This window comes from Bacteroides sp. MSK.18.37 (genome assembly GCF_019129155.2).
In the GTDB taxonomy this organism is placed as follows: Bacteria; Bacteroidota; Bacteroidia; order Bacteroidales; family Bacteroidaceae; genus Bacteroides; species Bacteroides ovatus.
This window is the reverse complement of the sequence record NZ_JAHOIB020000001.1, coordinates 2,537,547-2,595,217: the sequence shown is the minus strand read 5'-3', so window position 1 is coordinate 2,595,217 and position 57,671 is coordinate 2,537,547. Positions and strand designations below refer to the sequence as shown.

General features: G+C 42.0%; 38 protein-coding genes and 1 pseudogene (2 of these 39 cut by a window edge). 23 read left to right on the top strand and 16 right to left on the bottom strand.

Going from position 1 to position 57,671, the window contains the following annotated elements; genetic code table 11:
* The 4 genes in view from KSX81_RS10795 to KSX81_RS10780 are tightly spaced (at most 27 nt apart) and all read left to right on the top strand, a layout consistent with a single transcriptional unit that may run on beyond the window.
* Positions 1 to 2,659, top strand: partial view of a SusC/RagA family TonB-linked outer membrane protein gene (locus tag KSX81_RS10795; RefSeq protein ID WP_004298342.1) — the 3' portion only. The gene continues 467 nt to the left of window position 1, outside the view; 2,659 of the gene's 3,126 nt are visible here — the last part of the coding sequence; the start codon falls outside the window, past its left edge; it ends in the stop codon at positions 2,657 to 2,659.
* 11 nt (positions 2,660 to 2,670) lie between these two features.
* A complete protein-coding gene (locus KSX81_RS10790) occupies positions 2,671 to 4,467 on the top strand; it encodes a RagB/SusD family nutrient uptake outer membrane protein (RefSeq protein ID WP_004298340.1) in 1,797 nt (598 codons plus the stop codon).
* Positions 4,468 to 4,494: 27 nt separating this feature from the next.
* On the top strand, positions 4,495 to 7,266 hold the full coding sequence (locus KSX81_RS10785) for a SusC/RagA family TonB-linked outer membrane protein (RefSeq protein ID WP_004298338.1): 2,772 nt from the start codon (positions 4,495 to 4,497) through the stop codon (positions 7,264 to 7,266).
* A gap of 8 nt (positions 7,267 to 7,274) precedes the next feature.
* A complete protein-coding gene (locus KSX81_RS10780; protein ID WP_004298337.1) occupies positions 7,275 to 8,930 on the top strand; it encodes a RagB/SusD family nutrient uptake outer membrane protein in 1,656 nt (551 codons plus the stop codon).
* Positions 8,931 to 9,026: 96 nt separating this feature from the next.
* On the opposite strand, the gene KSX81_RS10775 is transcribed toward KSX81_RS10780, so the two are convergent.
* From KSX81_RS10775 to KSX81_RS10765, 3 genes are all read right to left on the bottom strand, one after another.
* Positions 9,027 to 9,503, bottom strand: coding sequence for an HU family DNA-binding protein (locus tag KSX81_RS10775; RefSeq protein WP_004298336.1), 477 nt, complete (start codon positions 9,501 to 9,503; stop codon positions 9,027 to 9,029).
* A gap of 333 nt (positions 9,504 to 9,836) precedes the next feature.
* Positions 9,837 to 10,181 carry a hypothetical protein gene (locus KSX81_RS10770; RefSeq protein WP_004298335.1) on the bottom strand — a complete coding sequence of 115 codons (345 nt, stop codon included), beginning with the start codon at positions 10,179 to 10,181 and terminating at the stop codon, positions 9,837 to 9,839.
* A 476-nt stretch (positions 10,182 to 10,657) separates the two neighbouring features.
* A complete protein-coding gene (locus KSX81_RS10765) occupies positions 10,658 to 11,269 on the bottom strand; it encodes a DNA-binding protein (protein WP_217725835.1) in 612 nt (203 codons plus the stop codon).
* A 337-nt stretch (positions 11,270 to 11,606) separates the two neighbouring features.
* Between KSX81_RS10765 and KSX81_RS10760 the strand changes: the two genes are divergently transcribed.
* Together KSX81_RS10760 and KSX81_RS10755 are read left to right on the top strand one after the other, a co-directional pair.
* Entirely contained in the window at positions 11,607 to 13,523 is a 1,917-nt protein-coding gene (locus KSX81_RS10760) for an Ig-like domain-containing protein (RefSeq protein ID WP_004298332.1), read from the top strand.
* On the top strand, positions 13,468 to 14,343 hold the full coding sequence (locus KSX81_RS10755) for a DUF3108 domain-containing protein (protein WP_008641759.1): 876 nt from the start codon (positions 13,468 to 13,470) through the stop codon (positions 14,341 to 14,343). The genes KSX81_RS10760 and KSX81_RS10755 overlap by 56 nt, the downstream gene beginning before the upstream one ends.
* Positions 14,344 to 14,512: 169 nt before the next feature.
* Here KSX81_RS10755 and KSX81_RS10750 read toward each other — a convergent pair whose 3' ends face one another.
* The 3 genes from KSX81_RS10750 to KSX81_RS10740 all read right to left on the bottom strand — a co-directional run bounded on the left by KSX81_RS10750 (position 14,513) and on the right by KSX81_RS10740 (position 16,646).
* Positions 14,513 to 14,923 carry a PaaI family thioesterase gene (locus KSX81_RS10750; RefSeq protein WP_004298330.1) on the bottom strand — a complete coding sequence of 137 codons (411 nt, stop codon included), beginning with the start codon at positions 14,921 to 14,923 and terminating at the stop codon, positions 14,513 to 14,515.
* 32 nt (positions 14,924 to 14,955) lie between these two features.
* Positions 14,956 to 15,948: a FecR family protein gene (locus tag KSX81_RS10745; RefSeq protein WP_195402062.1), complete on the bottom strand. Its 993-nt coding sequence runs from the start codon at positions 15,946 to 15,948 to the stop codon at positions 14,956 to 14,958.
* A gap of 101 nt (positions 15,949 to 16,049) precedes the next feature.
* Complete coding sequence (locus KSX81_RS10740; RefSeq protein WP_004310927.1) at positions 16,050 to 16,646, bottom strand: RNA polymerase sigma-70 factor; 597 nt, start codon at positions 16,644 to 16,646, stop codon at positions 16,050 to 16,052.
* A 405-nt stretch (positions 16,647 to 17,051) separates the two neighbouring features.
* Between KSX81_RS10740 and KSX81_RS10735 the strand changes: the two genes are divergently transcribed.
* The 10 genes from KSX81_RS10735 (at position 17,052) to KSX81_RS10690 (ending at position 35,883) form a co-directional block, all read left to right on the top strand.
* Entirely contained in the window at positions 17,052 to 18,776 is a 1,725-nt protein-coding gene (locus KSX81_RS10735; RefSeq protein WP_217725836.1) for a hypothetical protein, read from the top strand.
* Positions 18,777 to 18,833: 57 nt separating this feature from the next.
* On the top strand, positions 18,834 to 22,334 hold the full coding sequence (locus tag KSX81_RS10730; RefSeq protein ID WP_217725837.1) for a TonB-dependent receptor: 3,501 nt from the start codon (positions 18,834 to 18,836) through the stop codon (positions 22,332 to 22,334).
* Between the two features lie 23 nt (positions 22,335 to 22,357).
* Complete coding sequence (locus KSX81_RS10725) at positions 22,358 to 24,187, top strand: RagB/SusD family nutrient uptake outer membrane protein (protein WP_217725838.1); 1,830 nt, start codon at positions 22,358 to 22,360, stop codon at positions 24,185 to 24,187.
* A 26-nt stretch (positions 24,188 to 24,213) separates the two neighbouring features.
* Positions 24,214 to 25,299 carry a family 43 glycosylhydrolase gene (locus KSX81_RS10720; RefSeq protein ID WP_004307466.1) on the top strand — a complete coding sequence of 362 codons (1,086 nt, stop codon included), beginning with the start codon at positions 24,214 to 24,216 and terminating at the stop codon, positions 25,297 to 25,299.
* A 3-nt stretch (positions 25,300 to 25,302) separates the two neighbouring features.
* Positions 25,303 to 26,379: a metallophosphoesterase gene (locus KSX81_RS10715; protein WP_004298323.1), complete on the top strand. Its 1,077-nt coding sequence runs from the start codon at positions 25,303 to 25,305 to the stop codon at positions 26,377 to 26,379.
* Between the two features lie 39 nt (positions 26,380 to 26,418).
* Positions 26,419 to 28,227 (top strand): glycoside hydrolase family 2 protein, encoded by a 1,809-nt coding sequence (locus KSX81_RS10710; protein ID WP_004298322.1) that lies wholly within the window; start codon positions 26,419 to 26,421, stop codon positions 28,225 to 28,227.
* Positions 28,228 to 28,509: 282 nt separating this feature from the next.
* Complete coding sequence (locus KSX81_RS10705; RefSeq protein WP_004298320.1) at positions 28,510 to 29,712, top strand: glycoside hydrolase family 88 protein; 1,203 nt, start codon at positions 28,510 to 28,512, stop codon at positions 29,710 to 29,712.
* 151 nt (positions 29,713 to 29,863) lie between these two features.
* On the top strand, positions 29,864 to 31,414 hold the full coding sequence (locus KSX81_RS10700) for a sulfatase (RefSeq protein WP_004298319.1): 1,551 nt from the start codon (positions 29,864 to 29,866) through the stop codon (positions 31,412 to 31,414).
* A 113-nt stretch (positions 31,415 to 31,527) separates the two neighbouring features.
* Entirely contained in the window at positions 31,528 to 34,389 is a 2,862-nt protein-coding gene (locus KSX81_RS10695; RefSeq protein ID WP_004298318.1) for a chondroitinase family polysaccharide lyase, read from the top strand.
* 135 nt (positions 34,390 to 34,524) lie between these two features.
* Complete coding sequence (locus KSX81_RS10690; protein ID WP_217726205.1) at positions 34,525 to 35,883, top strand: transposase; 1,359 nt, start codon at positions 34,525 to 34,527, stop codon at positions 35,881 to 35,883.
* A gap of 366 nt (positions 35,884 to 36,249) precedes the next feature.
* Here KSX81_RS10690 and cysS read toward each other — a convergent pair whose 3' ends face one another.
* Positions 36,250 to 37,731 (bottom strand): cysteine--tRNA ligase, encoded by a 1,482-nt coding sequence (gene cysS / locus KSX81_RS10685; protein WP_004298317.1) that lies wholly within the window; start codon positions 37,729 to 37,731, stop codon positions 36,250 to 36,252.
* A 231-nt stretch (positions 37,732 to 37,962) separates the two neighbouring features.
* Positions 37,963 to 38,775, bottom strand: a complete 813-nt coding sequence (locus KSX81_RS10680; protein ID WP_004298316.1) for a Cof-type HAD-IIB family hydrolase — start codon at positions 38,773 to 38,775, stop codon at positions 37,963 to 37,965.
* Positions 38,776 to 38,922: 147 nt separating this feature from the next.
* Between KSX81_RS10680 and KSX81_RS10675 the strand changes: the two are divergent.
* Positions 38,923 to 39,139 (top strand): annotated as a pseudogene (locus tag KSX81_RS10675) (AAA family ATPase); the annotation flags it as partial.
* A 137-nt stretch (positions 39,140 to 39,276) separates the two neighbouring features.
* On the opposite strand, the gene KSX81_RS10670 reads toward KSX81_RS10675, so the two are convergent.
* The 3 genes from KSX81_RS10670 to KSX81_RS10660 form a co-directional block, all read right to left on the bottom strand.
* Positions 39,277 to 41,274, bottom strand: a complete 1,998-nt coding sequence (locus KSX81_RS10670) for a PL29 family lyase N-terminal domain-containing protein (RefSeq protein WP_004298314.1) — start codon at positions 41,272 to 41,274, stop codon at positions 39,277 to 39,279.
* Positions 41,275 to 41,295: 21 nt separating this feature from the next.
* Positions 41,296 to 43,884: a DUF4955 domain-containing protein gene (locus tag KSX81_RS10665; RefSeq protein WP_004322491.1), complete on the bottom strand. Its 2,589-nt coding sequence runs from the start codon at positions 43,882 to 43,884 to the stop codon at positions 41,296 to 41,298.
* 145 nt (positions 43,885 to 44,029) lie between these two features.
* Complete coding sequence (locus tag KSX81_RS10660) at positions 44,030 to 46,870, bottom strand: DEAD/DEAH box helicase (RefSeq protein WP_217725983.1); 2,841 nt, start codon at positions 46,868 to 46,870, stop codon at positions 44,030 to 44,032.
* 53 nt (positions 46,871 to 46,923) lie between these two features.
* Here KSX81_RS10660 and mnmA point away from each other — a divergent pair, with 53 nt between their 5' ends.
* Positions 46,924 to 48,060, top strand: a complete 1,137-nt coding sequence (mnmA, locus tag KSX81_RS10655; protein WP_004298311.1) for a tRNA 2-thiouridine(34) synthase MnmA — start codon at positions 46,924 to 46,926, stop codon at positions 48,058 to 48,060.
* 180 nt (positions 48,061 to 48,240) lie between these two features.
* On the opposite strand, the gene KSX81_RS10650 is transcribed toward mnmA, so the two are convergent.
* Positions 48,241 to 49,767, bottom strand: a complete 1,527-nt coding sequence (locus KSX81_RS10650; RefSeq protein WP_004298310.1) for a GH3 auxin-responsive promoter family protein — start codon at positions 49,765 to 49,767, stop codon at positions 48,241 to 48,243.
* 137 nt (positions 49,768 to 49,904) lie between these two features.
* Between KSX81_RS10650 and KSX81_RS10645 the strand changes: the two genes are divergently transcribed.
* Complete coding sequence (locus KSX81_RS10645) at positions 49,905 to 50,915, top strand: ATP-dependent 6-phosphofructokinase (protein ID WP_004298309.1); 1,011 nt, start codon at positions 49,905 to 49,907, stop codon at positions 50,913 to 50,915.
* On the opposite strand, the gene rnc is transcribed toward KSX81_RS10645, so the two are convergent.
* From rnc to KSX81_RS10630, 3 genes are read right to left on the bottom strand one after another with little or no spacing between them, the layout of a single operon-like run.
* Positions 50,857 to 51,915, bottom strand: a complete 1,059-nt coding sequence (rnc, locus tag KSX81_RS10640) for a ribonuclease III (protein WP_004298308.1) — start codon at positions 51,913 to 51,915, stop codon at positions 50,857 to 50,859. The two genes, KSX81_RS10645 and rnc, sit on opposite strands and share 59 nt — an antisense overlap.
* A complete protein-coding gene (gene fabF, locus KSX81_RS10635) occupies positions 51,881 to 53,143 on the bottom strand; it encodes a beta-ketoacyl-ACP synthase II (protein WP_004298307.1) in 1,263 nt (420 codons plus the stop codon). The genes rnc and fabF overlap by 35 nt, the downstream gene beginning before the upstream one ends.
* A gap of 15 nt (positions 53,144 to 53,158) precedes the next feature.
* The gene (locus KSX81_RS10630) at positions 53,159 to 53,395 is read right to left on the bottom strand and encodes an acyl carrier protein (protein WP_004291965.1); all 237 of its coding nucleotides are present in this window, start codon (positions 53,393 to 53,395) and stop codon (positions 53,159 to 53,161) included.
* A gap of 98 nt (positions 53,396 to 53,493) precedes the next feature.
* On the opposite strand from KSX81_RS10630, the gene purN reads away from it, so the two are divergent.
* Positions 53,494 to 54,120, top strand: coding sequence for a phosphoribosylglycinamide formyltransferase (purN, locus tag KSX81_RS10625; protein WP_004307440.1), 627 nt, complete (start codon positions 53,494 to 53,496; stop codon positions 54,118 to 54,120).
* 106 nt (positions 54,121 to 54,226) lie between these two features.
* Here purN and pdxB read toward each other — a convergent pair whose 3' ends face one another.
* Positions 54,227 to 55,267: a 4-phosphoerythronate dehydrogenase PdxB gene (pdxB, locus tag KSX81_RS10620; protein ID WP_004322488.1), complete on the bottom strand. Its 1,041-nt coding sequence runs from the start codon at positions 55,265 to 55,267 to the stop codon at positions 54,227 to 54,229.
* A gap of 117 nt (positions 55,268 to 55,384) precedes the next feature.
* On the opposite strand from pdxB, the gene KSX81_RS10615 reads away from it, so the two are divergent.
* The 3 genes in view from KSX81_RS10615 to KSX81_RS10605 are tightly spaced (at most 57 nt apart) and all read left to right on the top strand, a layout consistent with a single transcriptional unit that may run on beyond the window.
* Positions 55,385 to 55,990 (top strand): DUF4254 domain-containing protein, encoded by a 606-nt coding sequence (locus KSX81_RS10615; RefSeq protein WP_004298304.1) that lies wholly within the window; start codon positions 55,385 to 55,387, stop codon positions 55,988 to 55,990.
* A gap of 3 nt (positions 55,991 to 55,993) precedes the next feature.
* Positions 55,994 to 57,025, top strand: coding sequence for a glycosyltransferase family 9 protein (locus KSX81_RS10610; protein WP_004298303.1), 1,032 nt, complete (start codon positions 55,994 to 55,996; stop codon positions 57,023 to 57,025).
* A gap of 57 nt (positions 57,026 to 57,082) precedes the next feature.
* Positions 57,083 to 57,671, top strand: the 5' portion of a protein-coding gene (locus tag KSX81_RS10605) for a glycosyltransferase family 4 protein (RefSeq protein WP_004298302.1). It continues 488 nt past the right edge of the window; the window shows 589 of its 1,077 coding nt (coding positions 1–589); its start codon is at positions 57,083 to 57,085; its stop codon lies off the right edge, out of view.

The window sequence follows — 57,671 nt, the reverse complement described above, 5'->3', positions numbered from 1 at the left end:
TATTCGCGGAGTGGGGTCCTTGACAGAAAGTGCTTCCTCTCCTTTGATTTTGGTGGATGGTATAGAACGTTCGTTTTATCAAATGGACCCGAATGAAATAGAGAGCGTGACGGTTCTGAAAGACGCTTCTGCTACTGCCGTGTTCGGTGTGCGTGGTGCAAATGGCGTAATTTTGGTGACTACACGTCGTGGTAAGGAAGGCAAAGCGAAAATTTCCGTAAATTCTTCAGTTGGTATCCAGATGCCCACCCGTATGCTTGAAATGGCAGACAGCTATACGTATGCTACTTTAAGAAACGAGATTATAACAAATGACAAACCAAATGCTACCGAGAACGATTTGGTGTTCAATAATTATGCAGTTGAACGGTTCAGATTGAATGATGAACCTATTATGTATCCCAGTATCGACTGGAGAAAGTATCTGCTTAATAAAACATCTATGCAGACACAGCATAACCTGAATATTTCCGGAGGAACAAAGGATATACGTTACTTCATATCTTTAGGTTTCTTATATCAGAATGGTCTGTTGAAACAGTTTGAAGGAGTGGGGTATGATAATAATTATAAATACAAAAGATACAATTATCGTGCGAATTTAGACTTTAATGTAACTAAGACTACCACGCTGAAGATTGGTATCGGCGGCATTGTAGGTAACCGGAATGAGCCGATGATTAATGATGCGACTAATTCGATCTGGACACTGATTAATCAGACAACTCCGTTCAGTAGTCCGGGTGTAATTGACGGACAACTCATAGTTACCCCCGAGGAACGTTTTGATAATAAAATAAATCTGGGCAACAGTGCTTTGCCTAAATGTTATGGAACGGGTTACTCAACTGCTATTAATAATACGATGAATCTGGACCTTCTGTTAAATCAGAAGTTGGACTTCATAACCAAAGGATTGTCGGCGGAAATAAAAGGTGCTTATAATACGAGTTATGGTTTTACCAAAAAGCGTAAAGGGCAAGTGGAACAATTTATGCCTTTCTATCAATCTTCTTTGGAAGATCCGTCACTTGGTTATGATTCGCCAGATTTCAACAAGAATATTGTTTATAAGATCAAAGGAGAAAATAAGAGCTTGCAATATGAGGAAACTTCCTCGCGGGCACGAGACTGGTATCTGGAAGCAAGCTTGAGATATAACCGTAAGTTTGGTTTTCATAATGTCGGGGGATTGTTCTTGTACAATCAGAGTAAGAAATACTATCCCGCTCAATGGGTGGGAGTACCGTCTGCTTACATCGGTTTTGTAGGCCGTCTGACGTATGATTACAAATCCCGCTATATGGCAGAAGTTAACTTCGGTTATAATGGTTCTGAGAATTTTGCTCCGGGTAAGAGATTCGGTGCGTTTCCTGCCGGTTCCATCGGTTATATCCTGTCGGAAGAGGCCTTCATGAAAAAACAGAAGGTGGTTGATTATCTGAAATTCCGTGCTTCTGTCGGCTTGGTCGGAAATGACAATCTTGGAAATAACCGCTTCTTATTCCTGCCGGATTCTTATGATGTGAATCTGAGCGGAGTAGACGGGTGGAATAACAATAAGTATGGATTCAACTTTGGTTATAACAGCAAGGCGTTAATTCTGGGTGCATTGGAGAAGCGTCTGGGCAATCCGAACGTGACTTGGGAAACTGCGCTGAAACAGAACTATGGATTGGACGTTCATTTCTTGAAGAGCCGTCTGAAAATCTCTTTGGACTATTTCCTCGAAGAACGTAAGGATATTCTCATCAATCGTAAGACAGTACCTTTATTAACGGGGTTGACTTCATCAATTCTACCTGCTGTAAATATGGGTAAAGTGAAAAACCGTGGATATGAGGTAGAAGTGAGGTGGAATGACAAGATCGGGCAGGTTCAGTATAATGTTCAGGCAAACGTTTCCTATTCAAAGAATAAGATTATTTTCCAAGACGAAGTTGAGCCTAATGAACCTTATATGTGGCGGACAGGAAATCCGGTCGGGACACTCTTCGGGTATGTGGCGGACGGTTTCTATACAGAAGCGGACTTCGGAGAGAACGGCAAACTGGTGGCAGGTCTGCCCGATCCGGGTGTGTCCGTGAAGCCGGGTGATGTGAAATACCGGGATTTGAACGGTGATGAGGAAATTACTTCCGACGACCAGACTATCATTGGAAACCCGACTCGTCCGGCTTATACATTCGGATTGAATTATGGTATCAATTACAAAGGCTTTTTCCTGACGATGAACTGGACTGGTGCTGCACAACGCTCTTTGTTGCTGGACGGAGCTTTCAGAGAACCTTTTGGTAATGGTAAAATCCGTGGTTTGATGCAGTTCCATGCAGATACGCGCTGGACACCGGAAACGGCTAATACAGCTACTACACCGCGGTTTACAGAGACAAATGCAGTCTATAATATGCGTTCCTCCTCTTTGTGGGTGCGAGACGGTTCTTATTTGAAGCTGAAGAATGTGACAATAGGATATAACTTCACAGATAAGAAGATGTTGAAGAAACTGGGTATCCAGCAGTTAGGTATAAAACTGACAGGCTATAATCTGCTGACTTTTGATAAGTTTGACATCATGGACCCTGAATGTAATCCGAATAATGCGGATTCTTACCCTATCATTAAAATATATAATTTAGGTATTAATCTAACCTTTTAATAGTGCTGACAATGAAAAACTATAAAAAATATATAGGCTGTCTTTCTCTCTCTGTATTGACACTGATAGGGTGCGAAGACCTTAAATTTGGAGAGAAATTTCTGGATAAGCCGATAAGTAACGAACAGAATATCGATTCTGTTTTTAACAAAAAGGTATATGCTGAGCAGGCACTGGCGGAAACTTATCATTCCCTGCCGGATTATCTGCCGATGCAAGGACGTCTGGGATATGGCGTTCTGGAAATGCTAACCGATCTGGGTGACTGGACGAAAAAGGGAGCGCCTAAATTCTATACAGGAACAGTGGACGGAACAAATACATATCTGGAACATCTTCCATATCGGTTGGATGTCGCCAGTGCTACGATAGGAGTAGGGCCGGTTTATGGTATTCGAAGAGCCTACATTTACATTGAGAATGTGGATAGAGTGCCGGATATGACTGCGGATGAGAAAGCGATAGGAAAAGCGGAAGCGCAAGTAATCATTGCCTATCATTATTCTCAAATGCTCCGTTATTATGGTGGTATGCCGTGGATAGACCATGCATATACGGCAGAAGATGCGATGAAATTTCCTCGTATGACAGTGGAAGAAACCGTACAGAAGATTGTTGGATTACTGGATGCGGCAGCCTCTGTACTGCCTTGGCAAGTGAATGCAGATAATGACGGACGAATGACGGCTGCTTCTGCTTTAGCGTTAAAGTCCAGGGTGCTTCAGTTTGTGGCGAGTCCTTTATTTAATGCTGAAAAACCCTATCTGGAAGGAGATGCTTCGTCTCAATTCCTTACCTGGTATGGTAACTATTCACCGGACAGGTGGCAGAAGGCGTTGGATGCCGGATTAGAATTTATGCGGGCTAATAAAAAGAACTCGGACGCTTATCAACTGGTGAATACAGGTAATCCCCGCGATGATTTTGCAGCAGGATATTTCAATCGCCATAACGGTGAAGTTTTGATTTCTTCCAGAAGATTCACCACTTATGCTACGGGAAAGCTTCCGTTTGCCCAGGTGCGTTATGGAGTTGCTTCTCCTACATTGACTTATGTCGATATGTTTCAGATGAAAGACGGAACAGAATTCGACTGGAACAATCCGGACCATAATAAATTCCCTTTCTTTGATAAGGACGGAAACCCCAGAAGAGACATCCGCTTATATGAAACGGTTGCTGTGAATGGAGATAAGTTTAAGGGCGCCCAGAAAGTGCAGATTTATGAAGGAGCCACCCAGGCGCCTTATAAAGACGGACGAATGAGTTACAATGGGGTTGCCATGAGAAAATTTATACGAAACTTCAATGACGAAGTGAATGGCAAATTTTATTCTTGTCCGTTGATCCGCCTTCCGGAGGTTTATTTGAATATGGCCGAAGCGATGAATGAATTGAATAAGGCGGAAGTCCGTGATGAGTTTGGCAATACGGCTTATGATTATCTGAATAAAACCAGACTGCGTGCAGGTATGCCTGCGATTTCGGCAACAGATGTTCCGGCTGGCAAACCGTTGCGTGAAGCGATATTACGCGAAAGAGCCATTGAATTCGGCTATGAAGAAGTACGCTATTTCGATCTGGTACGTTGGAAACGCGCAGATATATTTACCGGACAATTATCACGTCTGATTATTAAAAAAGCGGCCGGTGAGCCAAGCGGCTTTTCTTATGCCGTATCTCATGCAATGGCGGAAACGCGTCAGTATGCAAAACCTGAAAAGTGGAACGACAAGTATTTCCTGTTGCCTCTGCCTATAGATGAGATAAACAAGAAATATGGATTGATTCAGAATCCGGGTTGGTAATAATCAAATCGTTGAACAATAAGAAGAATGATTATGAATAAATCACTTTATATCGTAGCTTTCTCGTTGGCATTTGCCACTACGGGTATAGCGCAAAATAATGAAGGACAAGATAAGGTAATCGATCTGGGCACACAGACGACCACCGAATTACGGAAGACACAGGCTGTCTCTACCATTTATTCGGATGAATTAGATAAAAATGCTACCACTAGTCCTTACAATGCCATTTATGGCCTGTTGCCGGGATTGAGTGTGATGCAGAACACTAGTTGGGGCACAGATAAATCTCGTCTCAATGTGCGGGGACGCGGTTCTTTGAATGGAGATACACCTTTATTTGTAGTAGATGGTTTTGCACGCCCTCTCGAATATATCAACCTTTCGGAAATAGAATCAATATCCGTTTTGAAAGACGGTGCTGCTACTGCTCTTTGGGGAGGCAGAGGCGCCAACGGAGTGGTATTGATAACTACCAAACGCGGTATATATAACCAGAAGGATATAAAAGTAGACTACAAGTTCGGTTTAGGCTTACCTGTTAATCAGCCGGAATTTGCCGATGCTTATACCTATGCCAAAGCCCGTAATGAAGCATTGAGATATGATGGCTTGCAACCGGACATGGATGAGGCTTCTTTCCTGTCCGGAGGCAATAGCGATCTTTATCCGAATGTGGACTGGCAGAAAGAAGCGTTACGCAATCATACAACCAGTCATCAACTGGACATCACTTTCCGCGGAGGTGGCAAGCGGCTTCGTTATTTCAGTGTCCTCAATTACAAAAACGATATGGGACTGCTGAATAGCAAGTACACTGATTATACAGATCGCTATAACTCCCAGATGAAGAAATACTTCCTCAATCTTCGCATGAATCTGGATGTGGATATTACGGACGCGACAAAATTGAAATTGAGTATGCTCGGTATGCTGCGAGAGACCAAGCGTCCCACCACATCGGAAGCTACTTTGTTTGAACAGATTTTCAACACCCCGTCCGCTGCATTTCCCGTGCAGACACAGAATGGATTCTGGGGCAGTAACAATGTGCTGAAAACAAACCCGATAGCCAATCTGGCGGACGTAGGTTATTATAAACTGAATCAGCGTATGTTGCAGGCGGATTTGCGGTTGGTGCAGGATTTGTCTGTATTGACTCGCGGGTTGAGTGCGGAACTCGCTATTGCTTATGATAATAATGCAACCTATCAGGAAACAGCCAAGAAAAGTTTTATGTACCAGACCATTGAAAAAGGCACAGACGGAGAACCGATTTACACGAATTACGGAAATCCTAACGATGAACTGGAAATCAGCAACAAAGGATTGGCCAATCAATACATACATGCCAATTTTGAAGCGAAGGTCAATTATCACCGGACATGGGATAAACATGATTTTACGGCCAGTGCTATGTTTCGTCAAGAATCAATGACGTTGACAGGGGCTAATAACAGTCGTTACCGTCAATACATCATCGGAACCGCAGGTTATAATTTTGACAACCGTTATATGGTGGATATCGTAGCCAACTGTTTTGGCAGCAGCGTATTGGGGAAGAACGACAAGTATCGTGCATATCCCGCCATTTCTGCCGCCTGGATACTTTCGAACGAGAATTTCATGAAAGAAATTTCCGCTTTTGATTATCTGAAACTTCGTGCTTCTTACGGACGCTCCGGATATGATATTTATGATTATGACATGGATAAGCAATATTGGATAGGAAGCGGTGCTTACTATTTTCAGGCCGGAAATACTTCTGCCGGAAGTAGCCTGAAGGAAGGAGTGTTGGCAATGGAACAACTGGATCTGGAAGTTGCGGATAAATATAATATCGGTTTGGATATGAGCCTGTTCAAGGGACTGACTTTTTCTATTGACGGTTTTTATGACAAGCGCACTAATATCCTGATTGACGGAAGTGGGCTGATCTCATCGGCAATCGGGGTTACTATTCCGCAGATGAATGCAGGAAAAGTGGAAACAAAAGGAACGGAACTCTCTGCCATGTGGAAAAAGGAATACAAGGACTTCAACTATTATATCGGAGCCAACTTCTCCTATGCCAAAAGTAAAGTCGTAGAAAATGGTGAGGGATATCAGCCGTATGGCTATTTGTCTAAAAAAGGTTACCCTGTCGGGCAGTGTTTTGGCTGGGAGGCTATCGGTTATTTCAGAGATGAGGCGGACATAAAGAGCAGTCCTGTGCAGAAATTCTCGGAAGTACGTCCGGGTGATGTCAAGTACAGAGATCTGAATGGCGATAACGTGATTGACAACAATGACCAGAAGGCGATAGGATATTCCACTGCCATACCGGAGATTTATTATGGCATTAATTTGGGATTTGAATATAAAGGTTTCGGCGTGGATGCTCTGTTTCAAGGAGTAGCCCATTATAGTGTGATGTTGAACACTGCCAGCGTATACTGGCCGTTGAGAAACAACACGAATATTTCCAGCTGGTATCTGAACGACAGAATCCGCTGGACGGAAGAAACGAAAGATATCGCAAATGTCCCCCGCCTGACTACGCTGGATAATGCCAATAACTTCAGAAACAGTACACAGTGGTTGGAGAACGGTAGCTATTTCAAACTTCGTAACCTGAATGTCTACTATAACCTTCCTTCCTCTTGGGCGAAGAAAGTGAAAATGGAAAAGATTCAGGTATATGCGAGAGCTAACAATCTTTTTTCGCTCGATCATGTGAAGTATATGAACAGTGAAGATCTGAAAATCAATTATCCGGATATGACTTCCGTTTATTTCGGGTTGAATATTAACTTCTAAAATGTGAAATGACCATGAGAAAATATATCCTTTTATATACAGGTTTGCTATTATCCGTATCGGGGTGTAGCTTGCTCGAATTGGACGAATCGACAGGCTTGGACAGGGAAGAGGCCTATTCCTACTTTAGCAATGTGAAAGGTTTGGCTACCTACGTTTATAGCCAGTTGCCCGGAGATCTCGGAGTGCTCGACGGGGCTTTGAGGGAGTCTGCAACGGATAATTCTGTTTATGTCTGGAGTGATAATAGTGTTCACGACTTTTATAACAATGCCTGGAGTCCCAACAATGCAGTCGATAATATGTGGTCGAAGTGCTATGGAGCTATCCGTTCCGTCAATTCATTTCTTGAAAACTATTCACAGGAAAAACTGGAGCGTTTCCGCTGGAACGACACGTATGAAGAAGACATTGCCAAAGCTACCATGTATCGTGAAGAATTACGGGTGTTGCGAGCTTTTTATCTGTTCGAACTGGCTAAACGATACGGTGATATTCCACTTTTGACACGTACGTATGCTTTGGATGAAATCAACGGCGTGGAAAAGACTTCTTTCAATGAAGTGATAAAATATATCTGTGACGAATGTAGTGACGCGGCCAAAACTCTGCCTGTCAGTCATCAGGACTTTTGGGCGGAGACGGGACGTGTGACCAAAGGTACAGCGTTGGCATTGAAATCCCGTGCTCTTCTTTATGCGGCGAGTTTGTTGCATAATCCCGCACAGGATGCCGATAAATGGAAAGCGGCTGCCGATGCGGCTTATGCTATCATAAAAGAGAACTGGTACAGTTTGCCGAAGACGAATGTAGATCCTTTGTATGACAAGAATGGTGGAAACGATGTATTGAAATCTCCGCAATTAATTTTTGAACGTAGAAATGGGGAAAGCTTTGATTTTGAAGCTAACAATTTGCCTATCAGTTATGAAAAGGGGAAAACAGGCAACGTGCCCACCCAGAACCTGGTGGATGCCTTCCAGATGACTAATGGAAAAGACTTTGACTGGGAACAGATTACACCGGGGCAGAATCCGTATGAAGGCAGAGACCCGAGATTCTATAAAACGGTGCTTTGCAATGGCGATACATGGATGAACTCGACCATCCAGTCTTATGAAGGAGGAAAAGACGGTGCCGGAACAACCGGAGCGACTACTACAGGTTATTATTTGAAGAAGTATATGAATGAGACTGTTTCTCTAGCTCCTTCCAATGAGAAAAAGAAACCGCACCATTTCATCATATTCCGTTATGCGGAAATTCTCCTGAACTATGCGGAAGCAATGGATGCCTGGAAAGACGCTGATTATACGGATAATGATCATCCGTTGTCTGCACGTGCGGCACTGAATCAGGTGCGTGCTGCTGCTGATATGCCCGCCATTACAACAAGCGGCAATGCGTTTACTGAAAGCGTCCGTCGTGAAAGACGAGTGGAACTTGCGTTCGAAGACCATAGGTTCTGGGATATCCGCCGTTGGAAAATCGGTGATAAAACCAAAGCTATTTATTGCATCAAGATCACTATGGAAAACGGCTTGCCTGTTTATAAGAAAGAATTGCTTGAAACACGTAACTGGGATGATAAGATGTACTTATATCCTATACCACAGACTGAATATTATAAGAATCCTAATTTAGGTCAAAATACAGGCTGGTAACTATGACTAAGCGAACCCTAAAAGTTTTTGTCTAACTTTTAGGGTTCATTTTTATGGGAAGAAGTCCTTTTCTATGTGTGGTCCCTTGTTCCAGTTTTATGCTGCAGGATCCGGGGCCTCACCGCTACCGCCTTCGTCCGGATTTTCCGGTTTATTTCCCCCTCCATTTCCGGAAGAGGTGCCGCCGTTTCCTTCCGTCTTGTAAATACTTACATTATCCAGCATATCCTTAAATTTATATCCCGGCGTAAATACAATTTTCACCCGACGAACGGTATCGGCATCTACATCTTTTTCCTCTTTCTGGCTTTTGCAACTCATGCCCGGACGGAAACATCCGAAGTCACCTAATTGCACAGACAATCCTTTGTTGAGGTTCGTGTTCAACGCATCAATCAGTGCGTCAATCACGTGTTTCACTGCGCCTTCGGGAATCATACCGAACATGGATACTTCCTTGCATAAATCTCTGAAATTTACCGTATTGGTAATTACATTCTGTGCTACATACTTTTCAGTCTTTGTTTTGTCAAAGCCGAAAACTCTTTTCTTGACAACATACTTTAATGCCATAGTCTTTCTTCTTTTAATAGTTAGTCAATCTGTTTTATTGTTGTTTTGTGATCACGACGCAAAGATATGGTTTCCGAAATTCATGACCAAGCTGAAAAAGAATTGTGCGTTAATAAATTAGTTAATAAGTAGAATACTGCTGTATTGGGGAATTTTATGTAAAAAAGATTTGGCAGAAAGATAGAAGAAGAGGATGCCGATCAAGATATTGGGGTATCAAGTGTGGGGAAGGCATCCTCTTCGAAGATAGAACGAAAGGACTACTTGCACAAGCAATCTTTTTCGCTTTGTTGTCTATCTTCTATATATACTGGTAAGGAGTATGATTCTGAATTATTCCGTATCTTCTTTGGTTCGCAGGCTGACTAACTCTGTCCACTTGCTTATACTTAAGTCGAACCCTCCTTTCTCCAGATGTTGGAGGGCGGTTCTAAAATGTCGTATTACTTTTTCTGTATCATTGGTTGTTTTATACTCAAGCTCTCCAAGTGCATATTCAAGACGTGCCATTTGGATGTAATCTAACAAGGTATAGTTTTCGTCAACGGATAAAGTTGAAAGATAGTTCAACAAGTCGAATGCTTTTTCTCGTTCTTCATCTGATAAGTTGGAGATGGGGCGGCGCGCGATAGGGTGCTGCATTAATAGAATAATGTTTTCTTTCAAGTCATCGTACATATCTTTGTTATGTTTGTCGCATCATTTCCCTGTGGTGCGCGGTTTAAAAAAGAGAGCGTGGGAAACTACCAACTGTACGCCAACCATAGGCTCGGCAAAGACCCTCCGCGACATAAGTGATAGTCCCACGCCCATTGGGTATATAAACAAATTATATACAGAAGTGTGCACGAGACCTGACATCACTTATTGCCATTCGCGGTAAATTTTTGCCGAATTTATGGTTGAATGCAATAAATAATCGTTCTCTGTAAAAAAATAAAATGTTCCTCTCTACGTATGAAAGGAAACCGCTACAAAAGTAGCAATAAATATTGATAAAGCAAGTAATCTTGTTTTATAATTTCATAGATAGTTCTGATTTACTAAAAGTCAGTATAAATATGATTAATATAAAAAGAACCCTACACTGAATTATTGTTTTTTTGTTCAGTTCAGAATTGGAATTCTAGGTAATTCTGCTAGATGATTTTAACTTAACTTTCTGTTTCCTTTGCATAAACCACCTGTTTGCCTGTTCTATAACGGATTAAGAGTCCACGTTCGATAAAAGCATTCAGTTCTTTCAAAGCACGTTTTTTGTCGTGTCCTGTCAATCGGCTATAGTCGGTGCGGGTCAGGCAGGGATATTTGTTCAGATGCTGGTTGATTATTGTCAAACATTCTTCTTCACTGTGCCCTTTCCCATGGTGACGAGTCATCGATTCTCCACGTTCTAGTCTCATTTGCTGGCCTACTTCTTTCTTAAACTGGCTGCCTACCCGGAAATTGACATTCTTCAGCTCAATAGATTGTGCGTGCACATCTTTTTTCTTCATTACACGAGGTCCCTTTAAAGACACTGAAAAATATCCGATATCTCCCAGTTCCACAATCCATCCGTTGGCAATCAGATCTCTCAACTCGTTTTGGAAAGACTGCATAGCACCTGCCAGTAAACTGCGACTTATTCCTGTGAATTTGTGTACACGGTCTAGAAATTCTTCCTGATCGACGGTTCCTTTGAATACTACGCGGGGATGAAGCGGTTGTGCGTCGCCTGTTTGTTGAATGTCAGGCGTGTCGTAAAGGTCATATTGTATACTCATATTCGTTTTTATTTAGTGTAGGCACATTGATAAATCCGTTTGCCTATCCGGATTTACTTCACTTGCTACTTTTATTTCGTTCCACTATAGTTTCTCTTTCGTCCCACTATAGTGCTCCGCAAGGGAAACTATAGTGTTCTTTGCGGAACACTATAGTGGAACGAAAAAAGATTAGGCAACAAAGGTAATCTCTTTAGGCAATAAAACTAATTATATTAGCAGGAAAGAAATAAAAACGTCGCAAATATTGTTTATTACCTTAAGTCACCCTTTCCTTTTTTAATAAATTAGCTAGAAAGTGTGGTGTTTATTGAATAAGAACCCTTATTTTTGCAGCATGTTACAATTTGAGAATCAAAAGATAAAGCAAATAGTTCGCAAGGTGCTTCCGGTAGTAACGCTGGGAGCTATGTTATATTCCTGCGCCAGTATTGGACGGCCGGACGGAGGCCCTTATGATGAGACGCCGCCCCGTTTCATCGGTAGTACTCCTGCTGCGGGCGCTCTGAATAATGAAAGGACTAAAATTTCTTTGATGTTTGATGAGTTTATTAAGCTGGAGAAAGCAACCGAAAAAGTCGTTGTTTCTCCTCCCCAGATACAGCAACCGGAAATCAAGGCTTCCGGCAAGAGAATACAAGTCAACCTACTCGACTCTTTGAAGCCTAACACGACCTATACGATTGACTTCTCGGATGCAATTGTCGACAATAATGAAGGTAACCCGCTAGGGAATTTTGCATTTACGTTTTCTACCGGTACGGAAATCGATACGATGGAAGTAGCAGGAACAATGCTCGACGCCTCTAACCTGGAACCTATTAAAGGTATGCTTGTCGGACTACATTCCAACCTGAATGATTCGGCTTTCAACAAATTGCCTTTCGACCGTGTGGCACGTACAGACAGCCGTGGACGTTTCTCCATCCGTGGTGTAGCTCCCGGCAAATATCGCATCTATGGATTGATGGATGCCGACCAAAACTTTACTTTTAATCAGAAGAGCGAGATGATCGCTTTCCATGATTCGTTGATTATCCCCCGCATGGAAGAACGTATCCGCATGGATACTGCTTGGGTGGACTCATTGACCTACGACACGATTGTTGAGAAGAAATATATGCATTATTTGCCGGATGATGTCATCCTCCGTGCCTTTAAAGAGCTTAATTATTCGCAATATCTTATCAAGTCGGAAAGACTGGTTCCTCATAAGTTCACTTTTTATTTTGCCGGTAAGGCGGACACTTTGCCAGTCTTGAAAGGCTTAAACTTCGATGAAAAGGATGCTTTTGTCATCGAAAAGAATCAGCGGAACGATACAATCCATTATTGGGTGAAAGATTCTTTGCTCTTCAAACAGGATACTCTTGCCATGAGTCTGACTTATCTTTATACAGATACTTTAAACCAATTAGTACCCCGTACAGATACGCTGAATCTTGTTTCGAAGCAGAAATATAAGAAAGAGGAGTCGGATAAGGACAAAAAGAAAAAGAAGAAAAAGAAAGGGGAAGAGGATGAACCCGAACCGACGAAATTCTTGCCGGTGAATGTTAGTGCCCCTTCGTCAATGGATGTATATGGATATATTTCTTTGAATTTTGAAGAACCGATAGCCAGCTACGACACTGCCGCCATACATCTGCGGCAAAAGGTGGATACGCTCTGGAAGGATATACCGTTTGAATTTGAGCAGGATTCCGTAAATCTGAAGAAGTTTAATGTGTATTATGATTGGGAACCGACGCTGGAATATGAATTTTCGGTGGATTCGACCGCATTTCATGGTATATACGGATTGTTTACAGACAAAATAAAACAAGGGTTCAAGGTGCGTAGTTTGGAAGAATATGCCAAAATCACGTTTGTGGTGACGGGAGCGGAACCTAATGCTTTCGTTGAACTGTTGGATGCGCAGGATAAAGTGGTACGCCGAAGAAGAGTAGAGGAAGGAGGTTATGCCGACTTTTATTACTTAAATCCCGGTAAGTACTCCGCCCGGTTGATTAACGACCGGAATGGAAACGGTGAATGGGATACCGGCAATTTTGAAAAAGGGGTGCAGCCCGAAGAGGTGTATTATTATAATCAGATTTTAGAGCCGAAAGCCAACTGGGATCTAGAACAAAGTTGGGATATTCATGCAGTTCCGCTGGATAAGCAAAAGCTGGATGAACTTAAAAAACAAAAACCAGATGAAGACAAGAAGAAAAAGGATCGGGAACGAAATAGTCAGAACCGCCGTCGTTAGCGTTCGACGCAATTTTATTATCGGATTAGTGGCCTTACTGATGGGAGCTTTCGCCCTCCCAGCCAGTGCTCAATGTGAAGCGAAGAATGATGCGTTTCAATCCGGCGAACACGTAATGTATGATTTATATTTTAACTGGAAGTTTGTCTGGGTGAAAGCCGGACTTGCCAGTCTGACGACGAATGCTACTACTTATCATTCACAACCTGCCTACCGGATCAATCTGCTTGCTTTGGGCAGTAAACGGGCAGACTTCTTTTTCAAGATGCGCGATACGCTGACTTGTGTGATCGGTGAAAAACTGGAACCGCGCTATTTCCGCAAAGGTGCTGAAGAGGGAAAACGTTACACGGTTGATGAGGCTTGGTTTTCTTATAAGGACGGTCTTTGCCTCGTAAACCAGAAACGTACTTATCGGGATGGAGCGTTTGATGAATCTGAAGCTAGCGATAGCCGTTGTATATACGATATGTTAAGCATCTTGGCGCAGGCACGTTCTTACGACCCTGCAGATTATAAGGTGGGAGACAAAATCAAGTTCCCGATGGCTACGGGCCGTAAAGTGGAAGAGCAAACGCTTATCTACCGTGGAAAAGAAAATGTGAAAGCGGAGAATGGAGTTACTTACCGTTGCCTGATCTTCTCATTGGTAGAATATGATAAGAAAGGAAAAGAAAAGGAGGTGATTACTTTCTTCGTGACGGACGACTTGAACCATCTTCCTGTCCGTCTGGATTTATTCCTGAACTTCGGTTCGGCAAAAGCATTCCTGAATAATGTGACGGGTAACCGGCATCCGCTGACTTCTATCGTTAAATAGATATAGAGAAAAAACGAAGGCATATCAGAAGTAAATGGCCCTGCCAACCTGTTATTTTTTAGACGCGGATAACGCGGATGACACGGATTTATTATCTTTTTATCCGTATCATTCGCGTTATCTGTTTCTAAAAGGTATACTTTTAAAAGTGTTGATGCGCTTTCCTGTTTTATTCCTGAACTTCGAAAGGCACTTTCTGATCCTTTCGGAATACGCTAGATTCAAAAGTTGCAATCAACTCTCCGTCTTGGTTTGTTATATCTACCTGATAGCAACCTGTACTTCGACCGATATAGCGTTCGCGTGCTTCGGCAAAGAGAGTATCTCCGGGGCCGCTGGCACGCAGAAAAGTAATAGTGGACGAGAGAGAGAAAGCTAGTGTGCCGTGCGAGTTGGCAGCTGCGGCAAGCGCAAGGTCTGCCAGCGTAAAGATCGCTCCTCCTTGTGTGCGGGCACCTGCGTTAAGATGTTCGGGTTTTATTTCTAATTTGGCTTTACTGTAACCTTTGCGTACTTCCAGCAGTACTACTCCTGCATTTTCGGCAAACAGATCGTTCTTAAAAAACTCTTGTGCGGTCATGATATTATTTTTGAAGATTCTTTAATCGTTTCTTATTTTTTCAATGAATGGATATATACCTTATCTTTTTCAATTGAGTAGCTAAATTTATTTGTTTCAGACATAATATCCAATATTTTCTCTAAATTATTTGTTTCTATAATAAAACTTCCATGGAAAATCAAATTCTTGAGTTGCTCTGACTCAAATGCGAATGTCACATCAAACTGGCGCTCCAACTCTTTAGAAATGATCGACATAGGAACTTCATCCCAGAATACTTTGCAGTTGATCCACTGTTCAGCATAGTCAGCACTCTCGGTCAGCTTATAAGTTTGGTCAAGCTTATTAACTGTCATCGTTTGATTAGGCTTCATTATAAACTCTTGGTTGATGCACAATAAGACAATGGAACCTTCTAGGAGTGATACCTTTATATAATTCTCATCACCATAATTTTTAACGTTAAACTTAGTACCCAGTACCTTGATCTGTGCGGAGTCTGTTTGTATAACAAATGGATGCTCTCCATGCTCTACCTCAAAATACCCTTCGCCTTCCAGCCGGACATTGCGATTCTTTCGACTAAAACTCTCGGAGTAAGAAAGCTTGGAATCTGCGTTTAACCACACTATAGAACCGTCAGGAAGCTTCATTTTTAATTTCGATTTTCTTGGAGCGTATACTTCGGAAATCAAAGAATCATCAGGTGTTGTAAAATTATAAATTATAAAAGGAGTGGTAAACAGTAATATAATGATTGCCGCTGCGTAACCTGCATACTTCACAAATAAGGCTCTTCTCATCTTTCCTGCCGGAGCACTCTTATGTTTGCGGATTCGTTTCGCAAATCTGTTATAGGCTTGTTCTTCGTGTACAGATACATTTTTATACTCGGCAGACAGAAGCCAGATTCGTTTCTGCTGTTCAAAATATTTCTGATTCTCCGGATCGGAGTATATCCATTCGTTCAACTTATGCAAGTCCTCTTTGGTGATACTTCCCGAGAGGAAATCATATATCAGTTTATCAAATTCTTCTTTCATACCATCTTAAACTTAATATCTATTGAAAATCATATACCTGCGCTATCATCAGGACAGTTTGTCAATAGAAGAAGTATAGTGAATTACTTTGCTTTTTAATATTAATTAAATATATTCGTAATAAACATTACAATCAGGGCAAGATAAGATCTTGCTGCTTCCTTCAGTTTATCCAGTGCACTTCGCATGTGATATTTCACTGTATGAATAGTGATTCCCATGATTTCGGCAATTTCTTCTTGTCTTTTGTTCTCAAAACGACTCAATAAAAATACCTTCCGGGTTTCCGGAGATAAGCCGTCAATCGTCTTCTGGATAATAGAATGTAGCTCTTTACCCTCTAAATGCTCAACCGGATTTTCGCCCAAGGACCATAAATCGCTGTAAATGACCAGGTCTTCTGACGAGCAGGCCGTTTCCCTTCTCACATATTCAAGCTGAAGATAATTGATACACTTATTGGCTACACTTCTGAAAAGGTAGTTCTTCAATGAGGTGTTAATTGTTATTTTAGAGCGGTTTTCCCATAGACTATACACCAAATCTTCTACTATAGATTCTGATAGATAAGAGTCTGTCAAATACCCTCTCGCTATCCGGCAAAGATCTGTATAGTAAGTTTTATAGATGTATCGGAATGCCTCCTCTTTACCCGATTTCAGGGCCTCGATAATCTCTGTTTCCAGGTTTTTTTCCATTATGTCTTTCAGAAATCGTATATTTGATTTATTAGTTAATATATTAAGGTGAATACTCACAGGTTCTGTTTCTCCGATGGATAATTCGGGGGCAAGGTATTGAAAAAATGTAAGATGACCAAACTCACTAATAAAAAGATGAGTTGAAGGGCTGAACGAATAAAAAAATCATTTCTCACTATACTTTTTATTAATCTGGCTGTCATATTAATGAATAGGCCAATAAAGCATATTTTAACCTGAATCTCTATGAATGGTAAAAAGAAGGATTGTAAAAGAGCATAGCGCGACACTCTTTTTTAAGTTATAAGGTATACAAACAGCTGTTTTAGTTTAGTCATGCAGGATAAAGATTGTTTTCAGGAATAACAGAAAATAAGCTATTTCTTATTTAAATAATATTGTATGAAGAAACTACATTTTCTATTAAGCACATTCCTTGTGTTTATATTCACGTCATGCGGAGAAGATGAACTGAAAGGTGTTGTCTTATCCGAAGATCCGGGGTACGTAAAAGAACCATTGGTAGCCATACAGGCAGAAGATGGCACAGGGAACTGGATAAATGGTCTTATTGACCAGAACAGTAGGGTCATAGCCTTAGATTTTCGCATTTTGGACGACCAAAGTGCGGTGAATGTGAAACTCAAACTGGCGGATGAATGGGCAAAGCCCATTGATCCGCTTACTACTGATGCTGTACTGGACTTGAGCAGCGGTATCACCCGTATTAAAGTGAATGATGGAGCAGATGATATCGAATATACCATTTTCAGCACTTCTACTCAGCTACTTCGAGGCGTAACGGCTACTTGTAACACAGAGCAGGTTAGTGCTAACTTTATTAATGGCATCGCTTCGTTACGTTTCAAACAAAACACTGCATTTGCAAACGTTGTGTTGATGCCGACTTTGGCAGATAACGCAGAAATCATCTCTACGGATCCCGTCAGTCAAAAGGATGAAAACGGAAACCTGATTGTTGACCTAAGTAGCACACTTACTATTACTGTAAAAGACAATACGAACAACATGACTAAAAAATATCAGTTGAGTGCTGTAAATGGAATTATTGACGCAGGGGTAAACTGGAAAAATATTACTGCTGATCTAAAAAGCCAACACAGTAGTATTTGTATTCCTGATTTCATGATTGTCTATGAAAATAAAAACTTGCATGGAAGGAGCGGTAATACGGGATGGTTGATAACTATTCCTGCCGGTAGAATAAATATGAAGGTTAGCTGGGATATGAATAAAGACAATGTAACATGGGCTGAACCCACTGCTCAACATCGTACAACAGCTATCATGAATGATAATATGGATTATTCATTGTTTGTTCCGGGATTGTCCGGGCAATTCTGGGTACCGATATTTTATAGCCTCGGGTGGAATGATAGTGGGCTGCTATCCGCACCGCGTCTCGGATATAACCTATCTACTTCTTTGAAGTATTGTCCGGGAACTCTGGGAATTACAGCTGATGGAAAAGCGGAGATTTCGTATGCAGAAGTGATAGATAATAACTTGTATAAGTTTACCAGCGGCGGAGCCGGCAAACAAGCTGCCAATGGAGTACAGTGGTCCCCAACCAGTGCTGTCAGTGGATATTCCTATCCGTTGCAAAAAGGGCAGATCATGATTGCCGGAGAAAATGCAGAACTTTACAAGGCATTTGCCACTAATGAAGGAAGAAATACTTCGACCCGTAACAGAGGAATGGATGGAGCATTGTCAGGAAGTAATTCATGGGCTGCTAATCCGGTAAGCATTTGGACTTTTGATGGCAAGCCTGTAGGACGCCGGGCTGTCGGTATCACGGAAGAAGGAGACTTGGTCATTTTTGTAAGTAATCGTTTTACGAATTCTTATAACTCGGTAAAAGCAGCTTGGAATGTCTTTAGTGATGGCTCTTCTTTACGGGAAGTTGCTGTGGCATTGCAGGAAGTGGGTTGTACGGATGCCATTGTGTTTGGTGAGAACTATCATAGTCCTGTTGTTATTCGGGATGATAGTAGAGGGGTGCCTTTAGGAAAGGTAGCCGGTAGATACGACTGGGAAACGAACGGCAATGTTAAAAATGCGGATAATGAGGCTAGTTCGCAATCCTGGATAATGTTTAAATAAGAATATTGTAAAACAATGAGTTAGTAACAAAAGATATACACATAAAAACTTAAATCAATGAGTAAAATCATCAAATGCATGTTCTTCGTGCTATTAGCTGCAGTTCTTCCACTGTCGGTTCATGCACAACAGGTGACCTTACATTTGCAGGACGTAACGGTGCGCAAAGCGTTCCGGGAGTTGGAGGTCAAAGGAAATGTATCCTTAGTATATGAGAAAAATGATGTGGACCTGACCCGTAAGGTAACTGTAAAGGTAGATAATCAACCGATAAGCAAGGCACTGGATCAGATTCTGAAAGGGCAGGAGTTGATTTATAAAATAAAAGATAATCATATTATTATCACCCGCCCTGTCGTTCAGAAATCGGATAAGAAACGGCGTATCAATGGTGTCATCAGCGATGTCAATGATGAATTGTTAATTGGAGTATCGGTATCAATTCCCGGTACTAATATTGGCGCGGTGAGTAATATGGAAGGGAAATTTGAACTGGAAATACCGGAGGACGCTAAGAAATTGCAAGTGTCTTATATCGGTTTTGACACGCAGGAAATTTCATTGTCGCCCGGCAAGACGACATTCAACATTGTAATGGGAGAGAATGTGAAAATGCTTTCAGAAGTAGTAGTGGTTGGTTATGGCACGCAAAAGAAGGTGAACCTGACCGGTTCGGTTGCTACGGTAAATTTGGAAAAGGAATCACTTTCCCGTCCTTTGGTCAGTGCTTCGCAGGCGTTGAGCGGTATGACAGCCGGTTTGCAGGTGATGCAAAGCTCCGGGACTCCATATAATGAAGGCTTTTCTTTCAATATTCGGGGAGTAGGTACCCTGAACAGTTCTTCACCACTCGTGTTGGTGGATGGGATGGAACAAAGTCTGAATAATGTAGATCCCAACGATATTGCTTCTATTTCCATCCTGAAAGATGCGGCCTCGTGTGCTATTTATGGTAACCGAGGGGCAAATGGGGTTATTCTGGTTACTACCAAAACCGGACAAACAGGAAAGGTCAGCGTGTCCTACAATGCTACTTTTTCACTGAATCAACCTACCAAACTGATAAAAACGGTATCTAACTACGCCAAGTATATGGAATTGATGAACGAAGCTGCTACTAATATAGGAGAATCTGCTCCTTTCAGCGACATTACCATCAATCAATGGCGTGAGGCGGAAAAAGATCCGAATGGCATTTCGGCTTCCGGCTATCCTAATTATGTAGCTTATCCTAATACAGATTGGTACGATGAGATATATAGTAACGACTGGATGATGAAACATTCGCTTTCCGTCACTGGACAGGAGGGACGTACCGGATATAATCTTTCTATATCTTATACTGACAATCCGGGATTAATCAAGGATACCGGATACCAACGCTATTTTTTGCGTGCCAATGTTTATTCGGATATTACTAAGTGGTTACGTATTGGTACTCGCGTATGGGGGTATCACACTGACCAGAAGAAAAGCGATACCGGTTCACTCACCAATATTAATACTCAAAAGATGATACCGGGCGTATATCCATATTATGACGGAAAATATGGTGCGCCGGAAGCGAACGAGGAAGATCCGCAATCTCACAATCCTCTGTGGGACATGGCACAATCGGAAGGGCATATCAAAAACACGCAGTTCTTTACTACTTTCTATGCCAACGTGAAGTTTCTGAAACACTTTTCATACGATGTTAATCTGAACTATAAAGATTACCGTTATGAATCGATGTCCGTAAATACGGATTATGGGAAATATAGTTTTAGTACAGATCAGTGGATAGCTGCCCCCAAAGATCCTGCCGATTTGTATACCCGTATGGCGTATGTCCGTGAGAACCACTGGAAATTAACGCACTTGCTCAATTATAACCAGACTTTCCACAAACATGATATTGGTATGTTGCTGGGTTTTGAAGAAGAACGTTTTGCCAAACGGACTACCGACACTGCAAAACTTGGATTAATAGATTCGTCTGTGGGTGATCCAAGTTCAGCTACTACTCCTTCTTCCATAAGTGGTACAGGTGAAGAATTTACATCCCGTTCTTACTTCGGTCGTATTAACTATGCTTTCGACAGCCGTTATTTATTCGAGGTTAATATGCGTTATGACGGTTCCTCCCGTTTTGCTCCGGATAATCGCTGGGGACTTTTTCCATCTTTCTCTGCCGGATGGAGAATCAGTGAAGAGAAATTTATGAAAGGACTTCCTATCGACAACCTGAAATTACGTGCTTCGTGGGGTAAGTTAGGGAACAATGCGATTGGTAACTATGAATGGCAGGCTGTGTACAACTCGGCAAAGTACGCGTTTGGAGGTAGCCTTAATAATGGTTTGGCAATTACTTCTATTTCCAACAACCTGTTGGAGTGGGAAAGTACTGCCATTACGAATATTGGTATCGACTTTGCAACTTTAAGAAACCGTCTGACGTTTGAGGCTGAATTTTATAATAAAGTAACGGATGGAATCTTATATCGCCCTGATATGTATATGTCTCTCGGGACAGCCAGTGGCCCTCGTCAGAACATTGCGGAAGTGACTAACCGCGGTATTGAAATGACCCTGAATTGGCAAGACCGTATCGGTAAAGTAGAATATCGTGTATCCGGTAACTTTGCCTATAACCAGAACAAGGTCAGTAAATACAAAGGAGAGTTGCAGCGTGGCTGGGTGACAGATGAAAACGGGAACCGTGTTTATCAAACCAATATCGGCGATGTCTCTACCGGAGGATCTACCCGTGTAATAGAGGGTAAAATGATTAATGAATACTATATGTTGCAACCATATAAAGGCAGTGGAAACGGTTTTAACGCAGATGGAACAGTCAATATCAACGGTGGTCCGAGAGACGGAATGATCCGTACAGTAGACGACATGAAATGGCTGAATGCTATGGTAGGGGCAGGGTATAAGTTCTATCCGCGTCAGAACGTCAGTAAGAGTGGCATTTGGTATGGTGATTACATCTATGCTGACTTAAATGGCGACGGTGTATATGGTAATGACGCTGATAATGAGTTTCAGGGATGCTCCAATGTGCCCAAGTATAACTTCGGTCTGCAGGCAAGCGCTAATTGGAAAGGCTTCGATTTCTCCATGAACTGGTCCGGTGCGGCAGGTTTCAAGATTTACTACTATCGTTTGGCATTGAACAGCAGTGCTACCATCAAAGGATATGCTATCGGGGAAGCAATAGCAAACGATCACTATTTCTTTGATCCCAAAAATCCCAATGATCCGCGCACGAACTTGAGTTCAAAGAATCCTCGTTTGACAAATAACTCCGGTAACGACCAAAGTGGTATGACACAGTCATCAGTACATTTGCAAAAAGGGGATTATATTAAACTGAAGAACCTGACTATCGGATATACATTGCCTGCTGTCCTGTCGAAAAAAGTATATGCACAGAATATCCGTTTCTTTGCTTCCGGTGAAAATTTATTTACCATTACCGGGTATGAAGGAATGGATCCGGAAATGCGTACCGCAGTGGGATATTCTACTATGAGACAATATGCATTCGGTGTAAATATCACTTTCTAAACTTACTCTAAAACGATTTTATGATGAAAAACAAAATAAAAATATTTCGGAAATTAGTAAGATGTGCATCTATTGCCTTGCTGTCTTTCTTTATGGCTGGATGCGGTGCGGACTTTTTAGATACTACTCCTACCAATAACATAAGCGGTAGTAGTATCTGGACGAAAGCAACTTTGGCCGAACAGGCTGTTATCGGCGTATATAATGTCTTTCTGGATCAATATTGTCCTAACTCCGGCATTTTGGATTCGCACCGGATTCCATGGGATGCTTATTCTTCTGTGATGGATACAGACAAGAACTGGATTAAGCGAATGCCTAATTGTACAGGAGCAGCTACTCCCTCAAGTGGCCTGTTCAGTGATATTTATAAACGTTTTTATACTTTTATCTATCGTGCTAATGATGTGATAGATAATATTGGTCAGGTTCCTGATATGTCGACCGGAGAGAAGCAACGGGCTATCGCCGAATGTAAATTCTTGCGTGCATTTGCTTATATGCGCTTGAATATCTTGTATAAAGGAGTGCCGTTATATATGAATGCAATCACGAGTCCTGAAAACGGTAACAAAGCCCGTTCTTCAGAAGCGGATGTTTGGGCGGCTATACTCCAGGATCTGACAGATTGTGTGAATGAACCCAATCTACCGGGTAAATATAATTCGGGTGACTCTAACTATGGACGGGTAACCAAAGGAGCTGCTTATGCATTACGCGGACAAGTATATATGTGGCAGAAGAATTGGGAGGCGGCGGTTGATGATTTTAATTCTGTGGCTGACTGTGGCTTCGGGTTATATACTAAGGCCGGTGCTACCAGTTATAAGCAGTTGTTGAAAATAGCAAATGAACAATGTGAAGAAATGATATTCTCTGTGCAATGCATCAAGCAATACGGCTACTCCAATACAAGGAACATCACTTACGGCAACCGTTGTACAGCAGGTTCTATGTGGAATAACTATTTGCCTAATCCGCATTTTGTAGAATCCTTTGAAACGGCGACCGGAGAAAAATTTAATTGGGATAACTACTTGCCGGGCTATAGTACGATGAAAGAAAAAGAACGTGTGGTATTTTTTCTACGTGACGGACTGTCCGCGGCAGAAAAGGAACGTATGACTGCCTATGGGGCCGATATGAGCAAATATCTGGATAGTGGCAATGAAGCACGTATCAAAAAAGCTTACGAGAGCCGTGATCCACGTCTGCAAATGGCTGTCATTACCCCTTACGCACAATACAATGGTGCTTCTTCTGGAATAGCTCATACTTATACATTGCGTTGGCCTTATCGTGGCTCCGACAGTGCAGAGCCTTTTGATATCCGTACTGATACAAACGATAAGTTTTACTATCTATGGAGAAAGTTTGTACCTGAAGGTCTGGAACAGACAGAACGTGATACTTATGGATTGGATATTCCATTAATACGCTATGCGGAAGTATTGCTCCTGAAAGCAGAAGCGCTAAATGAATGGGGAAGTACCCATGAAAGCGAAGCAATCAGATGTGTTAATGAAGTAAGACGTCGTGCAGGGCATGTCGAATTGAATAATGCAACTTATCCTGCTACGAAAGTTAACGGGCAGAGTGATTTGCGTGAACGTATCCGGAATGAGTATTACTGGGAAATCGGTGGCGAAGATTCCATGTATTTCCATGAATTGCGTTGGGGAACGTGGAAAGATAAGAAGTTTGATAATAATCGTAACGGTCTGATGCAGATGTGGGGTGAAACGACTTATACCTGGTACTGGTTGGGAGATCAGTGCTGGAGCTGGCCTATTCCTGCTAAAGAAATGGAAATGAACTCGAATTTGGAACAGAATGAAGGTTGGATAAATTAATCTTAGTTTTAACTAATAAAGTATATATGAAAAAATTATCTTTTTTAATTGCGACAGCATTGTGTATCATGGCATGTTCCGGTGGCTCTGACGAACAACCGGATGGGCCGGGTAACGGTAATGGAAATGGGGGTGGGGGGAGTACACCTAACCCTGTTTCATTCTCCAATCCTATAGTCGGCAAACAGTTGCCTGATCCGACTATAATTCATGCGGCAGACGGGAACTTTTATTTGTATGTTACCCAACAGGATAATATCTATATTCCGATTTACAAATCTACTAATATGACACAGTGGACTTATGCTGGGGCAGCCTTTCTGCAAAAACCGAACTGGCAGCCGGACACTCGCTTATGGGCTCCGGACATTAACTATATCAATGGCAAATATGTGCTCTATTATACTCTCGGGCACTGGGACTTGCCTAAGAATAGTTGTATCGGGGTGGCGGTCAGCGACTCTCCTGTAGGACCTTTTACGGATCACGGAAAACTTCTTGACTACAATTCTGGTACTATGCAGTGCATCGACCCTTGTTATTTTGAAGATAATGGTAAGAAGTATCTTTTCTGGGGAAGTTATAATAGTACTTCTAAAGGCTATGAAGGAGGTATCCGTTATGTAGAGTTAAGTGCTGACGGTCTATCCATTAAAGGGGCTGTTTCCGAAAAGATAGCGGGTCCTTCAATAGAAGGCATCATGGTTCATAAACGCGGGAATTATTATTATCTATTTGGCTCTACGGGTAGTTGTTGTGAAGAGGAAAGAAGTACGTACCGTGTAGTGGTGGGGCGTTCTAAAAATATCGAAGGTCCTTATGTGGGTAAAAACGGTACTGTGATGAAAGAAAATAGTAGTTATAATGAAGTAATTCTACAGGGTAATAACCTGTTTGCCGGAACCGGACACAATTCCGAAATTATCACGGATGACGAGGGTAATGACTGGTTCTTCTATCATGCCTGGCAGAAAGCGAAAATAGATAATGGTCGTCAATTGATGTGTGACCGCATACAATGGAGCAGTGATGGCTGGCCTTATATTACTAATGGCACACCGGCATCCGTATCTCGTGCACCTGTATTTAAAAACGAAGAAGAAAAAGAGTAATCTATGAAACTATTCAACTATTTATTGGCCGGGATATTGTGTGCTTCTGTCACTTGTCTCCCGGCGCAGCATCGGGCTGATCCCCAGAAATTGGTCAATCCGGAATCCTTTTCTATGATTTTGCTCGGTGATCCACAGGGATATACCAAGTATGATATTAACCAGCCGCTTTTTGATCTTTGTACCGCATGGATTGCGGACAATATAGAGTCGCTTAAAATTAAAGCTGTCCTTTGTACAGGCGATTTGGTGGAGCAGAATGATAATAATGTATTAAACCGTAAGATGCTGAACCAGACCAGTCGTGAAATGTGGGAGGCAGCATCGCAGGCTTTGAAAAGACTGGATAACAAAGTACCTTATATTATTGCCGCAGGCAATCATGATTATGGATACAAAGCCGCAGAAAACGGTCGTACTTATTTTCCTGATTATATTCCTTTTGAACGAAATTCTACCTGGCGGAATATCTGTGTCAGTGAATTTCCTAATCGTGAAGGCAGGGCGTCTTTAGAGAATTCGGCTTTTGAGTTTGATGAGCCGGGATGGGGAAAGATTTTGGTTATAGCAGTAGAGTTTGTGCCTCGTGATGAAGTTTTGCAATGGGCGAAAGATTTGGTAAACAAGCCGAAATACAAGAATCATAAGGTGATTTTTATCACTCATTCTTATCTTGATATAGGTAATAAGCGTGTTACGAAAGATGGGTATAAGATTTCTCCACAAAACTCGGGGCAGGCTATTTGGGAGAAACTTATTTATCCTTCTTCCAATATCCGTCTCGTACTTTGCGGACATGTGGGAAGAGGCACCGGTGAATATGAGAATAATGTGGCTTATCGGGTGGATAAGAACAGTGCCGGGAAAGATGTATCACAAATGACGTTTAATGTACAATATGTAGGAGGCGGTCCGGAAGGGAACGGAGGGGATGGTTGGCTTCGCATTCTGGAATTTATGCCGGATGGTAAAACGATCAAAGTACGTACTTATTCTCCCTTGTTTGGGATTTCAAAATTGACTAAGCATTTGGCGCATCGTACGGCACCGTACGATCAGTTTGATATTATATTGGAATAACTTGACCTAGTAAAAATACTCTTAATAGAAATAATGTAGATGAGAAAAATTGTATGTTCTTTAGTGATACTTATTAATAGTGTTTATCTATTTGCACAGTGGAAACCGGTTGGCGGTCGAATTATGACGGAATGGGCGGCGAAAATAGATGTTGAAAACGTGTTGCCCGAATATCCCCGCCCAATTATGGAACGTGCTGACTGGATAAATCTGAACGGATTGTGGAATTATGCTATTTCTCCGGTAGGTCAAGCTATGCCACAAAGTTATGATGGTCGGATTTTAGTTCCTTTTGCTGTAGAATCAAGCTTGTCCGGAGTGGGGAAAAGTCTTGGGGAGAAGAATGAACTTTGGTATCAGCGTCAATTCTCGGTTCCCTCCAAATGGAAAGGACATAGGATCTTATTGCATTTTGGGGCTGTTGACTGGAAAGCGGATGTTTGGGTAAATAAGGTAAAGGTGGGACAACATACAGGAGGATTTACTCCTTTTTCTTTTGATATCACGCCTGCCTTGCTGAATGGGGAAAATGAATTGATCGTGAAAGTGTGGGACCCGACTGATAAAGGTCCTCAACCTAGAGGAAAACAGGTTAGTAAGCCGGGAGGTATCTGGTATACTCCTGTCAGTGGTATTTGGCAAACAGTTTGGCTAGAACCTGTGCCAATCCGGTCGATTGGCAATATCAAAACGACTCCTGATATTGACAGGAATAAGTTGACAGTAGAGGTTATGACAGATCATCAGATGCTTTCAGATAAATTGGAGGTGAAGGTATTAGAAGGAAAGCAGTTGGTGGCTGTAGGAAGTTCCGTAAATGGTATTCCGGTTGAAATTGCTATGCCGTCTGATGTAAAGTGGTGGTCACCGGATTCTCCGTTTTTATATGATATGGAAATTTGTCTGTATTCAGAAAATAAGTTGATCGATAAGGTTAAGAGCTATACTGCCATGCGTAAATATTCAACGAAACGCGATAAAAATGGAATTGTACGTCTACAATTGAATAATAAGGACTTGTTTCAATTTGGTCTTTTAGATCAGGGCTGGTGGCCGGATGGCTTGTATACGGCACCTTCGGATGAGGCCTTAGTATATGATATTCAAAAGACAAAAGATTTTGGATATAATATGATTCGCAAACATATAAAAGTAGAGCCTGCCCGTTGGTATACGTATTGTGATCGTTTAGGGGTTATTGTGTGGCAGGACATGCCGAGTGGTGATAAGAATCCCGAGTGGCAGAATCGGAAGTATTTTGAGGGAACAGAATTTAAACGGTCTGCTGAATCAGAGGCTATTTATCGTAAAGAATGGAAAGAAATTATCGACTGCCTTTACTCTTATCCTTGTATTGGCACATGGGTACCTTTCAATGAGGCTTGGGGGCAGTTTAAAACCCCTGAAATAGCAGAATGGACAAAGCAATATGATCCTTCCCGTTTAGTGAATCCTGCCAGTGGAGGTAATCATTATACCTGTGGTGATATGCTCGATTTGCATAATTATCCCGGTCCGGAGATGTATTTATATGACGCACAGCGTGCAACTGTACTCGGAGAGTATGGAGGAATTGGTTTAGTGCTGAAGGAGCATCTTTGGGAGCCGAATCGTAATTGGGGGTATGTTCAGTTTAGTACTTCCAAAGAAGCTACTGATGAGTATCTGAAGTATGCTAATATGCTGAAGGATATGATTGCACGCGGATTCTCGGCTGCTGTTTATACACAGACTACAGATGTTGAGATCGAAGTGAACGGATTGATGACATACGACCGCAAAGTAATAAAACTGGATGAACAGAAATTGAAGAGGGCAAATACGGAAATTTGTGAAAGTTTAAAGTAAGAAGCCGGATTAGCTATTTGGCTGAACAAAAAACTCATCTGTAGCCATTCGAATTATAGATATAGTTTGCAATATTATATAATTGAGAAAACAGAATTCAGATACTTTCTTTGTATCTGGACTCTGTTTTTTTTGAATATATAATTCTATCCATTCCTTCATTTTTCAGTGAAATGTACCAAAATTGTCCTTCATTTGGATTATTTAGGTCGGTCAATTCTATTTAAATGCACTACTTTTGCCATCAGGAAAATTAATCACTTAACAAATAATCCCTGTATTATGAAAACAATTCTTAGCGCATTAGGACTTTCCCTATTGATCTTTACGAGTTGCGGTGGACAAAAAAAGGTTGAAGTAGACTTTATTCAGGACAACATCGACAACGCTGTGGCACAGAACACAATCCAGACGGACATTATTGAGAAGTCCGGTAAAATCTTGAATCCGAGAACAATCAACGAAGATGGGAGTATCTCTTACATACCGATGGAAGACTGGTGCTCCGGTTTCTTTCCCGGTAGTATATGGTTGACTTATAATCTGACGGGTGATAAGAAATGGTTGCCGCTGGCTGAGAAATATACAGAAGCTCTTGATTCTGTGAAATATCTGAAATGGCATCATGATGTAGGTTTCATGATCGGTTGCAGTTATTTGAACGGCTATCGCATGGCAGATAAGAAAGAGTACAAAGACGTCATTATAGAAGCTGCCAAATCATTGTCCACTCGTTTTCGTCCGAATGCAGGCGTTATCCAGTCATGGGATGCCGATAAAGGTTGGCAGGGAACACGGGGATGGAAATGTCCGGTGATTATTGATAATATGATGAATCTCGAACTCTTATTTGAAGCAACAGCTCTTTCCGGAGATTCTACTTTCTACAATATTGCAGTGAAACATGCTGATACAACAATGGCTCACCACTTCCGTCCGGACAACAGCTGCTACCATGTGGTAGATTACGATCCGGAGACAGGAGAAGTGCGTAAGAGACAAACTGCACAAGGATATGCCGACGAATCGGCTTGGGCTCGCGGACAAGCATGGGCTCTGTATGGATATACTACCTGCTATCGCTATACCAAAGATAAGAAATATCTCGACCAGGCACAAAAAGTCTATAACTTCATCTTTAATAATAAGAACCTGCCGGAAGACCTCGTACCATACTGGGATTATGATGCTCCGAATATTCCGAACGAACCGCGTGATGCTTCTGCAGCAGCTTGTACAGCCTCTGCCCTTTACGAACTGGATGGCTATCTGCCGGGCAACCACTACAAGGAAACGGCTGATAAGATAATGGAAAGTTTGGGCTCACCTGCTTATCGCGCAGAAGTTGGAACAAATGGAAACTTTATCCTGATGCATTCGGTTGGCAGTATTCCTCACGGTCAGGAAATTGACGTTCCTCTGAACTATGCTGACTATTACTTCCTGGAAGGACTGATGCGTAAAAGAGATTTGGAAAAGAAATAAGAAATAGACAATGAACGGTAAACAGTGAACGGTGAATGCTTAGCGGATTCTGACGGAACATGTTTACCGTTTATCATTCGCTACTTATTATCTATAACTTTCTATTGACCGTTTGTCATTTACCTGTTTTAATTATTTATCATAAACTATCATGAATAAACCTATAAACCTTCTTGTAGGAGGCTTGACGCTCTTTGCCGCACAAGGTTGCAAGGCTCCGAAACAAGCGTCCCAACAAGCGGAGCATCCTAATATAATCTATGTATTTCCCGATCAATACCGTAACCAGGCGATGGGCTTCTGGAGGCAGGACGGATTCCGGGATAAAGTAAACTTTGAAGGAGACCCCGTGCATACTCCTAATCTGGATGCCTTTGCACGTGAATCTATGGTCTTGTCGTCTGCACAGAGTAACTGCCCGTTGAGCAGCCCTCATCGTGGAATGTTACTGACCGGTATGTACCCGAACAAAAGTGGTGTACCATTGAATTGCAACTCTACACGTCCGATCAGCTCCTTGCGCGAGGATGCGGAATGTATCGGCGATGTGTTCAGCAAAGCAGGTTATGACTGTGCTTATTTTGGTAAACTTCACGCTGACTTCCCGACTCCGAACGATCCCGAACATCCGGGACAGTATGTGGAAGAAAAACGTCCGGCATGGGATGCCTATACACCGAAAGAACGCCGGCACGGCTTTAACTACTGGTATTCTTACGGAACATTTGACGAACACAAGAACCCGCATTATTGGGATACGGATGGTAAGAGACACGATCCGAAGGAATGGTCACCTTTGCACGAATCAGGCAAAGTCATTTCTTATCTGAAAAATGACGGTAACGTACGTGATACCAAGAAACCTTTCTTCATAATGGTGGGCATGAATCCTCCTCACAGCCCGTATCGCTCCTTGAATGACTGTGAAGAGCAGGATTTTAATCTTTATAAAGATCAGCCTCTGGATAGTCTGTTGATTCGTCCGAATGTCGATTTGAAGATGAAGAAAGCGGAGTCTGCACGTTATTATTTCGCTTCCGTTACCGGAGTAGACCGTGCTTTCGGACAGATTTTGACGACATTGAAAGAATTGGGATTGGATAAGAATACAGTCGTAATCTTTGCTTCCGATCATGGTGAGACGATGTGTAGCCAGCGCACTGATGATCCGAAGAATTCCCCTTATTCTGAATCCATGAATATTCCGTTCCTGGTTCGTTTTCCCGGTAAGATTCAGCCGAGGGTAGATGATTTATTGCTCTCCGCTCCTGATATTATGCCTACGGTGCTTGGCTTGTGCGGATTGGGTGATTCTATTCCGGCGGAAGTGCAGGGACGTAATTTCGCTCCTCTTTTCTTCGATGAAAAGGCTGAAATTGTTCGTCCTACAGGTGCACTGTATATTCAGAATGTAGATGGTGATAAAGATGAAAATGGATTGGTGCAGACTTACTTCCCTTCTTCAAGAGGTATCAAGACGGCTCAATATACATTGGCGTTATATATCGACCGTGATACGAAGCAATTGAAGAAAAGCCTCTTATTCGATGATGTAAAAGATCCATATCAACTGCATAACCTGCCTTTGGAAGAAAATAAGGAGATTGTGGCACAACTTTGCGGTGAAATGGGAGCTATGTTGAAGGAGATTAACGATCCTTGGTATACGGAAAAGATTCTGTCGGATCGGATTCCTTATTAGCGATTAGTAATTTATAAAACGCTGATTAACGCAAATAAGTGCCAATTTTAGGAGTAAATCTCTGCGACAATAATAGGTGTTAATCCGCATCCGCGTTTAAATTGAAAATAGTAATGAAAAACAGTTGTTTTATAGTATTATTCCTTTTGGGAATCATTCCTTCAGCTTTCGCTCAACTCATCGGATTTGAAGAAGAAGTGCCCGAAGCATTTACAGTTTCCGGAAAGGGAGAAGTGAAAATCTCTTCTCTTTTTTACAAGGAGGGTGAAAGTAGTCTGGAATGGGACTTTCAGCTTGGTTCTACGCTGGACATTCAAATTGCTCCTTTATCGTTGAATGCGAGAAATGAGAAGCAATTCGGCATTACCTTGTGGATTTATAATGAGAAACCGCAGCAGGATTCTATTCGTTTTGAGTTTCTGAATAAGGCAGGAGAAGTCTCTTATTGGTTCTCTTATCGTTTACAGGCAGCAGGTTGGCGGGCTTGTTGGATCTCTTTTGAGTATATGCAAGGAGATAAGAAAGATAAGAAAATCGTAGCCTATCGACTGGTTGCCCCGCAACGGAAAGGACGTATCTTTCTTGATCGTTTGACTTTCCCCGAAAAGAAAATGAATCTTCGTACTACTCCCGACCAGCAGTTGCCTGCCAATAATGGATTGTCTAATCGTGACCTATGGCATTGGTGTCTCGTGTGGAAATGGGAACAACAGTCGTATGATATCCCTCTGCCTTCTAAATTGTCAAGCGAACAAAAGAAAGAATTGAAGACTATCGAACAACGTTTGACTGACTTTCTGGAAGTGAAAAAGGCTCCGCAAGGACCGATTAATGCTGGCTATAAAACATTTGAGAAAGCGGCTATCAGTCCATCCATCGCCGGAACGGGATTTATAGGAACTCCTATTGTTGCTCCTGATGAACAGGACAAGAAGAAAGGAGAAATGTCATGGAACGATATTGAAACGATGCTTTCCGGCTTTGCCTATGATGCTTATTATAACCAGAACGAAACATCAAAGAAAAACTACTTTACTGTATTCGACTATGCTATCGATCAGGGATTTGCATACGGTAGCGGTATGGGTACCAATCATCATTATGGTTATCAGGTACGTAAGATATATACAACTGCCTGGCTGATGCGTGATGCTATCTATAAACATCCTCATCGGGATGCTTATCTCTCCACATTGCGTTTTTGGGCGGCTCTGCAAGAAACTCGTCAGCCATGCTCTCCAACACGTGACGAATTGTTGGATTCCTGGCACACGTTATTGATGGCGAAATTTATTTCCGCTATGATGTTTCCCGATGCAAGAGAACAGGCGCAAGCGTTGAGTGGTTTGTCACGTTGGCTATCTTCTTCTTTGCGTTATACTCCGGGAACGATCGGTGGTATAAAGGTAGACGGTACGACTTTCCATCATGGCGGTTTCTATCCGGGATATACCACTGGAGTACTTGCGACTGTAGGAGAATATATTGCATTTACCAATGGTACAAGCTTTGAACTGACAGAAGATGCGCGCAAACACATGAAATCAGCCTTTATTGCTATGCGCAATTATTGCAATTTCTATGAATGGGGCATCGGAATCAGTGGCCGTCATCCTTTTGGAGGGAAGATGGGAAGCGATGATATCGAAGCATTTGCCAATATCGCTTTATCCGGCGATTTGTCCGGTCAGGGAAATACGTTTGATCGTGGTCTGGCTGCTGACTATTTACGTCTGATACGCAATAGTGATACTCCGAATGCGCGTTTCTTCAAGAAGGAAGGTATTCAACCGGCACAGGCTCCACAGGGATTCTTCGTTTACAACTATGGTTCGGCAGGCATTTTCCGTCGTGCAGATTGGATGGTGACATTGAAAGGATATACCACTGACGTATGGGGTTCTGAAATTTATACGAAAGATAACCGTTACGGACGTTATCAGAGTTATGGCTCCGTGCAGATTATGGGGAAAGGAAATCCCGTGTCACGTGCCGGAAGCGGTTTTGTGCAGGAGGGATGGGACTGGAACCGTTTGCCGGGTACAACTACCATTCATTTGCCTTTCGATTTGCTTGATAGCCCATTGAAAGGAACGACTATGGCACGCTCCAAAGAGAATTTCTCCGGAAGCAGTTCTTTAGATGGTAAAAATGGAATGTTCGCTATGAAATTGGCAGAACGGGATTATGAGAATTTCACACCAGACTTTGTGGCCCGTAAATCCGTATTCTGTTTTGATAACCGGATGGTTTGCCTGGGAACAGGTATTTCGAACTCCAATGCGGATTATCCTACGGAAACGACTCTTTTCCAGACAAAATATAATGGTAAGGAGCCCAAAGTAGGAGAGGATAACTATTGGCTTCATGATGGTTATGACAATTATTATCATGTAGTGGACGGAACCGTTCGCGCACAGGTGGCAGAACAGGAATCACGGCACGAAAAGACGCGTGAAGTTACTAAGGGAAAATTTTCTTCTGCCTGGATAGAACATGGCAAGGCGCCGAAAGAGGGGACTTATGAATATATGGTATTGATACAGCCTTCTGCTTCCGATCTCGACGAACTGCGCAAAACTCCTGCATACGAGGTGTTGCAACGGGATCAGACAGCTCACGTTGTTTATGATAAAAAGACTGGTATCACGGCGTATGCTGCTTTTGAAGCTTATCAGCCTGCCACTGATAAAGTGTTCGTGGCTATTCCTGCGGAAACAATGGTGATGTATGCAAAAGAATCTGATAAGGGGATCCGTTTAAGCGTCTGTGATCCGAATCTGAATATAGAAGAGAAGACGTATACAACGAAAGAACCCAGTCGTCCTATTACTAAGGAGATACGGCTTAAAGGGCATTGGACATTGACAAGTCCGATGGAAAATGTCCGGTTGGAACAGCAGGGAGATCAGACCGTACTGACGGTAACTTGTCAGCATGGACAGCCGGTTGAAATGCTCATGGAAAATAAATAATTAGGGATATTCCTAAAATAATAAAATTTAAGGCAACTAATTCATTGCGAGTTAGTTGCCTTTTTTGTATCTTTAAGCATTCCCCCCCAAAAACGGTTTGACGGCCAAAACGGGGGGAATTAAAAATAAAAACACATGGTAAAGATACAAAAAATCTCAGAAATCGAACCTTGTTTAGGTTTTACCGAGTTCGATATGCTTAAAAAATATCGTCAAAGTTTTGCAACGAGTGAATTAGGTCGACTCCATTCTCTGTTCCCTTTCTCGGAACTGGCCCGACAAATGCATTTGAAGTCCTCTCCTTTGGGGCGTAAAAGTTATTTTTCTCCCGAAGGTAAAATAGCCTTGATGGTCTTGAAGTCCTATACCAACTTTTCCGATGCACAACTGATTGAGCATTTAAACGGTAATATTCATTACCAGTTATTTTGTGGTATTCAGATTGATCCGCTTCATCCACTGACCAATCCTAAAATCGTCAGTGCAATTCGTCAGGAACTAGCGGATCGCCTTGATATTGAGTCCCTCCAGCTCATTCTTGCCGAGCATTGGAAACCTTATCTTGAGAACCTTCATGTCTGTATGACCGATGCCACCTGTTATGAAAGTCATCTGCGCTTTCCTACTGATACCAAACTCTTATGGGAAGGTATTGTATGGCTTCATCGTCATCTGTGCAAACATTGCCAGACCTTGCACATACAACGTCCCCGTAACAAGTATCTTGATGTACGCCGTGCCTATCTTGCTTATAGCAAACTGCGTAAACGCAAGAAATCACAGACTCGTATGATTACACGAAGGTTACTTCAGTTATTGGAAAAGTTACTTGACCAGCTGGAGCAGCTTCATTCATCCTACAGGAACAGGCTTACACTATCCTCTGATTACCAAAGACGTTTCTCGGTCATACAGACAGTCCTTGAGCAAGGGAAAAATTTATTTGCAGGCAAAAAAGTGTCCAACCGTATCGTGAGTATCGACCGGCATTACCTTCGTCCCATTATCAGAGGCAAGGAAACCAAATCCGTTGAATTCGGAGCCAAAGTCAACAATATACAGATAGACGGAATCTCCTTTATAGAACATATCTCCTTTAAGGCTTTTAACGAAGGAGTACGTTTGAAAGACTGTATTCATCTGCAACAACAACTGACCGGGGTCAGGGTTAAGGCGCTTGCGGCGGATTCAATCTATGCCAATAATGCCAACCGGAAATTTTGTACAAAATATCATATAAGTACTTCCTTTAAGCGTAAGGGCAGAGCTGCCAAAGATGAGCCGCTTCGGAAAATCTTACGGTCGGAACTCAGCCGTGAAAGAGCTACCCGCCTGGAAGGAAGTTTTGGAACGCAGAAACAACATTACTCACTGGCCAGGATAAAAGCTAGAAACAGGAAAACGGAAGTACTTTGGATTTTCTTTGGGATACATACAGCCAATGCGGTATGTATGATAGAAAAGGTCGAAAAGAAAAAAAGAAAGGCAGCATAATCTGACTAAAATAACAGGAAAAACAGGAGAGGTTTTAACTTCCCCTAAAAAAGACATGTACATAATGCAAGGGTGGGAAGGAAAAAACAAGAATATGTAAACAATATTGTACAAAAAAGATAGAAGACTGGGAGAGTTGAACGAAAAAATCAAGAGAAAAGCTCACGTAAAGCAAAGCTTTTCTCTTGATTTTTTAGAAAGAGGAACATTTACTGAATATCCCTAATTAGTGAATAAGATAAGAGAAAATAAGAATTTAAAGAGAGGGTATTAGTTATCATGTTTCTATGAAAAAAGAGAAGACCGGTTCGTGTTGAGCCGGTCTTCTCTGCAGTTATACGGTGCGTTGGGCACTTTCTTTTCTTGTTATTTATTCAGTCTCCATTCGAAACCGTCTTTGGTATCTTTGATTTCAAATCCGAGTGCTGTCAGTGTGTTGCGGATTTCGTCGGAAGTAGCCCAGTCTTTGTTGGCTTTCGCTTTCATACGTTGTTCCAGTAACATATCTACTACCTTGCCGTAAGCTGCTTCACGACCATCTGAAGAGCCTTTTTCTTCTTTCAATCCCATGATGTCGAAACTGAACAGATGAAATGTTTCTTTCAGGTCTTTCAGGTCTTCGGCGGAGATGGTGGCATTACCGGCAATGATATTGTTTATAATGCGGGCGCCTTCGAAAAGCTGTGCGATGACAATCGGTGTATTCAAGTCGTCATTCATTGCTTCGTAGCATTTAGCGCGCAGTTCTTTCACGTTGATTCCCTCTGAAGTTGTCGATGAGGGAGTTATCTTATCCAATGCGTCAATGGCTTCCATCAGACGCTGCAGGCCTTTTTCGGATGCTTGCAGTGCTTCATTGCTAAAGTCTACCGTGCTGCGGTAATGAGCTTGCAGGATGAAGAAACGGATTGTCATTGGTGTATAGGCTTGCGCCAGCAGCTTATGAGTACCGGTGAAGAATTCGTCCAGAGTGATGAAGTTGCCAAGTGATTTACCCATCTTGGTTCCGTTGATGGTAATCATGTTGTTGTGCATCCAGTAGTGAACCATGTCATCGCCTTGTGAAGCTACCGATTGTGCGATTTCACATTCGTGGTGAGGGAAAATCAAGTCCATTCCTCCTCCGTGAATATCGAAGTGTTCACCCAGGTATTTACGTCCCATAGCGGTACATTCGGCGTGCCATCCGGGGAAACCGTCGCTCCATGGAGACGGCCAGCGCATGATATGTTCAGGTTGTGCCTTTTTCCAAAGGGCGAAGTCGGCGGGATTGCGTTTTTCGCTTTGTCCGTCGAGGTCACGGGTGGTATTTAATACGTCGTCCAGATTACGTCCGGAAAGTTTTCCGTAGTGGTAATCTTTATTGTATTTGGCTACATCGAAGTAGACGGAGCCTTCGCTTTCATAGGCATATCCGGCATCCAAAATCTTCTGTACCAGTTGGATTTGTTCAATGATATGTCCTGAAGCATGTGGCTCAATGCTTGGAGAAAGTACATTCAACGCTTCCATTGCTTTATGATAGCGGTTCAGGAAATATTGAACAACCTCCATTGGTTCCAACTCTTCCAGACGTGCTTTCTTGGCAATCTTGTCTTCTCCGTCATCGGCATCGTGTTCCAGATGACCTACGTCGGTAATATTTCGTACGTAGCGTACTTTATATCCTAGGTGGGTGAGATAGCGGAATAACACATCGAAGGTTATAGCCGGACGGGCGTGTCCTAAATGGGCATCTCCGTAAACAGTCGGTCCGCACACATACATGCCTACATGAGGTGCATGAAGCGGTACAAACAACTCTTTCTTTCTATCTAAGGTGTTGTAAATGGTAAGTTGATGTTCCATAACATTTTATATTTGTTTTATTGGAACCGCAAAGTTAGTATAAAATCTGAATATGCGCCCTATCTTTAATCGGTTGATTTTAAGTGTCGGATCGTTTTTACCGGTAATTTGATTTGTTTCCCGGTATGAAACTAACAGTTTCACACCGAGGAACCAATAGTTTCATTCCTTGAAACCAAAGGTTTCTCACCGAGAAACTAAAACTCTGCCGGCATGTCAGTAGATGTTTGGCTATTGTTGATTGCAAAACTTATTGATTGCTTCTGCTACACCGTCCTCTTCGTTACTCAGGGTGATGTAATCTGCTGCTTTTTTTATAGGTTCTTGAGCATTTCCCATGGCAATCCCCAATCCTGCAAACTTAATCATGGATAGGTCATTATAGCCATCACCTATGGCTATAACTTCTTCACGTGCTACTCCTATTTCTTTTAACAGGACGGCCAAAGAAAGAGCCTTGTCGATACCTTGCGGGACTAATTCGAGAAAATAGGGTTCTGAACGGAAAACATTAATGCGACCTTGCAGCCGGAGACAAAGTTCGGCTTCAAGTGGAATCAGTTTATCGGAATCTCCTACGATGAGGCATTTGGCTACGGGAAGCGTGATGTCTGTCAGGAAGTCATTTGTCTCCCGAACTGCCATTTTATTGAGAAAGGCCTCTTTTAATACGTATGGATCTTGAGAGTTTTCGGTTATTATCTCTGCTCCGTCATAGGTTAATATACTTAGTTGATGGGTACGGGCACATTCGTAGAGCACTGGAACAACTTCATTAGGCAACACATTTTCATATACCATCTCTTGTGTTTCCCAATTAATGATTTCTCCTCCGTTATAGGACAGGATGAATCCACCGAATTCATTCATACGTAACTCATTAGCTAATGGCACAATACCATAAGTAGGTCGACCGGAAGCTAATACCAGTCGTATTCCTTGCTCTTGCATACGTATCAGAGTTTCCCTGTTGCGGGGAGTGATTTCCTTTTTAGAGTTGGTGAGTGTGCCGTCAAGATCGAGCACGATAAGTTTGTATTTCATGTAGGGTTGTTTTGGATGCAAAGATAAATTAAAAAAGTTTTTCTGCAAGGTGGTGGGGGAAAAGATGTGGTTTTAGCTGAAATTGCACTGTGAAAGTGCAATTTGTTTTGTTATTTGCACTATTATAGTGCAAATAATCGTATCTAAGCCTGCCATCGTTTGTTCGACTTGGCAGATGCTTTTGTAAAGATGGGAGGCAAGTACTTGTTTATTGATGAAATTTATAAAAATAAAGATTGGTCGAAAGAGCTTAATTTGATTTACGATTATCATTCAAAGTTGGATATTGTTTTTACAGGTTCATCTGTATTAGATATATTCGAGTCCTCGCGCTGTCATGTATCAGATGCAGGGGCTTTCTTTTTGAACCAGACCCGTATTTTTTAGGATGTAGTAGCTTCTCCTGTTTCTGATTTCTTGATTGATGATATGACATTTAGATAGATAAAAGCCGCATAACTTTCGTTATGCGGCTTTTATTATTAAACTGGTAAAAGAGTTTTATTCAATTGTTGCTCCATAACCGGCTACATCGCTAGCTAATGTAAATATTCCATTTACATAATCATATTGAGTAATAGGAGCTGTTGCGTGCTTGGTTATGTTATTACTGCTTGCTGGTTCTTTAACTTGAGAACCTGTATGATAATAATTCCAATTTTTGGTTAAGCCATATACGATATTATCGGTTACATCTATTTGAGGCGTGCAACTTTCTAAGAAAGAATAATAGTAGGAGCCGAATTCTGCTTCTGGACTTACGTCAAAGATATTCTTGCTTATAGTCAATGATGTTCCTTTTTGGTATCTGAAGAATATATTGCTACCTACCATGTTGACAAAAGTATTATTTAGAATTTCGGCAGAAAGTACACCATCTGATTGAGGAGTATTGCCTGCAGCCCAATTTAATATTTGTACGCCTTCTTGAGGTGTCTGGCTATACACAATATTGTTCTTGAAGTTGAAAGTTTTATAATCTCCTAAATTGAAACCTTTATATATATTTATCAAGGCAATTTTTATAGCATTAACTTCAATACGAGTGTCTTGAACAGAAATGTTATTTATACCAAAATATCCCTTTTGTGCTGCATCGTAATAAATTGGTTTCAAGACATTCGCAATCAGACAGTTGTCAAAGCATATGTCAGTGAAGTCTCCACTGTTGGTAATACCTGCATTGTTTATGAAGTAACCTGCATTGCTACCTCCATTGAGATCACTTAAATCTATTTTTATATTCTTAAAAAGTAGCTTTCCTTTGCATGATTTCCAGCAATTAGCAGGACGAAGTGTTACTTGCTCGTCATCATATTGACCGATGATAATAACATCATTACTGATTGATTTTACTCCGGCTGTGGTAAAATTGTGTGCTGTACCTGTGAGGAACAGTATAACTGGTTTACTCATTGTGGCACTAAAGTAAGTATCAAGTGCTACATCGGCATCTGTTGCATCCAATATTTGTATGTCAGCATCTGAATAAATTTGGTTGTTGATGGTGATGCCGCCGATAGTAATGTCTTTACCATTATCAAAATCAGCCTTATAATCCGTACGATTCTTGATACTAACCTGAATCTTTGCAATCATAGCATACTTTCCACTTGTTGCCAATACCGCAATATCAGTACTGTTATCAGCTGTTGCACGAGTCATCATCTTTGCGCTTGATGCAGGAGCAGTAACAACCAATACATTTTCTTTTCCAGCTTCCTTAGAGAATTTAGCACTCCAGCCTTCGGGAGCAGTAATCATTGTATTTTCTACTCCTCTCACGGTCATGGTAAACTCTTTCACTTCACCTGCCGAAAACTCCTGTACTTGTTTTAAATCTTCGGCTGCAAAACTACATTCGAAATCACGAACGATAGGGATACGTATGGTTGGAGCATCTTCACCTGCAAGTACTAAGACCAGTTCGTTGTTTTCTACTGTTACACTCTTGAAGTTTTTGTCTTCTGTCGGAGCAGAACCGTCACCGGTTGCGCTGACTTTGTCGTTAGTTCCTTCTTTGTATATATAACTATAATTCTTTCCTCCGTCATAGCTAACCTGCCAGTAACCTTCACTATCTACATTGAATGTAGGAGTCTTGCCACTCTCTCCATTAGCTTTCACAGGTTGTCCGTTTACAGTCAGACGCTCCGGAGTTTCATTTTTGTTGTAAAGAACAGTCCAGTAGCCTTCTGAATCAATACCGATAATAGGGCATAACAGGTTATTATCGTTTTTCATATATAGATTTACTGTCTTTCCATTGCTCAAAGTGAGTGTGTAGGAATCAGACTTTTCCTCTATATTAGTAATAAATGTTCCTTCATTATAAAGTTCGCGAAGAGCTTCAGTATTACTATTTATATCACGTACTTGTGTTTCGAGTGCGGTAACGCGCTTTTTCAGTGCGTCTACATCATCTTCCAAATCGTCAATGTTGGTACATGCTACCAGGCATACAGCCAATAACATGAACATACTCCATACTTTTTTCATGATTATATTGTTTTAAAGTTATTATTTTAAAGAGGATAGCCAGGAAGGAACATATCCCAAACGTTTACGTAATTGAGCCTCATAGAGTGAATATGGTTCCACAGCAGTTCCGTTACTTTCGAGCCGCTTCATTTGAGTATCATCAAAATCTAAAGGACTTCCGTGGAAACCGACAATGATAGGAGGCATAAATTTCCACCAAAAGCCGTTACCATCCCACCAGGTAAATTTACCTCCTGTATCGATGTCCTGGTCTGTTTGTGCATTTGTTGCGTAGAAATTCCATATTGTCAGATTCTCCATGTGATTAGGCATTTGAGCAGAGTCTCCTCCTTGTCTCCAATGCATGAAACCACCGGAACAGCAGTCGATTAGTGTTGCACGTGGCTGTGTGGCATGTGATTCAAAGCAAGAATCATCTCCCCATCTAACATTCCATATTACAGCACCCATACTTTGCTTTGAAACGCCGCAAGCGTGATATTGGCCAACGTTCGTTTTATATTCCATCAATGTGCTTTCACCTTCTCCTTTTCTAAGTGTGTAGCCATTGCTGTTTTCAGTTACTTTTCCAATAAAGATACGGGAAGAAGCCTGTGAACGGATAGAGGCGTGTCCACGATTACCGCCAATAGTGATGTCATAAGCAGAACAGTTGGCAGAATTTGTGATTGACATGGCTTCACTAACACTCTCAAAATTAACCCGGCGCATCCACGAATTGGTCAGACGCACAAAATCGATGAGCTTAAAACCACCATCGTCAATGTCAGAGCCGTGATGGATGAATTTTTCTTTGGCATGTCCTTTGAATGTAAGGTCTTCTACACCCACATTGGCATAATTGGCGAATTTATGTACATTCCATCCCCAATCTTTATTGATGGCGTGCATGATCGGCTCTTTGAAGGTGACACTATTACCACTGATTTTCTCAATCTGATGATATTCGTATATCTGAATCCCTTTTGTCTTGATATTGGGAGTACCGCCTTGCTGTATCTTAATATCTTCCCATTTGTGTGGATATAATTCGGAGTTAATTACATTGTCATCCGTATTTTCCAATACAAGGCATACCCAACTGCCTGCGCTTACTCCGGTTAAACTGGCTGTTATGGTTCTGCTGCCTATGGGAGCATCTTCAGTGATAACACCTATTGATTCTTTTAATCCTGTATTGTGTTTGAACTCCATCATGACAGGAGCATTCCACATTTCTTCTGTTGGTTTCGGAGAATTATTTGCAGCAGTCATTTCGAGTGTTGTTTTGTTTCTTCCGGCTCCTTTTAAAACAATATCACTCATTGATATACGAATTCTGCGATCTTTAGAATCCTCATCTTGCAGGATATAATTTCCTTCGGGGAAGTAGATAATAGCTTTAGCATTTTCCTTGATATATCGGTCGGTCATATTGAGGTCTTCTTGCTTTGTTTCACTTGCTATTTCTTCCAATACCTTCATGAAAGCTGCTCTGTCAGATTTGCCGTCGTTTGGGATAGCTCCGTATTTGGGATCTGTAACATCATATACTTTATATCCTTGTGCTATTAATGTTTCTGTTTCAGGAGGTGCTATTTCACCATGTTTATATCCGGCGTATGAAAAGTCTAATAACACATTCTGTTGGTCAGCGTTAACAAACTGCTGCCAGGCTTCTGCTCCGGCTTCGCTGGAAAGTTGTTTAACTTCAATAGATACAATACGGATATAATTCTTTGATGAAGTCAGTACAATTTTAATAGTTTCTTCCATATCCTTTGTCGCAGTTGCTTGTGGTGTGATAGTTAACAAGTTCTCGGATAAAAGAACATTCCATCCTTTGGGAGCTTGTACTACGGCTTGTTGTACGTCATTCTGTTCTACTTTATATTCCTTATGATTCTCATTGGGGGCGAAAACCTGCACAGTTTGTTCGCTGTCGGCATCATTGAGACCATAAATTATCAGTCCAAAGGTGTCATCTACCGGAAAGGTATATGTTTTTCCTCCATCGGATAATGTGAATGAGAAAGTATGGTTTGCTTCATTATATTCTACCTTACTGAATATACTGGTTCCTCCCTGACTTCCACCTTCGGCCTTAGTTCCTAAGCTTGTATACGTTTGTCCATTATCGTAGCTCACTTGCCAATATCCACTGGAAGATACGCTGATTAATGGAGTTGCCACCACATTGCCTTCTTCATCACGGGGCCATGCTGATACTTTCTCTCCATCGGCTCCTGGCAGATATTTGAAATTAGTATTATTACTTGTTTTATATATCCAGTAGCCTTCTTCGTCTACGGAAAATTCAGGGACAGACGCCTGTACTGCTTCACTTTCCATGACTTTAATGCTTGTTCCGTCACTAAGTTCCAGCAAATATCCCAGACCATCTTTAGTCGGAGTAATTCCGATAATGACTTTGTTTTTTTGCATAAGGGCTTGCAGACTGGCAAATGAAGTATTCAGTCCTTCCGTTGCTTTTTCCAAAGCAGCGACACGGTCTTTCAGAGAATTGATGTCTGCTTCCAGGTCATCTGTTTTCTGGCACGATTGCATGATTGCCAACATGCTGCAAATACCAAATAGTAATAGGTAGGTAATGCTCCTGTTTTTCATACGTTTATTATTTCGGGTTATTTATAATTTTCACAATGGCAAAGATAACCGGATAAAATAAGAGTATATGGATAAAAAAATTCAGGAATACGATGAAATAATACATTTTACACGTCTCTGTGATAGATTGCGACTTTATGTATTATTAGAGCAGGTCTACCCATTGCTCGTTGCTTAATATAGGTAATGGCTCACTATCAGTAACAAATGTTTCTGCCAGTTTCCGTTTCTCATCTTGTAGGTGAAGAATCTTTTCTTCGATACTGTTTTGGGTAATGAAGCGGTAAGCAATTACTTGCTTGTCCTGCCCGATACGATGGGCGCGGGCGATCGCCTGCGATTCGGCGGCAGGATTCCACCAGGGGTCTATGATAAATACATAGTCGGCTTGAGTCAGATTAAGTCCCACGCCTCCTGCTTTTAGTGAAATCAGGAATGCCTGGACGTCTTTTTGATCGGTGAAATGGGTGATTTCGGAAGGACGGTTGTTGGTCGATCCTGTTAATAAGGCATATTTCCAACCCCGTTCGTGGAAAGCTTCGGCGAGCACCTCCAGATGTCTGACGAATGAGGAGAAAATTAAAACTTTGTGGCCTTCGCTCTGTAGCGTATCGAATGTTTCGATTATCTGTGCCGTTTTTCCGGATGTTCCGGTATAGTCGGGAAGGATAAGTTGCGGGTGGCAAGATAGTTGTCGTAAACGTAAGATGCCATTTAATACACTAAACGAATGAAGCCTGTCGGTACTTTGAGGATGCTGAAGAAGGATGTTGCGCAGGCTGTTTTTCTCCTGTTCGTAACAAGTATTCTGCTCTTCAGTCATGTCGCAGTAGATGGTCTCTTCGGTAAGTGCCGGAAGTTCCGGAGCTACCTCTTTCTTGCTTCTACGGAGGATAAATGGGGCTGTCAGTTGTTGCAATAATACTTTTGCACGGGCATTCCCCTGACGAATCGGCATTATAAACTGCTTTTGGAAAGCATTTTCCGTACCCAGTAAGTCTGGTTGTATAAAGTGAAATTGAGCCCACAGGTCCTTTAATGAGTTTTCGATGGGAGTGCCAGTAAGTACAAGCCGGTGTTTACTTTGTAGTCGAATGGCTGACCGGAAGGTGAGCGATTCGCTATTTTTGATATTCTGGCTTTCATCGAGCACGATGTATTCGAAACGGTATGAACAGAGTATATCAATGTTATTCCTCATCATGCCATACGTCGTAAAGATCAAGTGAAAATGACCGAAGAATTTTTCCGGTTGTTCCTTGTCTATAGCCATGGTGTTGTTGTATTCCGCCATCGAGAGTGCTGTAAAGCGTTTGGCTTCCCGTCGCCAGTTATGAAGTAGCGATGTGGGGACAACGATCAGGGTAGCCGGTTGTCTGGGGGTAGATGGTTTATATATATACTGTAATAGAGTAAGAGTTTGGAGTGTCTTCCCAAGCCCCATGTCATCTGCCAGGCATCCGCCAAATCCTTGTTTATGCAAATGTACCATCCATGAGAATCCTTTCTGCTGATAGGGACGTAACGTTGCTTTGAGGTTTTTGGGTACGGCAATATTTTGTATCTGTTGCTTCACCGGAAATTTCTTTAATTCCTCTTCACCTAAGGCGGTCTGTGCGGCACCTACAAATGTATGTTTCAAGCGGATTCCTTTTTCCGTTTGAATTCCCATCTCTAGTAAATTCGCATATTTGCTGAACCATTCCTCTGGCAGGAGAATCATGCGGCCATCAGGTAACAGATATTCTCTCTTTTCCTCCAGGATATGTTTGCGGAAGCGTGAAAAAGGAATACGTAGATTGCCGATAACAACGGTGATGTGCAATTCAAACCAGTCGACCTCATCGTCACAACTTTGCTCGATGCGTATCTCGTCCAGGCAATAAGGTGTGTTTCCCATATTGCTGGTGAGATGGAAGGACTGCTGCAACATCTCCCGATGGCTGTTGATCCATTCGACGATCGTTTTCTCCGGAGCTTCAGGGGATAGGCTGAAATGTGTATTATTGAGTTGTTGCAGGCCTGCATCCGTTAAGAGCTGAACGACTTGTTCTTCAGCAGTAATGTTCCGGCGAAAAAAGAAGATTTCACCGGATGTTTTCCGATAAATGATTTTTTTCATTTCAAGGGCACTATCCGATGTAAATGTCTGATCTCCATAACGGAAACCAAGCTGCAATGCTTGTCCGTTGTACGTGGTATCTTCGAATGAGAGAATTGCTTCACAGGGGCATTTCTCTTCCATTATACTCAAACCGTGAGTCTCGATTTCATGATAACGAGCAATCGGGATAACAATGTTATCTATGTATTTTTCAATTTGGGAAGCGTCTACGCTGATCGATCTTTTCTTTGTAAAAGGTAAGATGCGTGCGCTTTCAATGTGCGGAAAGAAGTATAGCTCCATTCCCAATAATAGCGTGGCTGGTGCGGATGTCAGTACAACCACAGGTTTCAACTCACTTAAAGAGAATGGCTGTCCTTCATAATAGCACTGCAACTGATAACGAAACGTTTTATTGTCAACATGAAACGTTACACGAATTTCTGCATTATGAGGATTTATGTGATAGGCATGATGGGCGTATAGTATTTTACTGCCGGCTTGTTTCTGATAAAAAGGCAGTCCGTTGTCCCGTATCAGTATCAGCATTTCCAACAGTTTCTTTTCGATAGATGGACGGATATCATTCTTTATTCGTTCCGGATCTTCGGATAATTTATGTAAAAAACGCGATACTGTTTTTTCGCGGGAGTAGACTCTCATTAGATGCTTCTCTGTATAATAAGAGGCGATATGAATAGCTTGTCTTTCTGACTCACTCATCTTGCTCATAGCTTCGGGAGAGGCGTGAAATGCTTGTTCTACCAATTGCAAGGTACCATCGTCCAGCTTTTCCGCAATATAGGGAATCAGCAATATGCCGAGTATCGGATGGTTTGTGAAAACGATTATAACTTGTCCGTTAGTTGGTCTCTCTTTCATTCTCTTTTAGACTTTAACAAACAAAGATACGGGAAAATACTTAATTTTGCAGCATGATGGAGGAAAACAAACGAGTATTGCTTGGAATGAGTGGCGGTACAGATAGTTCTGTTGCTGCTATGCGATTGCTGGAAGCCGGTTATGAAGTGATCGGAGTAACCTTCCGTTTTTATGAATTGAATGGCTCGACAGAGTATCTGGAAGATGCCCGTAATCTGGCAGAACGTTTAGGAATACGGCATATAACATACGATGCCCGTGAAATATTCAGTAAACAGATTATTGAATATTTTGTGCAGGAGTATCTGGCAGGACGGACTCCGGTCCCTTGTACATTGTGCAATAATTACCTGAAATGGCCTCTGCTTGCTAAAATTGCCGATGAAATGGGTGTTTTCTATATCGCTACCGGGCATTATGCACAGAATATACAACTAAATAATACCTTTTATATAACATACGCTGCCGACTCGGATAAGGATCAAACCTTCTTTCTATGGGGATTGAAACAAGATATTCTTTGCAGGATGTTGTTGCCGATGGGGGATATTACGAAAGTGGAAGCTCGTGTCTGGGCTGCGGAACATGGGTTCCAGAAGGTGGCAACTAAAAAGGATAGTATAGGCGTTTGTTTTTGCCCAATGGACTATCGAACTTTTCTGAAAAACTGGTTGGCTCAAAATAATGAGGCATTGGCAGAAGAAGAGCAGATGATGGGGGAGAATCAAGCATTGGTTGGAAGTAATCAGGCAGGACTCAATAAAGTGAAACGAGGAAGGTTTGTCGATGAAAAGGGAGATTTTATTGCCTGGCATGAGGGTTATCCTTTTTATACCATTGGACAGAGACGTGGCTTGGGCATTCATTTGAACCGTCCCGTATTTGTGAAAGAGATTAATCCTGAAAAGAACGAAGTAGTATTAGCTTCTCTTTCAGCTCTGGAGAAAACAGAAATGTGGTTGAAAGACTGGAATCTTGTCAATCAGGAGCGTACTTTAGGGCATTCTGACATCATTGTGAAAATACGGTATCGCAAACAGGAAAACCATGCTACGATTACCATTACACCAGATCATCTACTGCATGTGCAACTTCATGAGCCTTTAACCGCCATTGCTCCGGGACAAGCTGCTGCATTCTATAAAGATGGCTTATTATTGGGAGGAGGGATAATAGTCAACGCCCGGTAATTAGCCGACATAATTTAGGCACGGATTACACGGATAAACACGGAAAGAGAATAAACTTTATCCATGTAATTCGCATAATCCGTGCCTGGAAGAAATTGGAGAGGTGCTTCGAAACGCTCTCCTTGTACAAGTAATCTCTGTAATAAAGAAAACTAGTGTCGGTTATGTCTTGGTTTTTGGTTATTCTTCCGAAAGAATGCTGTCATTCAGCGCTAACATTGTTTCTATATATTCGCGCGTATTACTTAATCTGGGGACTTTGTGTTGTCCTCCCAACTTTCCTCTCTGTGCCAGCCAATCATGGAATAATCCCTCACGGGCAACGATTACTTCCAATGGTTGCAGAGCTATATCTTTCCATCGTTTCGCCTCATAATCGGAGTTGACCTCCTTCAGTGTGGCATCAAGTATCGCTGCAAATTTTTCTACTGAATCCGGCATCTTAGCGAACTCTATTAACCACTGGTGCCGGCATTTGGCATTCTCATCCATAAATACAGGTGCCGCGGTGTATTCACTAACTTGTGCTCCGGTTTCGGCACAAGCCTTTGCCAATCCTTTTTCAGCGTTATCGACAATCAGCTCTTCGCCAAATGCGTTGATGAAATGCTTTGTTCTTCCTGTGATGACAAACTTATAGGGATTCTTGCTGGTAAACTTCACTGTATCCCCAATCATGTATCTCCATAAGCCGCAAGAAGTAGAAATAACCATTGCATAGTTCTTGTTGAGCTCGACTTCTTCAAGGCAATAAGCTCGTGGACTCTCTTTTCCTACTTCCTCTAGCGGAACAAATTCGTAGAAGATTCCGTAGTCGATCATTAATAACATGGCAGGATCAGAGAGGTCGTTTTGAGTTCCAAAATATCCTTCCGAAGCATTATAAGTCTCTACATAATGCATTTTCGGTGTTTGAATTACCTGCTTGTATTGCTCACGATAAGGAGTGAAAGCCACTCCACCGTGGAAGAAAACTTCCAGGTTGGGCCATACTTCTTCCAAAGCCTGTTTTCCTGTCTTTTCAAGAACACGTTTGATAAGTACCAGCATCCACGACGGTACGCCGGACAAGCTTGTCACATTTACCGGAATAGTGCTGTTGGCGATTGCTTCTATTTTGGTCTCCCATTCGCTCATCAATGCAATTTTCTTGCTAGGTACACGAATGAAATTGATAAGCGGATTCACATTTTGAATCAGAATAGCGGATAAATCTCCTACTAAACTATGGTTGGAGTTGAGGTTCGGACTATGGCTACCCCCGAGAATCAGTCCCTTGCCGGAGAAAAAATGGCTATCCGGATTGATGCGGAAATAAAGAGCTGCCGCGTCTTTTCCTCCTCTGTAATGAATGTCTTCCAGTGCCTCTTTGCTGACGGGAAGGAATTTACTTTTATCATTAGTCGTTCCGGAGGATTTTGCAAACCAGCGTATCTCCGATGGCCAAAGCAGATTCTGTTCCCCGGCTCGCAAACGTTCTACATAAGGTTTGATTTCTTCGTATGTTTGGATAGGAACACGTTTTCGGAAATCTTCATAGTTACGGATAGAGGAATAATCGTACTTTCTTCCCCATTCAGTCTGAGCGGCCTGGCGTGTTAAGCGGCTTAACACACGATGCTGTATCTCACTAGCCTGACTAGCATATAGGTCTATCTGTTTTAAACGGGAATCGAAAGTCTTACTAATAATTTTTGTAATATTCATTTCTGCTTTAACATAATAATGTTTAGTCGTGCAAAAGTAACTTATTTATCTTTTTTTTCTATCTTTACGACGGAAATAATCGTTAAAAATTGACGACTTTCATATAAATCCCGAGTTTTAGACTAAAAAATGCGACAATGAGAATTGGAATCTTAACATCCGGCGGGGACTGTCCCGGTATTAATGCCACGATTCGTGGCGTGTGCAAAACTGCCATCAATTATTACGGAATGGAAGTGGTAGGTATTCACAGCGGTTTTCAGGGCTTGCTGACTAAAGATGTCGAATCTATTACAGACAAGTCGCTCTCCGGTTTGCTCAATCTGGGTGGAACGATGTTAGGAACTTCTCGTGAGAAGCCTTTCAAAAAAGGAGGCGTTGTCTCTGATGTTGACAAACCGTCTTTAATTCTTCAGAATATCCATGAAATTGGGCTGGATTGTGTCGTTTGTATCGGTGGAAATGGAACGCAGAAGACTGCAGCCAAGTTTGTTGCAATGGGAGTTAACATCGTATCTGTTCCTAAAACCATTGATAATGATATTTGGGGCACGGACATCTCTTTTGGTTTCGACTCGGCGGTAAGTATTGCTACTGATGCCATCGACCGTCTACATTCCACCGCAAGCTCTCATAAAAGGGTGATGGTGATTGAAGTGATGGGGCATAAGGCTGGCTGGATTGCTTTGTATTCCGGTATGGCAGGAGGAGGGGATGTGATTCTCGTTCCTGAAATCGCTTATAACATTAAAAATATTGGCAATACGATTCTGGAAAGACTAAAGAAAGGCAAACCCTATTCTATTGTAGTGGTAGCGGAAGGAATTCAGACTGACGGGCGTAAACGTGCTGCTGAATATATCGCGCAGGAAATTGAATATGAAACTGGTATAGAAACTCGCGAAACAGTTCTGGGGTATATTCAGCGTGGTGGTTCGCCTACTCCTTTCGACCGCAATCTTTCTACCCGCATGGGCGGGCATGCAACAGAATTGATAGCCAATGGCCAATTCGGGCGTATGGTGACTTTAAAAGGAGACGATATAGCATCTATTCCTCTTGAAGAAGTTGCAGGAAAACTGAAATTGGTTACTGAAGATCACGATTTGGTGATTCAGGGTCGTCGCATGGGGATTTGTTTTGGTTAGTTGCCGGAGCTTCTGTGTCCTGTACTGTGGAAATCTCATCGACGAGGATGTTTTCTTCTGAAACATTCTCTGGTTTTATCTCGGGATTTGCATTCAGTTCGGTTTCGAGTTCATTCTCAAGCTCGGTTGCCAATTCAGTATCAGAACCTGTCGCAAGTTCAACTTCCATTTCTGTTTCCGTTTCAGTTGCCGAATGTTGTATTTTAATCTCCTCGATGGTTGACATAAATGTCGGTTCCTTTACTTTCTTTATAGCCATCTGGGCGGCATTCTGTTGAGATTCCTTCTTGGAATACCCCGTACCTGTTCCTGCCGGAAGTCCTTCAATACGTACTTCAGTTTGGAATACAGGGTTACTGTCATGATCGAGAAACTGCTCGATTAATTCAAAGGAAACCTCCATTTTGTTCTTTTGGCTCCATTCGATAAGCTTGGATTTGAAGTTAACCTCTTTTCGGGATATTTTATCCAGATCGATATAACGGTTAATGATCCGTTGTTCCATAAACAGTTTGCAGCGTTCATATCCCTGATCCAGATAAATAGCTCCGATGAACGCCTCAAAAGCATTTCCATACATGTAGCTGTTGTGAGAAGAGGAGCGGGTAGAATACTTGATGAGCTTATCCAGGCCGATTTCAACGGCCAACTTGTTCAACGTCTCTCGTTGTACGATCTTGGAACGTGTATTGGTCAGGAAACCTTCCCGTTTCCCTTCGAAACGTTTGTAGACAATATCTCCCACGATGGCGTCGAGGATGGCGTCACCTAAAAACTCCAGCCGTTCATTGTTGAGAGGACGTCCCTTGTCGGAGCGGACAGAAGTCGATTTGTGCAGGAGAGCCTGCTCATAAAGCTGGATATTGCGCGGGTAGAACCCGAGTATCCGGTAAAAACAAAGATAAGACTCTCTATCCTTGCGGAACAAGAGCCTTATCTTATCTATTTCGTTACGTAACACGATATTACTCTGCGTATTTCTTGAAGATAACGCACGCATTGTGACCACCAAATCCAAATGTATTGGACAAGGCAACATTAACTTCGCGTTTCTGTGCTTTATTGAACGTGAAATTAAGGTTGTAGTCGATGTTCTCGTCGTCGTCACCTTCTTCGTGGTTGATAGTCGGAGGAACAATGCCGTTCTTAATGGCAAGGATGCTTGCAATAGATTCTACCGCACCGGCAGCTCCCAGCAAGTGACCTGTCATTGATTTGGTTGAACTGATGTTCAACTCGAACGCATGATCACCGAATACTTCCTTGATTGCTTTTGCTTCTGAAATATCACCAACCGGAGTAGATGTACCGTGTACATTGATATAGTCTACTTCTTTCGGATCCATTTCCGCATCTTCCAGTGCATTTATCATCACCAGTTTCGCTCCCAGACCTTCCGGATGAGAAGCAGTCAAGTGATGTGCATCTGCAGACATACCTACACCGGCAACTTCTGCATAGATTTTTGCACCACGAGCTTTAGCGTGTTCCAGTTCTTCCAGAATCAAGCAACCGCCACCTTCGCCCATAACGAAACCATCGCGGCTTGCGCTAAACGGACGTGAAGCTTTAGAAGCTTCGTCGTTGCGTGTTGACAAGGCGTGCATAGCGTTGAAACCGCCTACACCTGCCGGGAAGATTGCTGCTTCCGAACCACCGGATACAATTACATTTGCTTTACCCAAACGAATCAGGTTGAAGGCATCTGCAATAGCGTTGGTTGAAGTCGCACATGCTGAACAGGTCGCGTAGTTAGGACCATGGAAACCATACATGATAGAAATCTGTCCGGCTGCAATATCCGAAATCATCTTTGGAATGAAGAACGGATTAAACTTCGGACCCATTTCCTGACGAGTGTAGTAGTTGCCTACCTCTTCTTCAAATGTATGTATACCACCAATACCGGCGCCGAAAATAACACCGATTTTGTTCAAGTCTTCTTTCTCGACGTCAAGACCGGAATCACTCACCGCTTCTTTAGCAACAGCGATGGCATATTGAGTATACAAGTCCATCTTTCTTGCTTCTTTGCGGTCTATGTATTTCGTTGCATCGAAGTCTTTCACTTCGCATGCGAATTGGGTCTTGAATAACGACGCATCAAAATGAGTAATAGGCCCTGCTCCACTAACCCCGTTCACAATGTTTTCCCAAAATTCGGGAACGCTGTTGCCAACGGGAGTAATGGCGCCAAGGCCTGTTACTACCACTCTTTTTAATTCCATATTGATGAAATCGAATTACTTAGCGTGTTCTTCGATATAAGATACAGCATCACCTACAGTACCAATCTTTTCTGCTTGGTCATCAGGAATAGAGATACCGAATTCTTTTTCGAATTCCATGATAAGTTCTACAGTGTCAAGAGAATCTGCTCCCAGGTCGTTAGTGAAGCTTGCTTCGTTAGTAACTTCTGATTCTTCTACGCCTAATTTATCAACGATAATCGCTTTTACTCTTGATGCAATTTCAGACATAACTTTAAGTTTTTAATTAATAATTAGTTTTATTTCTTTAAATTTGCGGTGCAAAGGAATGAATATTTATCGTTTTGCGCAAATATTTGACTAAATAAATGCAATGTTTTGCACATTTTTCACTGTTTTGTGCATCGAATTTGAGAGTTATGAAGAAAAACATCGCAATTTTCGCTTCCGGTTCCGGTTCAAATGCCGAGAATATTATTCGGTATTTCCAAAAAAACGATTCCGTTCAGGTTTCGTTGGTGCTTTCTAATAAAAGTGACGCCTATGTTTTGGAACGTGCGCATCGCCTGGGAGTGCCTTCTAACGTGTTTCCAAAGGAGGATTGGATAGCCGGAGATGAAATTTTGGCTATTTTGCAGGAGTACCGCATTGATTTTGTCGTGCTGGCTGGCTTTCTGGTTCGTGTGCCTGATTTACTTTTGCATGCTTATCCCGATAAAATTATAAATATACATCCTGCTCTTCTGCCGAAGTTTGGAGGCAAGGGGATGTATGGTGACCGGGTTCATGAAGCGGTAGTGGCTGCCGGTGAGAAAGAAAGCGGCATTACTATACATTATATAAATGAGCATTACGACGAAGGAAATACGATTTTTCAAGCTACTTGCCCTGTTCTTTCGACTGATTCTCCGGATGATGTAGCTAAGAAGGTGCATGCTTTGGAATATGAACACTTCCCGCAAATCATAGAACAGGTATTAAATAATAAGAATTAAGTATCAGGTATTAAGTATTACGTCGTACAGATAATCCTTTGACAGAATTTTATTAAATTTTTCAGTCGATGCGATTAATGTCTGATACTTACTTGAAACTTAATACCTAATACTTAATAATGTATGCTTTCTCTTCTCTCCGCAAAGGATAATCTCCGCGTAGGGTTTCGAATAGCTCCGGTTGATTTTTTAGCCGGTTGCTGTCTTCGGTTGGATTATACATTTGGAGGACTGCTTCTTCGTGGTTTTTTGCATGAATAATGGGGGAGACAAGTGCGGGTGCGTTAATTTCATAATCCCCTTTTATTTGGAAAAAATTGCAGATGGCATCCAATGACATACGTGTGGCGTTTGCTTTTCCATCTGCAGAGTAACCTGCAATGTGAGGAGTTCCGATAAATGTCTTTTCCAGTAGATCACGGTTGATTTCCGGTTCATGCTCCCATACGTCAATGATGGCATCCGAAATCATCCGGCTGTTCAAGGCTTTTAAAAGAGCATCAGTCTGGATGACTTCTCCCCGTGAGGTATTGATGATAACAGGTTTCCGTTTGAGTGACTGAAAGAAAACTTCATCCGCCAAGTGGAACGTTTTATACTTTCCTTCCTTATATAAAGGTACGTGAAAAGTGATGATGTCACACTCTTCCGCTATTTTCTCCAGTGAAGAGAATCGTTCTGCACCTTCTTTTTCTTCCCGTGGCAAATCATTCAATAAAACACGCATGCCAAAATCCTGGGCAACTTTAGCTACTTTACTTCCGACATTTCCTACTCCTATGATTCCAATCGTCAGTTCATTCAGTCTTTTATTCCTGACGGACTTCCATACAAGAAGCGATGACTGTATATATTGGGCGACAGAAGCCGAATTACATCCCGGTGCATTCGTCCATTCGATACCGGCCTGTTTGCAATACTCCGTATCAATATGGTCGAAACCTATGGTTGCCGTCGCTATGAATTTCACTCGACTACCTTCCAATAAATCCCGGTTGCAATGTGTGCGGGTACGGACAATAAGTGCATCCGCATCCCGTACGAGCTCCGGAGTGAAATCTTTCCCCGGTGCATAAACTACCTCATCGGCTATTCTCTGTACCGCTTCTTTTATATAAGGTATTTTATTGTCGATAATAATTTTCATATACAATTCATCTTTTATACCCACAAAGGTAACAAATAAAAAAGTAAGAAACGGTTGCTTGTCTGAAAAATATTACATAGATTTGCCCTATTATATATCTATTAGCTAGTTAAGATTATGACATTTAGTAACCTTTGCAACGAGATTTTTTGGAAATCGACAACAGATTACCATGTAACGGATAGTGTGGATGCTCCGATGAACAATCCTTACGGGTTGAAAACTATTGAGTATTATTTATATCTAAAGAACTGGATTGATGCTGTGCAATGGCATTTTGAGGATATTATCCGTGACCCGCAGATTGATCCGGTAGAAGCATTGGCCTTGAAAAGAAGAATTGATAAATCAAATCAGGACCGTACAGACCTGGTGGAATTAATTGATAGCTACTTTTTAGACAAATACAAAGAGGTGAAACCTCTCTCTGACGCAACGATCAATACGGAAAGCCCTGCATGGGCAATTGACCGCTTGTCAATTCTTGCATTGAAAATTTACCACATGCAGCAGGAGGTGGAACGTACGGACACTACCGAGGAACACCGTGCTCAATGCCAGACTAAGTTGAATATCCTGCTGGAACAACGCAAAGACCTTTCTACGGCTATTGAACAGTTGTTGGCTGATATCGAAGCCGGAAGAAAATATATGAAAGTATATAAACAGATGAAGATGTATAATGACCCGGCATTAAATCCGGTGCTTTATGCGAAAAAATAACGAATGGCGCGTATTCTCATTATTCGTTTTTCAGCTCTTGGCGATGTAGCCATGACAATCCCGGTAATACATTCGCTGGCTGTGCAATACCCGCAGCATGAAATAACAGTGTTAAGTCGTGCTGTATGGCAGCCACTCTTTCAGGGGTTGCCTGCCAATGTGGGTTTTGTCGGAGCTGATTTAACAGGCAAGCACAAGGGGCTTTGGGGCTTGAATAGCCTTTATTCGGAATTGAAAGCAATGCATTTTGATTACATTGCTGATTTTCATCATGTACTTCGTTCTAAGTATTTATGTTTGCGATTCCGTCTTGCCAATAAACCGGTAGCTTCCATTTGTAAAGGAAGGGCAGGCAAAAAGAAGCTGGTTCGCCGTCATGATAAGGTGATGGAAAATCAGAAGAGTTCTTTTCGTCGTTATGCCGATGTACTTGAGAAGCTAGGTTTACCGGTACTATTAAATTTCTCTTCTATTTATGGCGAAGGAAAAGGAAACTTTGCGGAAATAGAACCAGTCACAGGGCCTAAAGAAGATCAAAAGTGGATTGGTATAGCTCCTTTTGCCAAACATGCAGGTAAGATTTATCCGTTAGAACTGCAGGAGCAAGTTATAGCACATTTTGCTGCCAATCCCAAAGTAAAGGTTTTCCTCTTTGGAGGCGGTAAAAGCGAGCAGGACGTATTTGATGCATGGATTGCTAAATATCCTTCTGTCGTTTCAATGATCGGTAAACTGAATATACGTACCGAACTGAATCTGATGAGCCATCTGGACGTGATGCTTTCAATGGATTCTGCCAATATGCATTTGGCATCCCTGGTCAATATTCCGGTTGTCTCTATTTGGGGAGCCACCCATCCTTATGCCGGTTTTATGGGTTGGAAACAATTGCCGGTCAATACCGTGCAACTCGATTTGTCATGCCGTCCCTGTTCTGTATATGGTCAGAAGCCTTGCTGGCGAGGTGATTATGCCTGTTTGAGGGATATAAAGCCGGAGCAGGTCATTGCGAAAATAGAAGGGCTTGTAGATTAATCCTTGCTGAAGTTCAAATTAGCTGTTTATTGAGCTGAAAGAGCGTAGAATCAAATAATGATGAAAGAGATACAACGAAAGAAAAAGGTACTGATAGATCTTACGAATTATGGTAGTCTCACAGCCGGCTTCGGGCAGATTGCGGCCAACTATGCAACCGCCTTTTCGTCTATGCCGGTAGATGATCTTCATTTTGTATATTTATTGCGGCAGAAATATATGCAGGAATTTGGTCCGAATGTGACCTCTGTTCCGGTACGTCGTATCAATAAGTTTTTTCCTTTTACCCTTCCCAAGGTAGATGTATGGCATGCGGTGAATCAACAGCGCAAGCTGTTGCGTATTGCCGGTGGTACAAAGTTTATCTTTACTATACACGACTTTAATTTCTTAACAGAGAAAAAGCCCTGGAAGGCGAAAATGTATCTTCGCCGGATGCAGAATAAGGTCAATAAAGCAGCGGTCGTGACTACGATCTCTCATTATGTGGCAGATGTCATTCGGCAGCATGTAGATTTGAAAGGGAAGGAGATCCGGGTCATCTATAATGGAGTGGAGAGAATCGATACATTGGAAGGAATAAAGCCGTCGTTTGCTACAGGGCGTCCTTTCTTTTTTACGATTGGACAAATCCGTAGAAAAAAGA

Coding starts and splice junctions, on each gene's coding strand:
- pdxB (WP_004322488.1), bottom strand. CDS start 55,267: ATGAAAATTATTATCGACAATAAAATACCTTATATAAAAGAAGCGGTA.
- KSX81_RS10695 (WP_004298318.1), top strand. CDS start 31,528: ATGAAAAACAGTTGTTTTATAGTATTATTCCTTTTGGGAATCATTCCT.
- KSX81_RS10765 (WP_217725835.1), bottom strand. CDS start 11,269: ATGAGTATACAATATGACCTTTACGACACGCCTGACATTCAACAAACA.
- KSX81_RS10725 (WP_217725838.1), top strand. CDS start 22,358: ATGAAAAACAAAATAAAAATATTTCGGAAATTAGTAAGATGTGCATCT.
- KSX81_RS10770 (WP_004298335.1), bottom strand. CDS start 10,181: ATGTACGATGACTTGAAAGAAAACATTATTCTATTAATGCAGCACCCT.
- KSX81_RS10735 (WP_217725836.1), top strand. CDS start 17,052: ATGAAGAAACTACATTTTCTATTAAGCACATTCCTTGTGTTTATATTC.
- KSX81_RS10780 (WP_004298337.1), top strand. CDS start 7,275: ATGACCATGAGAAAATATATCCTTTTATATACAGGTTTGCTATTATCC.
- KSX81_RS10750 (WP_004298330.1), bottom strand. CDS start 14,923: ATGACCGCACAAGAGTTTTTTAAGAACGATCTGTTTGCCGAAAATGCA.
- KSX81_RS10645 (WP_004298309.1), top strand. CDS start 49,905: ATGAGAATTGGAATCTTAACATCCGGCGGGGACTGTCCCGGTATTAAT.
- KSX81_RS10680 (WP_004298316.1), bottom strand. CDS start 38,775: ATGAAATACAAACTTATCGTGCTCGATCTTGACGGCACACTCACCAAC.
- KSX81_RS10715 (WP_004298323.1), top strand. CDS start 25,303: ATGAAACTATTCAACTATTTATTGGCCGGGATATTGTGTGCTTCTGTC.
- KSX81_RS10790 (WP_004298340.1), top strand. CDS start 2,671: ATGAAAAACTATAAAAAATATATAGGCTGTCTTTCTCTCTCTGTATTG.
- KSX81_RS10775 (WP_004298336.1), bottom strand. CDS start 9,503: ATGGCATTAAAGTATGTTGTCAAGAAAAGAGTTTTCGGCTTTGACAAA.
- KSX81_RS10660 (WP_217725983.1), bottom strand. CDS start 46,870: ATGAAAGAGAGACCAACTAACGGACAAGTTATAATCGTTTTCACAAAC.
- purN (WP_004307440.1), top strand. CDS start 53,494: ATGCAATGTTTTGCACATTTTTCACTGTTTTGTGCATCGAATTTGAGA.
- KSX81_RS10665 (WP_004322491.1), bottom strand. CDS start 43,884: ATGAAAAACAGGAGCATTACCTACCTATTACTATTTGGTATTTGCAGC.
- KSX81_RS10690 (WP_217726205.1), top strand. CDS start 34,525: ATGGTAAAGATACAAAAAATCTCAGAAATCGAACCTTGTTTAGGTTTT.
- KSX81_RS10720 (WP_004307466.1), top strand. CDS start 24,214: ATGAAAAAATTATCTTTTTTAATTGCGACAGCATTGTGTATCATGGCA.
- KSX81_RS10740 (WP_004310927.1), bottom strand. CDS start 16,646: ATGGAAAAAAACCTGGAAACAGAGATTATCGAGGCCCTGAAATCGGGT.
- fabF (WP_004298307.1), bottom strand. CDS start 53,143: ATGGAATTAAAAAGAGTGGTAGTAACAGGCCTTGGCGCCATTACTCCC.
- KSX81_RS10700 (WP_004298319.1), top strand. CDS start 29,864: ATGAATAAACCTATAAACCTTCTTGTAGGAGGCTTGACGCTCTTTGCC.
- KSX81_RS10670 (WP_004298314.1), bottom strand. CDS start 41,274: ATGAAAAAAGTATGGAGTATGTTCATGTTATTGGCTGTATGCCTGGTA.
- KSX81_RS10705 (WP_004298320.1), top strand. CDS start 28,510: ATGAAAACAATTCTTAGCGCATTAGGACTTTCCCTATTGATCTTTACG.
- rnc (WP_004298308.1), bottom strand. CDS start 51,915: ATGCGTGCGTTATCTTCAAGAAATACGCAGAGTAATATCGTGTTACGT.
- KSX81_RS10760 (WP_004298332.1), top strand. CDS start 11,607: ATGTTACAATTTGAGAATCAAAAGATAAAGCAAATAGTTCGCAAGGTG.
- cysS (WP_004298317.1), bottom strand. CDS start 37,731: ATGGAACATCAACTTACCATTTACAACACCTTAGATAGAAAGAAAGAG.
- KSX81_RS10710 (WP_004298322.1), top strand. CDS start 26,419: ATGAGAAAAATTGTATGTTCTTTAGTGATACTTATTAATAGTGTTTAT.
- KSX81_RS10650 (WP_004298310.1), bottom strand. CDS start 49,767: ATGAATATTACAAAAATTATTAGTAAGACTTTCGATTCCCGTTTAAAA.
- KSX81_RS10745 (WP_195402062.1), bottom strand. CDS start 15,948: ATGAAAGAAGAATTTGATAAACTGATATATGATTTCCTCTCGGGAAGT.
- KSX81_RS10630 (WP_004291965.1), bottom strand. CDS start 53,395: ATGTCTGAAATTGCATCAAGAGTAAAAGCGATTATCGTTGATAAATTA.
- KSX81_RS10785 (WP_004298338.1), top strand. CDS start 4,495: ATGATTATGAATAAATCACTTTATATCGTAGCTTTCTCGTTGGCATTT.
- mnmA (WP_004298311.1), top strand. CDS start 46,924: ATGATGGAGGAAAACAAACGAGTATTGCTTGGAATGAGTGGCGGTACA.
- KSX81_RS10755 (WP_008641759.1), top strand. CDS start 13,468: ATGAAGACAAGAAGAAAAAGGATCGGGAACGAAATAGTCAGAACCGCC.
- KSX81_RS10615 (WP_004298304.1), top strand. CDS start 55,385: ATGACATTTAGTAACCTTTGCAACGAGATTTTTTGGAAATCGACAACA.
- KSX81_RS10610 (WP_004298303.1), top strand. CDS start 55,994: ATGGCGCGTATTCTCATTATTCGTTTTTCAGCTCTTGGCGATGTAGCC.
- KSX81_RS10730 (WP_217725837.1), top strand. CDS start 18,834: ATGAGTAAAATCATCAAATGCATGTTCTTCGTGCTATTAGCTGCAGTT.